The organism is Moheibacter lacus (assembly GCF_014042165.1).
In the GTDB taxonomy this organism is placed as follows: Bacteria; Bacteroidota; Bacteroidia; order Flavobacteriales; family Weeksellaceae; genus Moheibacter; species Moheibacter lacus.
The window spans coordinates 114,940-172,610 of record NZ_JACDZE010000004.1 but is presented as its reverse complement, the minus strand read 5'-3'; the positions used below and the strand labels follow the sequence as shown (position 1 = coordinate 172,610).

General features: G+C 34.4%; 46 protein-coding genes (2 of these 46 only partly in view). 11 read left to right on the top strand and 35 right to left on the bottom strand.

The features are described 5' to 3' along the window. The 8 genes in view from HU137_RS11400 to HU137_RS11365 are tightly spaced (at most 46 nt apart) and all read right to left on the bottom strand, a layout consistent with a single transcriptional unit that may run on beyond the window. Positions 1 to 3,369 carry the 5' portion of a leucine-rich repeat domain-containing protein gene (locus HU137_RS11400; RefSeq protein WP_182043976.1) on the bottom strand. The gene continues 36 nt to the left of window position 1, outside the view, so only the first 3,369 of its 3,405 coding nucleotides appear in the window; its start codon is at positions 3,367 to 3,369; the stop codon falls past the left edge of the window. Positions 3,370 to 3,415: 46 nt separating this feature from the next. Then, positions 3,416 to 4,498 (bottom strand): AlbA family DNA-binding domain-containing protein, encoded by a 1,083-nt coding sequence (locus HU137_RS11395; protein WP_182043975.1) that lies wholly within the window; start codon positions 4,496 to 4,498, stop codon positions 3,416 to 3,418. 27 nt (positions 4,499 to 4,525) lie between these two features. After that, positions 4,526 to 6,031 (bottom strand): RNA-binding domain-containing protein, encoded by a 1,506-nt coding sequence (locus HU137_RS11390; protein WP_182043974.1) that lies wholly within the window; start codon positions 6,029 to 6,031, stop codon positions 4,526 to 4,528. A 2-nt stretch (positions 6,032 to 6,033) separates the two neighbouring features. Further along, complete coding sequence (locus HU137_RS11385) at positions 6,034 to 6,792, bottom strand: DUF5131 family protein (RefSeq protein ID WP_182043973.1); 759 nt, start codon at positions 6,790 to 6,792, stop codon at positions 6,034 to 6,036. Positions 6,793 to 6,797: 5 nt separating this feature from the next. Beyond that, positions 6,798 to 7,700: a hypothetical protein gene (locus tag HU137_RS11380; protein ID WP_182043972.1), complete on the bottom strand. Its 903-nt coding sequence runs from the start codon at positions 7,698 to 7,700 to the stop codon at positions 6,798 to 6,800. Between the two features lie 8 nt (positions 7,701 to 7,708). After that, entirely contained in the window at positions 7,709 to 9,544 is a 1,836-nt protein-coding gene (locus tag HU137_RS11375) for an ATP-binding protein (protein WP_182043971.1), read from the bottom strand. 11 nt (positions 9,545 to 9,555) lie between these two features. Then, entirely contained in the window at positions 9,556 to 10,842 is a 1,287-nt protein-coding gene (locus tag HU137_RS11370; protein ID WP_182043970.1) for a hypothetical protein, read from the bottom strand. A gap of 1 nt (position 10,843) precedes the next feature. Further along, positions 10,844 to 11,053 carry a helix-turn-helix transcriptional regulator gene (locus tag HU137_RS11365; RefSeq protein WP_182043969.1) on the bottom strand — a complete coding sequence of 70 codons (210 nt, stop codon included), beginning with the start codon at positions 11,051 to 11,053 and terminating at the stop codon, positions 10,844 to 10,846. A gap of 328 nt (positions 11,054 to 11,381) precedes the next feature. Here HU137_RS11365 and HU137_RS11360 point away from each other — a divergent pair, with 328 nt between their 5' ends. Then, positions 11,382 to 12,089: an IS1 family transposase gene (locus tag HU137_RS11360; RefSeq protein ID WP_220457224.1), complete on the top strand. Its 708-nt coding sequence runs from the start codon at positions 11,382 to 11,384 to the stop codon at positions 12,087 to 12,089. A 280-nt stretch (positions 12,090 to 12,369) separates the two neighbouring features. Here HU137_RS11360 and HU137_RS11355 read toward each other — a convergent pair whose 3' ends face one another. From HU137_RS11355 to HU137_RS11290, 14 genes are all read right to left on the bottom strand, one after another. Continuing rightward, positions 12,370 to 12,810 carry a DUF3872 domain-containing protein gene (locus HU137_RS11355; RefSeq protein ID WP_182043968.1) on the bottom strand — a complete coding sequence of 147 codons (441 nt, stop codon included), beginning with the start codon at positions 12,808 to 12,810 and terminating at the stop codon, positions 12,370 to 12,372. Between the two features lie 11 nt (positions 12,811 to 12,821). Next, on the bottom strand, positions 12,822 to 13,400 hold the full coding sequence (locus HU137_RS11350; protein ID WP_220457223.1) for a conjugal transfer protein TraO: 579 nt from the start codon (positions 13,398 to 13,400) through the stop codon (positions 12,822 to 12,824). A gap of 2 nt (positions 13,401 to 13,402) precedes the next feature. Then, positions 13,403 to 14,287, bottom strand: coding sequence for a conjugative transposon protein TraN (gene traN, locus HU137_RS11345; RefSeq protein WP_182043967.1), 885 nt, complete (start codon positions 14,285 to 14,287; stop codon positions 13,403 to 13,405). A 16-nt stretch (positions 14,288 to 14,303) separates the two neighbouring features. Further along, positions 14,304 to 15,548, bottom strand: a complete 1,245-nt coding sequence (traM, locus tag HU137_RS11340; RefSeq protein ID WP_182043966.1) for a conjugative transposon protein TraM — start codon at positions 15,546 to 15,548, stop codon at positions 14,304 to 14,306. Positions 15,549 to 15,555: 7 nt separating this feature from the next. Continuing rightward, the gene (locus tag HU137_RS11335) at positions 15,556 to 15,795 is read right to left on the bottom strand and encodes a hypothetical protein (RefSeq protein WP_182043965.1); all 240 of its coding nucleotides are present in this window, start codon (positions 15,793 to 15,795) and stop codon (positions 15,556 to 15,558) included. A 3-nt stretch (positions 15,796 to 15,798) separates the two neighbouring features. Beyond that, positions 15,799 to 16,425, bottom strand: coding sequence for a conjugative transposon protein TraK (traK, locus tag HU137_RS11330; protein WP_182043964.1), 627 nt, complete (start codon positions 16,423 to 16,425; stop codon positions 15,799 to 15,801). A gap of 6 nt (positions 16,426 to 16,431) precedes the next feature. Then, positions 16,432 to 17,424 (bottom strand): conjugative transposon protein TraJ, encoded by a 993-nt coding sequence (gene traJ / locus HU137_RS11325; RefSeq protein WP_182043963.1) that lies wholly within the window; start codon positions 17,422 to 17,424, stop codon positions 16,432 to 16,434. A 20-nt stretch (positions 17,425 to 17,444) separates the two neighbouring features. Next, a complete protein-coding gene (locus HU137_RS11320; protein ID WP_182043962.1) occupies positions 17,445 to 18,077 on the bottom strand; it encodes a DUF4141 domain-containing protein in 633 nt (210 codons plus the stop codon). Positions 18,078 to 18,095: 18 nt separating this feature from the next. Then, positions 18,096 to 20,597 (bottom strand): TraG family conjugative transposon ATPase, encoded by a 2,502-nt coding sequence (locus HU137_RS11315; protein WP_182043961.1) that lies wholly within the window; start codon positions 20,595 to 20,597, stop codon positions 18,096 to 18,098. Continuing rightward, entirely contained in the window at positions 20,594 to 20,926 is a 333-nt protein-coding gene (locus HU137_RS11310) for a DUF4133 domain-containing protein (RefSeq protein ID WP_182043960.1), read from the bottom strand. The genes HU137_RS11315 and HU137_RS11310 overlap by 4 nt, the downstream gene beginning before the upstream one ends. A gap of 4 nt (positions 20,927 to 20,930) precedes the next feature. Further along, on the bottom strand, positions 20,931 to 21,233 hold the full coding sequence (locus HU137_RS11305) for a DUF4134 domain-containing protein (RefSeq protein ID WP_182043959.1): 303 nt from the start codon (positions 21,231 to 21,233) through the stop codon (positions 20,931 to 20,933). A gap of 160 nt (positions 21,234 to 21,393) precedes the next feature. Further along, positions 21,394 to 21,999, bottom strand: a complete 606-nt coding sequence (locus tag HU137_RS11300; RefSeq protein WP_182043958.1) for a hypothetical protein — start codon at positions 21,997 to 21,999, stop codon at positions 21,394 to 21,396. Further along, positions 21,999 to 22,403, bottom strand: a complete 405-nt coding sequence (locus tag HU137_RS11295; protein WP_182043957.1) for a DUF3408 domain-containing protein — start codon at positions 22,401 to 22,403, stop codon at positions 21,999 to 22,001. Before HU137_RS11295 ends, HU137_RS11300 begins: the two co-directional genes overlap by 1 nt. Continuing rightward, on the bottom strand, positions 22,400 to 23,176 hold the full coding sequence (locus tag HU137_RS11290; protein WP_182043956.1) for a ParA family protein: 777 nt from the start codon (positions 23,174 to 23,176) through the stop codon (positions 22,400 to 22,402). Before HU137_RS11290 ends, HU137_RS11295 begins: the two co-directional genes overlap by 4 nt. 506 nt (positions 23,177 to 23,682) lie before the next feature. Here HU137_RS11290 and mobA point away from each other — a divergent pair. Genes mobA through mobC form a run of 3 tightly spaced genes read left to right on the top strand, consistent with a single transcriptional unit; the run spans position 23,683 to position 27,484 of the window. Beyond that, positions 23,683 to 24,207 (top strand): conjugal transfer protein MobA, encoded by a 525-nt coding sequence (gene mobA / locus HU137_RS11285; RefSeq protein WP_317169925.1) that lies wholly within the window; start codon positions 23,683 to 23,685, stop codon positions 24,205 to 24,207. A gap of 8 nt (positions 24,208 to 24,215) precedes the next feature. Beyond that, positions 24,216 to 25,487 carry a conjugal transfer protein MobB gene (gene mobB / locus HU137_RS11280; protein ID WP_182043954.1) on the top strand — a complete coding sequence of 424 codons (1,272 nt, stop codon included), beginning with the start codon at positions 24,216 to 24,218 and terminating at the stop codon, positions 25,485 to 25,487. Positions 25,488 to 25,492: 5 nt separating this feature from the next. Continuing rightward, complete coding sequence (mobC, locus tag HU137_RS11275; RefSeq protein ID WP_182043953.1) at positions 25,493 to 27,484, top strand: conjugal transfer protein MobC; 1,992 nt, start codon at positions 25,493 to 25,495, stop codon at positions 27,482 to 27,484. A gap of 104 nt (positions 27,485 to 27,588) precedes the next feature. Here the strand turns inward: mobC and HU137_RS11270 are convergent, their stop codons facing one another. From HU137_RS11270 to HU137_RS11225, 10 genes are all read right to left on the bottom strand, one after another. Then, positions 27,589 to 28,287 carry an IS1 family transposase gene (locus HU137_RS11270; RefSeq protein WP_182043952.1) on the bottom strand — a complete coding sequence of 233 codons (699 nt, stop codon included), beginning with the start codon at positions 28,285 to 28,287 and terminating at the stop codon, positions 27,589 to 27,591. A gap of 158 nt (positions 28,288 to 28,445) precedes the next feature. After that, a complete protein-coding gene (locus HU137_RS11265; RefSeq protein WP_182043951.1) occupies positions 28,446 to 28,892 on the bottom strand; it encodes a hypothetical protein in 447 nt (148 codons plus the stop codon). A gap of 89 nt (positions 28,893 to 28,981) precedes the next feature. Further along, positions 28,982 to 41,038: a SpvB/TcaC N-terminal domain-containing protein gene (locus HU137_RS11260; protein WP_182043950.1), complete on the bottom strand. Its 12,057-nt coding sequence runs from the start codon at positions 41,036 to 41,038 to the stop codon at positions 28,982 to 28,984. 23 nt (positions 41,039 to 41,061) lie between these two features. Beyond that, entirely contained in the window at positions 41,062 to 42,744 is a 1,683-nt protein-coding gene (locus tag HU137_RS11255; RefSeq protein WP_182043949.1) for a T9SS type A sorting domain-containing protein, read from the bottom strand. A 1,027-nt stretch (positions 42,745 to 43,771) separates the two neighbouring features. After that, positions 43,772 to 45,073, bottom strand: coding sequence for a DNA topoisomerase (locus HU137_RS11250; protein ID WP_182043948.1), 1,302 nt, complete (start codon positions 45,071 to 45,073; stop codon positions 43,772 to 43,774). 11 nt (positions 45,074 to 45,084) lie between these two features. Further along, entirely contained in the window at positions 45,085 to 45,861 is a 777-nt protein-coding gene (locus HU137_RS11245) for a DUF3945 domain-containing protein (RefSeq protein WP_182043947.1), read from the bottom strand. Between the two features lie 94 nt (positions 45,862 to 45,955). Then, positions 45,956 to 46,261 (bottom strand): helix-turn-helix domain-containing protein, encoded by a 306-nt coding sequence (locus HU137_RS11240; RefSeq protein WP_182043946.1) that lies wholly within the window; start codon positions 46,259 to 46,261, stop codon positions 45,956 to 45,958. A gap of 157 nt (positions 46,262 to 46,418) precedes the next feature. After that, complete coding sequence (locus HU137_RS11235) at positions 46,419 to 47,357, bottom strand: RteC domain-containing protein (protein ID WP_317169922.1); 939 nt, start codon at positions 47,355 to 47,357, stop codon at positions 46,419 to 46,421. After that, positions 47,260 to 48,150 (bottom strand): helix-turn-helix domain-containing protein, encoded by an 891-nt coding sequence (locus HU137_RS11230; RefSeq protein WP_182043945.1) that lies wholly within the window; start codon positions 48,148 to 48,150, stop codon positions 47,260 to 47,262. The genes HU137_RS11235 and HU137_RS11230 overlap by 98 nt, the downstream gene beginning before the upstream one ends. After that, complete coding sequence (locus HU137_RS11225) at positions 48,143 to 48,859, bottom strand: hypothetical protein (protein ID WP_182043944.1); 717 nt, start codon at positions 48,857 to 48,859, stop codon at positions 48,143 to 48,145. The genes HU137_RS11230 and HU137_RS11225 overlap by 8 nt, the downstream gene beginning before the upstream one ends. 247 nt (positions 48,860 to 49,106) lie before the next feature. Here HU137_RS11225 and HU137_RS11220 point away from each other — a divergent pair, with 247 nt between their 5' ends. Continuing rightward, a complete protein-coding gene (locus HU137_RS11220; protein WP_182043943.1) occupies positions 49,107 to 50,762 on the top strand; it encodes an AraC family transcriptional regulator in 1,656 nt (551 codons plus the stop codon). Positions 50,763 to 50,781: 19 nt separating this feature from the next. On the opposite strand, the gene HU137_RS11215 is transcribed toward HU137_RS11220, so the two are convergent. Together HU137_RS11215 and HU137_RS11210 are read right to left on the bottom strand one after the other, a co-directional pair. Continuing rightward, positions 50,782 to 51,495, bottom strand: a complete 714-nt coding sequence (locus HU137_RS11215) for an NERD domain-containing protein (protein WP_182043942.1) — start codon at positions 51,493 to 51,495, stop codon at positions 50,782 to 50,784. A 22-nt stretch (positions 51,496 to 51,517) separates the two neighbouring features. Beyond that, positions 51,518 to 52,627, bottom strand: a complete 1,110-nt coding sequence (locus HU137_RS11210) for an HNH endonuclease domain-containing protein (RefSeq protein ID WP_182043941.1) — start codon at positions 52,625 to 52,627, stop codon at positions 51,518 to 51,520. 157 nt (positions 52,628 to 52,784) lie between these two features. Here HU137_RS11210 and HU137_RS11205 point away from each other — a divergent pair, with 157 nt between their 5' ends. From HU137_RS11205 to HU137_RS11180, 6 genes are read left to right on the top strand one after another with little or no spacing between them, the layout of a single operon-like run. Next, positions 52,785 to 54,566 (top strand): DUF6119 family protein, encoded by a 1,782-nt coding sequence (locus HU137_RS11205; RefSeq protein WP_182043940.1) that lies wholly within the window; start codon positions 52,785 to 52,787, stop codon positions 54,564 to 54,566. A 10-nt stretch (positions 54,567 to 54,576) separates the two neighbouring features. Then, on the top strand, positions 54,577 to 55,167 hold the full coding sequence (locus HU137_RS11200; protein WP_182043939.1) for a hypothetical protein: 591 nt from the start codon (positions 54,577 to 54,579) through the stop codon (positions 55,165 to 55,167). A 25-nt stretch (positions 55,168 to 55,192) separates the two neighbouring features. After that, on the top strand, positions 55,193 to 55,438 hold the full coding sequence (locus HU137_RS11195; protein ID WP_182043938.1) for a hypothetical protein: 246 nt from the start codon (positions 55,193 to 55,195) through the stop codon (positions 55,436 to 55,438). Positions 55,439 to 55,495: 57 nt separating this feature from the next. Next, positions 55,496 to 56,356 carry a histidine kinase gene (locus HU137_RS11190; RefSeq protein WP_182043937.1) on the top strand — a complete coding sequence of 287 codons (861 nt, stop codon included), beginning with the start codon at positions 55,496 to 55,498 and terminating at the stop codon, positions 56,354 to 56,356. Between the two features lies 1 nt (position 56,357). After that, positions 56,358 to 56,705: an STAS-like domain-containing protein gene (locus HU137_RS11185; protein ID WP_182043936.1), complete on the top strand. Its 348-nt coding sequence runs from the start codon at positions 56,358 to 56,360 to the stop codon at positions 56,703 to 56,705. A 2-nt stretch (positions 56,706 to 56,707) separates the two neighbouring features. After that, positions 56,708 to 57,223, top strand: a complete 516-nt coding sequence (locus tag HU137_RS11180; protein ID WP_220457222.1) for a PIN domain-containing protein — start codon at positions 56,708 to 56,710, stop codon at positions 57,221 to 57,223. A 128-nt stretch (positions 57,224 to 57,351) separates the two neighbouring features. Here the strand turns inward: HU137_RS11180 and HU137_RS11175 are convergent, their stop codons facing one another. Next, positions 57,352 to 57,671 carry the 3' portion of a hypothetical protein gene (locus HU137_RS11175; protein WP_182043935.1) on the bottom strand. It continues 1,060 nt past the right edge of the window, so 320 of the gene's 1,380 nt are visible here — the last part of the coding sequence; the start codon falls outside the window, past its right edge; it ends in the stop codon at positions 57,352 to 57,354.

The window sequence follows — 57,671 nt, the reverse complement described above, 5'->3', positions numbered from 1 at the left end:
ATAAGCTTCGTCGATATTTCCTGCCAATGTTAGAACCTGAGCTTTTTTTGGTGCAGTATTATATACACTTAAGGGCGACTCTTCCCAATAACAACTTCTGACTATTATAGGTACTACTCTTACACTTTCAGGGGTAGCATTTTCTCGTTCAATGGCTCTCTTAATTTCTACATCCCAGATATAGTCTGTTGCTAAAAAGTCATCACTTACTAAAAATATTATTACGTCTGCTTCTTCTAATTCCTTCTTAATTTTACCATCCCATTTTTCACCTGGCAACAATTGCCTACAATTCCAAGTATCAATAGTTCCATTTCTTTTTAGTACGCTTAGGTGATTTTCCAATTTTTCCAAATAAAAAGCATCAGCTTTGGAATAAGAAATAAATATTTTTTTCATTTTTATAGGTTGTTTTAAGTATTGTTTGAATTGCTTCAGCTCATAGTATTTTTCATAATAATGAAAAACCCAATTTCCATTTTCTTCTGCTTTATGAATCACTGAAATTGGGATGAAGTTTTCACCGTCAATTGTTACTGTTTTAGTCACATCTTTATCAACGCAGATTTCCTCTAATGTTTTTATTACATTTTCAGAAAATTGACCACTTCCTGAATTTTCCAATTTATACACATCTATATAGGCACTTTTATTAGCATCATTAACATTACAAAATTTTACAAGTACAATTTCATGAGTGTCAATTTCCTTTAATACAACCCCATTTTTCCAGTATAAATATGATTCACCATTATTTGTGTCTTTTAAAACAGCCTGTCCATGTTTCTGAAAAAATTCTAGAATAACGTGTTTATGAATAAAGCTGTTGAAAATAAACTTACAAATTGGTTTTTGGAATGTACTCAGGAAAATTTTCACACTTTTAGGTGGTTCTGATGGCAAATATAAAGGAGCAATAAAATGATCAATATCTGACGGATGTTTAAAAATCATTTTAAAATGGCTCATAATATTAGTAATCATTTCACATTCGTTATCAAAATGATTTTTTCCTAAAGTATCTTTAATATATTCTTTATTGAACTTGCCATTTTGTTTATTTAAACCTAAAAGAATGTCATATATATTATTAAGAATGTCATTTTGATTCAGGAATACATAATCCTTCAAACTATCATTTTCAGGAAAATACAAAATTAGTCCTATATTATTTAAATATTGTGCGAAACTAATTGCATCAGTATCATTAAAAAGTACCTGTTTTATTAATTTTTTACCACCTCTCTTTACTTCAGGGATAGTTTTAATTTTATTGTTACAATATTCTTTAAACTCTTTAAGGGTTGTTTTTTTGTTGGGGTAATTTCCAATTTCAATCTCATTTTTCACAAATCCCCATGTACCCAAAAATTCTTTATTTACTAAAGGAGTTTTATCCAGTAATTCAAACAGAATATTTTTAAAATTATCCATACCTCTTTGGGTTTTCACTGAAAGAGAAGCATATCCAAAAATTTTTGGATAAGATTTTTTTAGATGTTGTTCATTAAGGAATTTTAGATCATTTGCATTATCTATTTTATTTTGTGTTATGAGAATATTAGGAACATCTTCTAATTCTTTACCAATATCTTCTGTAGATTGAATTATCTCATTTGTCCAATTTTCTCCAGCACTTATATTATTTTGAATATCGACGTCTCGTTTATCTAGAATTTCCTTAATCCTTTTTTCATCAATAGAAGTTTTTTTGTTTTTCGTATGGTATTCGATAGAATTAAGCCAATATTCTAATGGGAAACACTGTACATTATTTGCTTTTAAGCGACCATCAGCTTGTCTTTGTTCTATAAGAACTTCTCCATATTTATTCGATTGTTCGTTCCAAAGTAATAGATAGGCGGTCTGCTTAGTAAAGAATAAGTAATGCGTATCATGATAATATTCCTGACCCCCGAAATCAAATATTCTGATGTTATATGTTCGACTTTTATGTTTTGTTGACCACCGTTTCACTACCATCCAATGAGTACTGGAAATAGTATCATTCCACTTTCCGGTTAAGAAATATTCTGTAAGAGTAGATTTGCCTGCATCACTATTTCCTACTAAAACCAACTTAATATCTCGATTTAAATACGGTTTTATTTTGACACTCTTTTCTGCTTGGTATTGTTCAAAATACGCTAACACATACTCATTTCCTTGAGAGACAACTTCCAAAGGTGGATTTGATAAAGGATTTTGAGTTAGGTTAATTGAGTGCTTTTGCCATTTTGAATCATTGATGTCAACTCTTTCAATAAGTTCCCTAATTGGTAATAAGGTTTTTATCCTGTTAGAATGGAGATCAACGGTATTAACTGCTGGAAACTTATTCAGAAAAAAGATGTCAGAAATATAATTATTACTAAGATAGAGTTCTTTGATATTTTCAAGATTGGAAGATATTGTTATCGAAGTAATTCTGTTGTTATTCAAATGCAATATTTGAGTCTGTTGAAGTTTAGTAAGATTGACATTTCCTTGAATTAAGTTATTACTGAGATTGAGGTACTTTAGATTAATTAATTTATTAAATACAGCAAAAGTTCTTATTCTCCATCTATTCCAAACTTTATTCTTTCTGCTCTTCCAATCGCCACCAATAAAAAGTTCTTCCAAGCTTATCAGTTTGGAAAACTCAGCTGGTACATAAAATATATTGTTTGGTAGACCATTATTTTTACTGGTTTCCCTATCCCATTCCCCTTCATATATAGCCCATTCGTTACTTAGTATCAATGTTTTTAAATGTGTACATTTATACAATAAAGGAAATCTGGATAAGTCTGTAATACCACAGTTGCCTAGATCTAAAACTTTTTCCCTTGTGTGTAAATTTTCTTCAATCTTACTGTTTGCATAGTTCCATAAATTATCAAACCATTCAATAACATCTCCATTTCTATTTATCGAAATATTCTGCGAAGGATATACAGTTGAGTTGTTGTCAGCCTGCAAATACAAGTCATTTCTTAACTGATCATATATCGGACTAATATCATAAATCCTATTATTGGATATATTTAAATATCTGAGGGCTGACAACTGTTTTAAAATGGAAATTTCTTCGATTCTATTATTACTGATATCAAGATACTCAAGTTCTTTTAATTGATATAACGGTTCTATATTCTGGATGTTATTTCCACCTAAACATAACCTTTTTAATGTTTTAATGTATCTTAATTGATGCAAAGAACTAAATTTACAATTATTAAGATTTATCTCTATTACATTATTGTTTTCATCAACTTTATATGATTGGGGGAATTCCATAATTTCTTGAAATTCAATCAATTTTTCAAGATTCAGATTGTATTTTTTCTCAATTTTAATTAGGATTTCTGGCTTGATATTCTCCATTTTTGATAGGTTAACAGATTATAGTTTCATTTTTGTGATGAAAAAATTAAGTAGAGAATAGTATAGCGTACAATTTCTTTAATCGGACATCACTTAAATCTTTCAATGAGGTAATTGGCTTTTTAAGATTAAGCTTTTCTTCAGCAAACTGATACAATTGATGTTTATCCATATTCCACTCATTTCTAGATTTTGCGTAAATACTAGAATACATTGAGTTCTTCCATTCAGAATTGTTATGCTTTCTTAAGATCGGGCGGTGTACGGAAGCTATTTGTGTCTGTAACCATTTCATGCAATCCTCAAAGTCCTCTTTTCTCAAGAGAGTGTATTTGGTTACACCATATCTATTCTTTATACTACTCCATGTAACAGCGTAAAATTTCCCTTTATTATCAGTTGTTTTAAACTTTCCAGCCTTGTCATGAATAGAAACAATCTCATCAACTTTATCCTTTATTTGTTTTGCTTGCTGATCTGTAATATGACTTTCTTTATCATATAATACTTCCGTAACATTTTGAACTTTTTCAGTATTAATAATACGACCAAAATTTTGCCCTATTTGCTGAACTCTTTTTCCCTTTGCACTTTGTTTAATCTCAACCTTATTGTTGAGATTATCTTCATCATTTTGTAATGATGATTTATACATGTTTGCGATGTCATCAGGCTTAGCCCCAAAAACAGAAGTACCTTTTCGAATATATACAAGGCTTTTTTTATCAAAAACCACATAATAAGGTTTATTCTTTCCTTGAGCGATATTTAATACAAAGATACTTTTCGTACTATCTTCATTAACTGGAATTTGATGTAATTGATATTCAATACTTTTGTCAACTAAATCATTTAAAACATTGCAAATCCAATCTTCTATTTTTTGATTACCAATTATATTACTAATACCACAAACTTTTAATGCCTTTTCATCAATTCCTATGAAAATATATCCTCCATCAGCATTAGCCATCGCAGTAATATCCTTTACGAATTCTCTATTTTCAATTCGACCATTTTTATCAAAAGAAAAGTCTCTTTTAAGCTCAATAGTCTGGCTTTCTGTTAACTTTCCTGTGTAGAACAATTCATTAATGTCTTTATAAGTAAGCTGATATATATCTTTCATGACGACCTGTAAACTATATATGAAAAATTAGAACGAACTTTTTAAGGCATTTTTACCTTTAGGTGTTATAAAAAATAGTTTACTATCAGGGATTTGCTTTATAGCAACTAAATCATTTTTGACAAGAAACCCTAAGTCATCATTGACATCTCCCTCAAATAAGGTCTCTATTTCAGTCTCAACTATAGGTTCATTTATTAGTTTTTCTAATATAGTTTGTTGACTATTTGATAACGCAAATACTCCTACATCATCTATAGGATGATTAGGTTCATCAGGAGCATCTGGATGAATTCGAAAAACAACCAAAAAATGTGACCTATCTGCATCAGTAGATAAAATTGGTTTGGGTGATCCATTTGTTTCTAAAGCATTTAAAATAGTTGGAATTCCGGTTGCATACTTTTCTGCTAATCGTAAATTTTTTAACCAATCTCCAAGTTTCAAGTTTCTATAATTCCTTGCGGTTATTTTTAACTGTACCAAAGCATTTTCATCAATTGGCGGAAGAGGTCCAGGATAACTCAATATCTCAATTCTCCGATCATTGCCCGATTTGTATATTCTTATTTCATTTGGAGTAGGATTACCATAACTTCTATGATATAAGGCATTTACAACAGCTTCTTCCAAAGCCTGATAAGGATAATTTACAAAACGATTAGATTCTGCGCGTGATGTATCTTTACGAACGAACTCTTTTATTATATTGTTATTTAAATAGTTCATAATTTGCCTAATCTGAGTATGAACAGGTCCAAGAAACTTCTTTTCAGAATACTTTGTTCCTGCTTCATCATCAAATTCTACTAAGTTTGTAACACAGCCTTCAAAATATTTTTCAGGACTTTTGCAGAACATCAATAAACCTACATTAAGAGGTTTTAAGTTTTCAGCCGTGCCCCTAGCTATTTGCATTTTAAGGGCAAGTTCTGACAGAGGTATTTTAAATGCTTCTTCGTATAAATTACTTTTAATCTCCTGTAAATAAGATTGAATTAGACCTAAATCTAAATCATCAATATTTGATTTTGTATTTACACGATCATCAAAATGTTTGTATGCAGCTAACTCTCTAAGCTGATCTTCCAAAACAGGAGTTGCTGGAATGGTAACAGAAGATGGTCTAACATAAATCCTACGTTGAGCTTTTCCACCGAGTGTACTTGGCGCAGAATATGGTCTTTCTTCACCTGTTGTAACCCAGATTACTATAATATGCTGCTCCTGAAATTCGATAGGTTCTATCGTTGGGAAAATATTAGGTTGAATTTGATGACACAATTGGATAAATTCTTTTTGAATTTTATCAATTTGATTCGCCTGAATTCCATATGGTGGCAAAATAGGTGTTCCTTCTTTCTCGTCAATTCCAACTATAAGATATCCACTTCCATATTCCCTAATATCATTTGCAAATGCACAAATTGTTCGAATAGCCTCTTCGGGATTCCATCCTCTTTTAAATTCAATTCTAACAGATTCTACTGTTCTCGCATTTACAAGATCTTCTATATTTATTGGTAAAGCCATTGTTATTCTATATTTGGATATTCTCTATAAATTTTATCATCAACCATACACCCTCCTTTTGCATAGAAAGGATGTTTTCTGTCAATTGTCGGATCTTTTGGATTTGGGTTAAAAATTCTTTTCCCCCATTGTTTAAAAAAGAAAGCGGTATTCTGTCTTTTACAATTATCTCTTATTGATTTAATCCATTCTTTTTCAACTTTTCTTGCGTTTCCTCCTGATTCTCCACCAACCAGAACCCAGTCAATATCTGTAAAGTCATTATATTTAATCTTGCTCAATAACGGTTCGAATGATATAAACTTTACTTTAGCAAAAGTTTTTTTAAGTATCTCAATCCGTTCAACAAAATCATTATTTTCAACTGAAACACCTAACCATATATTATCTGACCAAAATATAGAATCTGATAAGTCTTTTACTCTTTCAATTCTTTTGGTAAGTATTTGATAAGTATGCTGCGGGGTGTTATTCATGACCGAGAAAATTTTTTTTATATAATCGGTTTCTACTTTATCATGAAACAAATCACTCATTGAATTCACAAATACTATTTGCGGTTTTTTCCATTTCAAAGGATCATTTAAACGTTCGACCGCCAAAGTCAAATCAAACCCATTTCTATATTGATTTATCCCTCTCTTATGCTGCATATTTGCCCATCTTTCTGCATAACAGTTTTTACAACCTGTAGAAACTTTTGTACAACCAGTAGTAGGGTTCCAAGTGACTTCAGTCCACTCGATATTAGACCTGTTCATACTTTCTAAGAATTAGACAGTTCATTCAGACAGTCCGAGGTAGCAGGTGGTTTAGATACTTTATAGTATCTTCTTAGCATTCCATGAAATCGACTGCCCAACCAAGTTTCATCCATAAGAGTTAACCAAAATGAATTCACGGTCTCATTATGTGCTCTTAATCCGGCAATTTTCACAGCTTTATCTAATTCCTTGCTCATTTCATCAACCTCTAATGGTAAAGGATTCTCCTTTATATCCCTATGCATTAGAAGTCTTCTCAAAACATCCTCTCTTTTGAATCGCATGGAATGAAATTCTCCATGGGTTATTAATAAATGCTTAGGTTTAAGTAATATTAATAATGTAGGAAGAATAGGGAGTGTAGATCCACATGTATCTAAATCAATCAAATCAATACGAACCTTATTTACTTTTAGATCCGCAGCAGCATCAATTGCATCACCAATAAAAAAGAAAACCTGTTTTTTTTCTTTTTTATATAATTTCCATAGATTATCCTTTGTATCTATTTTCTCAAACCCCTTCTCGTTAGCTGTTTTTTCAAATTGCTTAAGTTTTGATTTCATCTTCTCAGATGCATATACAGTATCAGCAACGCTAATCCATTCGAAGGTCTGATGCCCAGCTCCTGCATATGCGTCAAAAACTGACTTAGGCTTCGCTACTTGAGCTATTTTCAAAGTAAAATTTTCTTTATGCCCTCTGTAAGATTCTCCAAAAAGATCATGCTTTATACGTAGTTTTCTTACTTTACTTCTAATACTTGGTAAGGTTCTGTTAGGGAATAATTCTCTAAGCAATTTGGCATCAAAAGCTTCTTTTTTAAGATAACTCAATAAAATTACCTCTTCTTCCTCTCCCCATGGAATTGGAATTGTGTTAGCTTTTCTCCTTTCAAGTGCCATTTTAAATCTTATTTTTCAAGTTTAGCTTTCTTCATCATTTCTTCTCTAAATACCTCCATTGAAACATGTGGAACGGGAGGTGCTATACTGTGTACTCTAACCCAATCAGGAGTACCATTGAAAGGGCTCTGTATCCAAAATTGTCCTTGACTAAAACTATTTGCCACATATGCCAGTTCCTTGTCAAGAAATGCATATTGTGCATTTTTAGGATTTATTTTCATTACCACTCTAGTCGGACATTGTTCAGGGACGATTGGATGTAAATCCTGAGGGTTTTGAGTACTTAAAACTAAATTTAATCTGAATTTTCTGCCTTCTCTCGCTAGTTTTTCAAAGTTTGATCTTAATCTACTAAAGACTTCCGCACTACTGCTTGATCCACTTGATTTTGTGGCAGGTATAATTTGGTGAGCCTCATCAAAGAAAACATATGTATTCTTCATTTTTTTCTTTTCTCTATATAACCAACTTACAAGTTGCATTTCCCACATCAATCTTTCATCATGATTTAAATGATCGAGATAGAGAATTGTAGTTCCATCAAAATTAAAATCGTCAAGTGGATTCTTATCTTCTTGCAAACCTATAGGGTCTAAATCAAAATACTCTTCTAAACTTCTTAACGCTCGTTTACTCGCTTCAAATGTGCTTCTATAATAAGATACTCCATTTGTTGGAATGGTAATTTGTGGTGTGGTATTTCTTGTAAGAAGTCTTGAAATTGCTGTTTGTAATCTAGACAAAGATGCTGGTTCTCCACTAGATTTTAGACCTTCTGACAAGTCTTCAATTAACAACGCCGCTTGGTCAGAGCTTGTCCTAAACAAGTATTCTGCATCTCTAGGAGAGTCTAAATCCTGAAAACGCAAACTAATTCTGCGAACATCAACATCTCTTTTCTGTGCTAATTTTATTATAGAAGCAACCTCAGTTTCTGCATAAGAATCTTTTGTCATTGGAACAATCAACCTAAAATTGCCAAATACCATTTTTGCATTCTCAAATTCTTGATCTGTGACCTGCGGTTGCCATCCGCTAGGCGGAATATTTTTGACAAAATCCCAAAAAAGTAGTTGAGAAATATCTCCTTGTACATCAGTCAGAATAACTTTATTTTTTGAATCGTGTTTTCTGATTTCATATGCAAGATTTTTTAGAAAGACTGTTTTTCCAGATCCACTTTCTCCAACAATAAAAATATGTTTATTATCAAGCCTATCAATATCCCATTTGTATTCTATAAATTGTTTGTCATTCCATCCGTAAGGTTTATTTCCAAAACCAATCATTCCTAAATTGAGACCTTCGCTTTTTACCCTTAAAATATCTTTAAGAGTAGGAGAAGGATCACCGTTTTCATTGGTTAATTTTGGGAAGAACAATCTGCTATGCCCAGAAGGGGGTCTTTGAATTGCGGAATCCATGAACTCACGAGGTTTATTCTCAATGCTAGATAACTCCCTTGTTAATGCCACTTGTATAACCATAGGTTGATGAGTGTGTGGTCCATTAATAGAATCTAATGGAAGAGTAGGATCCATCAAACTATCTTCCTGATAAAGCATGCTTGTTCTCTCCGGATTAAATGGAGAAACTGCTTTTAATCCAATAATTCTTCCTGCATACCAAAAATCTCGATACTCATTGGTGGAAACACCATCAGTTTTTCTATCTCTAATTAAGATCGAAGCTCCCAACGCCAATTGAGGCATTTTTTCTGGATCATTAATTATATATTCCGCTAGAGCTCCATTTTCATCTATAGAAAATGGGGTGTTAATATCATGATACGGTTTAGCAACCTCTATATTGTTTGAAATATTATTGTTTACTTCTGTCATCTGGATTCAATTTAAAATTCTATAAGACCTAGCTTTTTCTTTTCAAATGCTGCTTTCATCTGTTGCTCTATAACCCAATGTTCATGATCTAAGACACATCTTTCTGCAGCTGTTTTTATTACTAAAGGGCGATCACCTCCAAGCTCAAATTGCCAAATTGCTATAGAAATGGCAAATTCAACTTGCTCTTTATTTTCTTCCCACATGAATTTTGGAACTTCGATTCTTATAAAACTATAGGGTTTTGACCTTTTGTGATAGTAACATGTGAGGGGTTTTAACCCCCCATAACCTTCTTTTTGAATAATTGGTTCTCTTGTTTTTTCAATATATTCAATTAGTGGGGTTCTATATCCTGGTTTCAATATTTTTTTTAGTAACAGCGCATCTGTTCCAAATGAATTGATGATACCTGTTGTGATATGTTGATTAGGAAAATATTCTTCGATTAAATGTGGATGTGCATTTAATGTGTTAATTAAAACTCTGGAATCCGTTATTTTTGACGATAATGCGATAAACGTCTTATTTTTCTTTGACCACGAAAACAATTTCTGTAAACCATTTTGAATATCAGAAGGTTTACTACTATTTGAAAACAAAGCACCATCTTTAATACAAACTAAGGGGTTTTTATCTGCTATATTAACATCTACGAGCGACAATAATTCTAAAGAGTGTTGGAATTTTACTGCTAACCCTAAAGATTGAGAAGCCGGAGCTTTTTTAAATTTTTCATGATTATACTTGAAAATAAAAGGTTTTCCTTTGCTTTTTACCAAATGATCATATATTGGGCTATCTGTTTTGTCTATTAATTCATTATACGTATGCAGACTATATGCACTATCAAAAATATTACTATCAAGTACTAATAAAGCAGATGATTCTCTACTCTTTGTATAAAAATAAGGTTTCTCAAAACCTTTTGTGTACCTGAAATTTACAATAGAAGATCTGGATAAAATTAAATGAAATGATGTAGTTATTATTCTATTATTAGCTCCGACAATTCCTATTACATTCAATCCATCAAGTGCATTTGAGTCGGGGAGTAAAACTTCTTTGATCGCAGCAGATTCTACAACTTTTATTCTGTCTGAAGAAACTAACATTCCGTCTTCTTCGTCTTCGCCATAAATATCCTGATCAATTGATCTCAACTCCTCTTCTTCAACTGAAGCAAAAGGCAGGTCAATAGGACCCTTAGGTGGTAAAGTATCATACTTTTCACCATCCACTAAATTATCCAAAATGCCATTAAAAGCATTTAATATATCTTTTTGACTATCTTCCATTTTATTTTTTTGAAGACCATAACAAATCTTTTATATCAACTTGTAATGCATTTGCTATATCTAACAATGTTTCTAAAGATGGTTGCATATCATTATTACACCATCTTGAGATGGTAGTTGGATTTTTTTTCATTCTTTCCGCCAACCATTTATTTGTTAGTCCTTTTTCTGCTAATACTACACGAAGTCGATTAATATCGTTATTTGCCATCCTTATAGCCTAATATGTGAATCTATATGCAAATATAGATAAAAAAATAGTGCGATGTTGAGACTCTTAATCATATTGCTACTTCAATAGGCATAATATATTCAGGGCGTTCCTTAATTATAGAAGAATATTCACTCCAAAAGAAAAAAACAGAAAAAAAAGAAAGCCATTCTACTAACGGATATAGGCAATGTTTCACATTTGGTGTTATACTAAAAGAGATTATTAAAACATTGAAAATCAGAACAAATAAAAATTGAATTTGAAAAATAAGAGTGAGGAAATCCCTCACTCTTGTTATATTTATTCTCTTAAACCGCTTAAAAATATGGAAAATCGCACTAAGTGTTTCAGAATTGGTGTTGGCATAAAATGTTCCTATTGCCAGTCTGGAAATTGTATTAAAAATGGTAAAACACTCAATGCTAAATCACGCTACAAATGTAATTCCTGCTTTAAAAGATTTATTTTGAATTATACTTATAATGCTTATCAGTCAAATCTCAACCAACAAATTATCATATTGACCAAAGAAGGATTGGGCATTCGGAGTACGGCAAGGGTTTTGGATATTTCCGCTACTACTTTACTGAAAAGAATTATTTCAATCGCAAACAAAATACCGAGGCCTTTTATCAGCAAAGGAAAAGTTTACGAGGTAGATGAACTGAGAACCTATATAAAAAGCAAAAACCGTTTGGTTTGGATCGTTTATGCGCTGGAAAGGGAAAGCTGGAAAATTGTTTCGTTCAATGTGGGAGCAAGAACCAACAAAACACTGAAAGCTGTTTTGACAACTTTGCAATTATCCGAAGCTAAAAGCATTTATACTGACGGATTAAGGAATTACAAATACCTGATTCAAAAGAAAATCCATAAAGTAATCCGTTTCGGAACCAATCACATAGAACGCTTCAACCTGAATCTAAGAATCCACCTGAAGCGGCTGAACCGCAGAACGATCTGCTTCTCCAAAAGCCCGGTTCTGCTTTCCGCTGTTTTGAAAATCTATTTTTGGAGTGAACTTATAATTTAGGAGATATTTTAGAATTAGTAATGAGCATCAGGACAACCAAAAGGTTTTTCAGTTGCTCCCGACGCTTCGGGATGATTATTTAAATCGTTCGAAAACAGATTTTTCTTTATCAGGTTTTCAAATGTGTTGATGGAAAAAAAAGAATAGAAACGCTATCTTTTGTTTTACGAGACACAAATAATAGTAGCAAAAATTATTATATACTGATCGGTAAATCGGACACTAAATAATTTGTTAGTTTGCAATCCCAAACACCCGAAGCTTCAGCAACACTTTGAGTTTAGTTTTGAAAATGAAAATCCAATTGCTTTTCTTCCCCGAAATTATCTGAAATCCATATACTAAACGAATGGTTTTCATCTGAAACTGCGGTATAGTATAATCTAAATTCTTGTTCCGGTAAAACATATAGATCATTTGGCTGATAAGGAGGGGAATCAAAATACTGTAACATCCCCTCCCCTTCATATTGAAAATATCTGATTTTATAAATCGCCTCTTCAAAATTTCCCTCACTCTGTATTTCTATTCTTATTTCAATTGTTTCTCCTACTGAAATTTCCAACGGAATCGGCATCACGTAAAGTTCAAATGGAAAACTTTGACGAATAGCCAGTTCAGGAGATTCACAACTTTTTATAATCAATAATCCCGTCATAAATATTCCAAAAAGGAGTATTCTCCTAATGTATATTTTGTTTTCTATAGCTTTTCCAAACATACTTGATCTCTTTATAAGTTAAACCTAAACCCCACGCCAACTCCGGGACGTAAAACTTCTAAATCACTACCTATTATTACCTTAACTTTCCCCTTCAGTAGAAAAATGATTTTATCTGAAAAGTAAGTTTCCACGGAAAGAGTACCACCACCGCCATACAAAAAGGAGTCTTTGGAAATAATTACGGCACCATCATTTAACTCCTTATTTCCTTTATTAATCTGCTCATATCCAACCACTAGTGAAGGCATTATATTGACATTGATGAAACCTTTCATAATATCTATCAATCGAAAGCTATAACCTCCTTCCAAAAAATAGGATTCGAGCGGAATCTCTCTATTTTTATAGGAGAATACTTGGTGGTTGTGCTCAAATGATATTAAATTGTAATTGCCGGCTTTTGCATGAATTGTAAAACCGATGGAAATGAAGTATTCCTTCGGAACATTTCCGTCCGATAAAACTCCTGCAGTTACTTCGATACCCTTTTGTCCTTGCACCATTCTTTGTGCAGAAACCAAATTCAAGTTTATAAAGCAAAACATCAATGAATATATGATTGCCATTTTCCAAAAAGCTCTATTCATTTTCATAATTTTATATGCATATCCTTAATCAATTTCGCTTTCAACAAGTCTGAATTCTCAATATGGAGAACCTGATGCCGACTCCCTCCTTCTTCGAAAATTTGAATTCTCAATTCTTTATCATTCGAAATAGTAAAACCCTCCAAAAGAAATACATTATCTATTGATGAATTTCCACTGATCTCTCCCTGTGAATTAAAGATTCTTAATGGCTTTATCATCTTTTCCTGAACTACACTTCGCTTTGCAATTTTCTTATCGACTATATTAAAGCTGAAAAAATCAATGTGAAAAGGAACTTTTGTTTGATTATGAATTTCGGTATGGAGATAATATTTTCCATCGTGAATATAAATCCCCTTTACCTGATACTGAATACCAAAACTTTTAGATCCAATATGTTTTATGTTTCTTTTATTTTTTTCAATTATTGCCTCCATTATCATTTGAGAAACTGAGACGGAGGTGCCGGACAAATCTTCAAAAATCACTTCCTGATGTAAGTTTTTTTTCTGCTCCCGCAATTCACCAGTTATATCAATATTCAGTGTTTCAGGACTTTCACTGTATACAACATCAAAATTGTAAAATTGTCCGTCTTCTGTTATGACCGTAAAATTGGTTTCGGGTTCAAAAAAATGAACGGTAGATTTTATTCGTAAAACATTTTCTGCATCCGGTGCTTTTCCGGCAATTAGATTATCACTTCCCAAATCGACATATCGTATCGCTGAAGGAAAAATGATATGAGATGTTTTTTCAAAAGTTATTTCCAGTTTGAAAGGTTCTATTTTTCCAAATTCTGAATCTACTACCTTCTGACTCCAAACAGTTATGTTCAGTAATAAAACAAACAGAACTAAAAATTTATAATTTATTGATTTCATATTTTTAATTTTAGAGTTAATTTTTAGGTACCAGGAATAATTGGTGACCGGCTTTTAAATATATTTTTGGTGTTTTTGTCTTTTTTGAAAAATATCCTGAAATTCCTTGTATTGCCCCTTTGCTTAAATCTGCAACAATCTGATCAGAAGCAGAGGAATTCATCAGTATTTGTGTTCCGGTAGAATTCCCGAGTTTAGAGGAGATTTCAGTCAATGCATTGAGTTCTGGTAAATTCGGAATATTAAGTCCTGCTTGACCATCCAAATCATATATGCTGATCTCAACCGGAAAAATATTTCCTTCCCGTTCAACAGACGAGATAGTCATTTCCAACCTCCCGTTTTTAATCTGAGAATAACCCATTAAAATCGTTCCTTTTGGTAAAGAATGTCCGGAGAGTATAACATATTCAAGTAAACGGATCTTTATCCCCTGATCCGATGTAATAAACTGATCTTCATGAATACAAGCTCTGATCGTATTTCTTTGCTGATCTCTTAAAATGTCTGAGGTTGGAGTATTAAAAAGATTCTCTACACTTTTAGGTTTTCTCAGACTCGATACGACAATCTTGGATTCAGCTTGAATTTCAGTTATTAATTTTGGATTTCCTAAGTCATTAGTATCTTCTTCTGACACAGTTCCCGGAAAGTATTTTGACGCCATTTCATAAGACTTTTCCATCAATGCCAACTGTGTTTCCAATGGATCTGCTTCTGTTTCCTTTTCTCTTAACTGAGTTTTTAAATAATCTACTTCTTTTTTTAATGCCTCACTCCTATCTGAGCCGGAATAAAAATTACCTAAGGAGTTCTGTATGTTTTTATAACCTTCAAAAACTGGTTTTTGAACAGGCGCATTAATTGTCGAGGAAATGGAGTCATGCAGATAATTATCTTCTATATTATCATTGCTATCTGATTGAAAAAAATCGGCTAAACTTGCCATCACCTTTCTTTTTTCCTGTTCACGCTCCCTTAAAATATCTTCTTCATAGGCCTTTTTCTTATCAGATTCAAGCCTAGTTTCGCTTGCTTGTGGAACTTCATTGAAAATTTCATTTTCCAGAGTATTTTGCTCATCTTCTGGAAAGAATATCCAAATCATTGCGCCAATAAATAAAATACCCAGAAATGTATACAATCCAAATTTCTTTAGTAATGGCCCAACCTCCACCGGCTCCTTTTTTAACAGGATTTCTTTCCCCTCCCGGACATCCTTCAATCTTATACCTGTTTTTATTTCTTTACTTTTCTTCATAGCTTTCTTATTGATAATTTTTAAATGGGAGACCCGGTAAAATGGGGCTCTGCATTCGTTTTATCTCTAACTTTTGAGAACTGCGATTTTCTTTAAACCAGGCCTCACCTATTACAACAGCAGTTAAAAGGACATACAGCAGTAAAACAATTCCAATCCATGTCCGTTGTTTTTTAACCGAAAGCTCATTCCAGATTTTTTCCAACTTATCTTCCCACTCCCTGATTTTAGCTTGTATATTTTTCATAAACTATTGTCTTTGTATAACCTGTATATTTTTATTTTCCTTTATTGCAAACTTCTCGATTGTAAAACCCTGCGGGTTTGTATCCGATCTTACAGCATTTACCAAATTACAAGCTGTTATGAGGCTCCGCTCAGTAATATTGCTTGAACGTATGATGTATTGACGTGCGTAAGCAATCACCTGATAGGGATATTGGTTAAAATCACATTGAATGCTGTCGATTTCAATTCTTTGTTGCACATTCCCTGATATGATTCGGTTGTAATACCCCTTTTCAGCTAAATCTTTATAATAATTAAACACCGTTTTATCCGCCAGATAAAAGGCTCGGCTCATGTTACTTTCAATCGCATTTTTATCCGGCGACAGAGTGAAAAACAATTCATGAAACCTTCGGATATGCTCGCGTGCCTCTACCGGTCGGTTAATACTGGCATCTTGAGACAAAGCCAGCATCAGAGATTTGCCCTCATCCAATACGTAAATTTTTTGTCTTTGAGCTTCTGCAAAACTGTAGGATTTCCAGATGGCAATGCCTGTAATTATTGTACACAACAGTGCAAAGACGAAAATGAATAATCTTAACTGGCGAAAGCTATTCTCTATATTTCTTAGTACTTTGAATTCCATTCTTATTTATTTCAATAATTGTCCGCCTACTTTATTAGCTACCGTTGCAGATCCTCCAGTAGCGACATTTCCTGCTGCTTGAGCAGTACGATTGATGTTCCGCCCGAAATTGCCCATGCCCCCAGCTTGAATAACCCAACCAGTTACCGTCGGAATGGTGAAATAACCTATAATGCCGATTATCATAAAAATGATATAAACAGTATTGGATGGATCTGGAATAAAATCGGGATCTGATAATTTATCAATATCGCTTTCAATTATTAGAGATTGAATCCTAGCTAGCATTGCACTGAACAAATCGGCTACAGGTAACCATAAATAAACACTCACATATCGTGTGATCCATTGGGTCATAGTGGATTGAAAACCATCCCAAACCGATATAGCAAAAGCTATGGGTCCTAAAATGGAAAGTACGATGAGGAAAAAGGTTCTGATGGTGTCGATCACCAATGCGGAAGCTTGAAACAAAACTTCTAAAATTTCGCGGAAGGAATCTCTGATGCTTTTTTCCACATTATACATACTCCTTTCAATGTACATTCCGGAGATCGTGATTAAGTCGGATGGTGACCAACCCAGCTCCTCTAACTTTTTATCAAACTCTGCATCGGAAACCAAATACGCTGTTTCGGGATTGCGGAGCATAGCTTCTCTTTCCAATAAATCTTTTTGTTCCTGTAAAAGGTTTAAATCCAATACCTGATCCTCTAAGATTCCATGTGTACCGGAAACAACCGGACTTAATACTCCGTTTATGGTTCCCAATACAATCGTCGGAAAAAACATAACACATAAACCGATGGCAATGGGACGTAGCAATGGAAAAACATCTACCGGTTCAGCTCTGCTCAATGCTTGCCATATTCTTACTGCGACATAAAACAAAGCTCCTAAGGCTGCTAATCCTTTTGCCAACCCGGCCATCTCTGCCGATAATGGCAGCATCTCATCATAAAGGGAGCGGAGGATTTCGTGAAGGTTTTCAAATTCCATAAGGCATACTTCTTAAATATTTACCAGTACTTTTGACCCGAGGTTCCATACAACTCCAATACTCTTCGGGTATCGTTTTGTTTTTTGGCCCGCAGATAACTCACCGAAATATTTTTGTTTGTATAATACCGAACCAGATTATAGTATTCCTGAACCTCAGCATATACTTTGTCAATGATGTCAATTCTTTCTTTATCATTCATTGACAATGAACTGCTGTTTATGATTTGCTGTAAATCACTTAAAAGATTCGCGCTTTCATTTAAAAGTTGTGAGTATCCAAATGCGATGGCAGATAATTCTTCTGCCGAGAAATTGGGATCATTCATCATCTTCTCGAAATTGCTTACATACATGTCTGAAATATCTCCCACCATTAAAACGGTTTGCTGAACTTTACGGGCATCCTTAACCAAATCATTTACCGCCTTAAGCGCGTCGTAATATTCTTTTCCCTGCTCATAAACTTTCTTTACTTCCTTGAAGTTTTTTATCACATTTGAAACCGTGGACGAAGTCTGGACGATTTCGTTGGCACTATTGATAATCCCTGAGGCCAAATTGGCGGGATCCGTTACTATCCATTGCGCTTTTGTTGCGGGTGAGATTGCCAAAAGAACAGCAACTATCACCATAAAAATTCCTTTTTTCATTTTTCTGATTTTAAATTGTTAATTCACTAATGTTTCTCTTCTTTTAGATGCTATCTGCCGGATTGCATCTTCTACATTTCCATCTAACTTTTCAGCTAGTTCCATCACTTCGATCTTTTCACTCTCTTCTGTTGTATAAGCCAAATACTCTTCTAAACTTACTTCGGTTGCGTACACAGCAGAATGAGTTCCACTCAAACCAATCCATACCTCTTTGTAATTTCTGTTTGAGTCATTGTTCATATTAATTGACAAAACCTGAGCTTTTTCTTTATCGGTAAGTCCTAACATCGCCTGGATTTCATCGAACTTGTTCATGTACTTCCTTTGATCCAATAATATTTTGCAATCTGAATTATTGATTATACTTTCTTTGACAATGGGAGATTGAATGATGTCATCTACCTCTTGGGTTACTACGATTGCTTCCCCAAAAAACTTACGTACTGTTTTGAATAGGTATTTGATATATTCTGCCATACCTTCTTTGGCTATGGCTTTCCAAGCTTCTTCAATCAATATCAGTTTACGTACGCCCTTTAACCTGCGCATTTTATTTATGAAGACTTCCATAATGATAATGGTAACTACAGGAAACAAGATTTTATGATCTTTGATTGCATCAATCTCAAATACAATGAACCGTTTATTTAATAAATCTACTTCCTCCATAGAGTTTAATAAATAATCATATTCTCCTCCTTTGTAATAAGGCTCCAGGACATTTAGAAAATTGGCCAGATCAAAATCCTTTTCCCTAACATTCTTTTCATCTAGAATCTTTTTATAATCCGTTTGGATGTAATCATAAAAACCATTGAAAGACGGAAATTCATCCTCCTGTTTTATTTTCTCAATGTATCCGCTCACCGCATTTGAAAGAGCTACCTCTTCGGCACGGCTGGGTGGTTCGTCATCTCGTTTCCAAAGGGTAAGAATCAGTGTTTTAATACTTTCCTTTTTTTCGATATCAAAAATTCCATCATCGGTATAAAAAGGATTAAAAGCTATTGGATTTTCTTCTGTGTAAGTAAAGTAAACACCATCTTCTGCTTTCGTTTTTCCTTTGATCAATTCACATAAACCTTGGTAACTGTTTCCTGTATCTACCAATAAAACATGTGACCCTTGTTCATAATATTGACGTACCATGTGGTTGGTAAAAAAGGATTTCCCACTTCCTGAGGGTCCTAAAATGAATTTGTTTCGATTGGTAATAATTCCCTTTTTCATGGGTAAATCGGAAATGTCCAAATGAATGGGCTTTCCGGTCAGGCGATCTGCCATTTTGATTCCGAAAGGAGATGGAGAACTTTGATAATTGGTTTCCTGCGTAAAAAAACACAAGGCAGGTTCAATAAATGTATAAAAGCTCTCTTCACTGGGAAAGTCACCTGCGTTACCGGGAATACCTGCCCAAAATAATGTAGCCGTGTCGGTTGTATTATGTCGCGGCCGACATTCCATTAAAGCCAATGCGCTACCTGTATCGTTTTTAAGCTTTCTGAATTCCTCCTCATCTTCTGCCCACGCCAGGACATTAAAATGTGCCCGGATGGAAGTTAAACCATGGGAATGTGCTTCGTTTAAATATCGATCAATCCACTCTTTATTAATTTGGTTACCACGACTATAGCGTGCCAGAGATTGCATGTTCCTTGCTGATTTTTCAAAACGACTCAGATTATCTTCACTGTTGTCTATGAATAGATATTGGTTATAAATGTGATTGCAATTCAATAAAAGTCCAACAGGTGCTGCAAAAGATAAAAGACAATCGCTTCGATCAGTGGAAAGCTTTTCATAACGAGAATCTACCTCTACTGTTGATGGCAGGTCGTCAGTGTCGGAAAGGACGTGCAAGCACAACCTTTTTTCCCCGACCCTTACTTCCCCGGATCCCAATGCTATATCCAGCATAGGTGATCCGTTTTTAACCGATAAGGTTAAATATTGCTCCAATAGTCCTTTTTCTTCAGCGGTACCGATTATTTGATTTTCTCTTAATCGTCTTAGTTGTATGAAGCCGGAATCATTGAGTATTCTTTCAAATTGAGAAACCGCTTCCATAAACTTTCTTACCGTTTCGAAATCTCTGACTTCCTTGGGAATCAGATTTCCTTTGCAAAGCGTAGAAAAATTACTTTGCATACGCATCCTTTCCTTTGTCGTTTTAGTGATAAATAAATAAGCATGATGATTCAAGAAAGGACGCTCATAAAAATGACGGTGATAGGAATGATTTAAAAAACTTTCCTGACCCGTCTGTTCAGATTTATAACTTTCCTTGATAAACCAATCCTTCTTATGAACCACCGTATAATCGGGTAAAGTTTTAACTGCTTTATGCCAGGCAGAATGAATGGCCTGATATTCCGCAGATGCCACCGTAAAAAGTTCCGGTAGTTCAAGCTCGAAACAAACTGTAATTTCTGCCTGCTTGGAAATAATACAATCATTTTCAATTGCCAGTAACGGAAACCTACTTTCCAAAGTTGTGATTTTGGATCTGCTTCTCATTTGATTATTGCATTTTTATTCGTTAGGAAAAAGCGGCGAACTGATTTACGGCGTACGATATAGTGTGGATGCTTACGCAATGCTCCCAGTTTCATAAGTCCGTGCTGACCGTACTTTTTATTGAGGGAAAAGGTCTGCCAGATGATGATGCTTGCACATACAGTCCCTGAACCAATACAGAAGTAAGTATTAACACCCGCCATATAGAGAATCATAACCAGAATTAAGACGCCCAACAGACCTCCCGCAAAAATAAAGAGGTATTGAGCCTTCAACCCTTTGAACTCCACAGTCCTACCTATTCCTTTATTGATCTGAAATTCTTTCATCTTTTTATAAAAAGAAGGCTTGTAAAATGGTGGCCGCTACGATCAAAAAAATACAGGCGCCGAACCAACTGGCTGCTGTTTTACTGGTATCCGGATCTCCATTACTAAATTTATTATAAACCTTTACCCCGCCAATTAAACCTACCACAGCTCCTATAGCATAAATGAGCTGAGTGGCCGGTTCAAAATATGAGGTGATCATTTGCGTGGCCTCGTTTATCCCTGCAGCTCCATCCTGTGCATGCAATAAGCCCGTTAAGAAAAAGACTCCAACAAGGATGACTTTTTTAATGATAACTTTTTTCATTTTCTAAGTTTTTGATGAATTAATCTTTTAGCAAAACTATTGGGATTTAAAAGTCATTTATTAGTTCTGGCAGCGGTAGGAAGCTTATGGCTTTTGTTGACTTAGTTGAATAAAAAAAGCATTGATTTCTCAATGCTCCTTTCTTCTTCTTTACTTTAAATTAAACAAAATCCTCAATATTAAACTCATCTTCTTCCTGAACCTGCCCAGAGGAAGAACCGGGTTTTGTCTCATCGGGAAGATGCATTGCCAATAATTTTGCAATCTTTTTGGATGCTCCCTCCCGGGCGTTTTCCAGCAAATCAAATAATTCGGTTCCTTGTACTTTACGAAGGGTAGTTATAGTGGCTTCCTTTTGAGTTTGCGTGCTTAAATCCTGACTTAAAACACTCTCCGCTTCTACCAGTTCGTTAAAACTCACTCCGGTGAATAAACCTATATCTGTATTGCCCGCTTCACTTACCTGACGCATTTGTTTTTCCTCTTCTTCCCAGTCAGGCTCCTGTATGAAATCTTCTTCCAGTCCTTCCGGCAGGCTATCATTATTCTTTGATCCAAAATTAATGGGTCTAGTGACTACTATGTCAACTGGGCATTTTATGTCCTGGTTTGGCTCCAAAGTTCCTATTACAGTTTTCGTTTCGCCCATTATATCTGCCGCATTTCTTTTCTCCACTGGTCCGTAATCTTCATTTCTTTTTGAAATTCTTTCAAATAGCATCAATCCTATCACAGCCCAAATGGAAAATAATATCAATAAGTCCATTATAAAATCGGTTTGTATTTTTCATTGTAGCTTTTGACAATCTGATCGCCAAACTCTTCAAAATGATATTCGAGTAAATTATCCAGATACGCATAAATACTCGTCTTATCTTCTCCAATAACTTGAACTATCCTGTTCAATCTATCATGGAATTCAGGTCGTATATAAACGGTTTTTCCATTTCGCGCGCTCGTTTCTGACTTCTTAAAAAAAAGTTCCTCATAATTATTGTTCTGTTTTTTCTTAGGATTACGCTTCTTTTCTTTGTCGATGGCTTCTGGATTATTTGTATAAAATTCTGTTAATTCCATTCCTTCTTTTTTAATGCCCTCCACCATTAAATCCATCATCAATTCTTCACTTAAATCCGGGATCTTTTTTCTCTCTTTCTGCTTTTCTTTCATTTTCTTTCTAATTCTGTGATTGCAATAAACTCTTTTATAAACTCCTCCATCCCTGAAATCTTCATCAATCTTGGATCGGGAGGCAGTATGGCGGAACGAAAGACATTTTTCGTCGTTAATTCACTTTCTTTTCGAAAACGGGCACTGCTTTTAATTATACTTTTCATACATCTTAAGCCCAATTCAAAAATTAAATCATTGTAAACTTCATATAAAATGGTGCGTTCCCTACCATCGACCTGATTCCAAAATAATTGTATACTTTTAAGAGAACTGTCCCCTCTCTTCATTATTACTTCCTGGATTAATTGGGAAAAAACAAGACTGCTTTCCATTATGAATCGATCTGCCGTAATAGGTGTGAAAATATAATGCATGCCGGCCAAAGCATTTAAAATGCCCGGAGTATTAACCGTGCCGGGAAGATCAAAAAATACAATGTCCGGCTTAATTTCTGACTCGTCAATATATTTTGAAGCTGCTTCCAATACACCTTCCGCCTTGTGCTGAATGATAGGATAAGCTTTTTTACCAATTGTACTAAATTGTTTGTAAGCTTGCCTTTTTAAAACCTCATTTTTCATCACAATCTCAAGATCCCTTTCTTTCATTTTTATAAGACTATGTTGGGGAAAGTCAGCGTCAAAAACAACTACATTATATCCTAAATAGTAGTGCAAAATACTCGCAGTTAAAATTGTAAAGGTGCTTTTTCCAACTCCTCCCTTTTGAGATGAGAAGGCTATAAATTTTGTTTGATTTTTATTTTCCATATGCTATTAGCTTTTTGTTTAAATATTTGAATACTTCGGTTTTCATTTAGTGATACATTCATAAGGCTGCATACTTAAATCCATGAACTCGTATTTACATTGGCAGCGAGCTCTTTTATAATGCATGCTTGCGTGTGCGCAGAAACTTATTTAATTCTTTACTTATGTTGGTGCGTCCTTACGTACCTGCAGAATTAATCTTGTGAAGACAAAGTACTCTACATAAAAGTGAATCTATCTAGATATGTCTTTTATTGACGTATTTAAACTTTAACTGGCGTGGATTTCTATGTATATGAGTATTAAATTTAAGAGTAGATATTTTACGTATCCTAGATCGGGTGAATTCCTTTCTCAAGAAAGGAGCAAGTTGTGTTTTGAGTGCCTCAAAACTAACTTGCTCTGCCTTTTGCAGAGGAAAAATTACTCCGAAGTCGTAATTTTAAATTTTTAAGTATAAAAATTATAGGCTTTTTCAAAAAAACAGATTGGCTTCATTTGTCTTCATGTGGCACTTTTTGTCTGTTCATACAATCCATCTTTTCAAATATTACTTCCTAATTTTACAAACGCTCATTCTCCTCACCCTTATTTTTTTTAGGATAATTACTATGAATACCGTAAAAAAACATAAAGGAGGGCGAAAACCTAAAAAACATCCTAGTATATACCGTTATGCATTTCGGCTTAATGAACAAGAGAACCTGAAATTCCTCAAAATGTTTAGAGCTTCCGGAATGAATACAAAAGCCAGGTTCATTGTTTTGGTACTTTTTGAAAAAGAAATCAAAACTGTGAAATTGGATTGGGGAACAATGGAGTTTCACACACTATTAACCCATTTGTTTAATCAGTTTCGGTCTGTGGCTCTCAACTACAATCAGGTCGTTAAAATCCTTCATCAGAATTTCACACCTGCTAAAGCAGAATTTTTCCTAAAAAAATTAGAAAAACAAACTATCGAATTAAAAACTATTAGTGAAAATATTCTAAGACTGACTGAGGAGTTAAAGAAGCACATCCGAAAATAATTAACTAAATGATCGCTAAAATAAATCATGGAACTAATTTAATGGGAGCGCTCATCTACAATTTTAAGAAGGTGGAAAACTTAAAGGCTGAAATCATATTTACACAAAAGATTGCAGAAAGAGCAGATGGCGTTAGGACAATTCATGATCTTTATGATTCATTTGAGCCTTATCTCATTGCCAATAGAAAAACGGAGAAACCTTCTCTGCACATATCATTGAATCCGGACCCGAAAGACCTGGTAGATGACCCGACTTTTATTTTATTAGCTAAGGATTATATGGAAAAAATGGGTTATGGAAATCAAGCTTTTGTACTATTTAAACACACCGATGTTGAACGAACTCACCTGCATATCGTTTCTGTAAATATTGACCGTCTTGGGAGAAAGATTTCTGATAGTTTTGAGAAACGAAAGTCAATGTCCGTTTGTAAGGAGCTTGAAAATAAATACAATTTGCATCCGGCTAATTTGAAACAAAATGAATCACTAAAATCATCATTTCGTCCCGTTGATTATAAGAAAGGCGATTTGAAATCCCAAATCTCTTCCATTGTTCGATATATTCCTTCTTATTACAAATTTTCAACTTTAGGTTCCTACAATGCTTTATTGTCTTTGTTTAATATAAGGGCTGAAAAAGTTGAAAATAACTGGAGAGGAATTCCAATTGAAGGTCTTGTTTATTTTGCATTGAATGAAAAAGCTGAGAAAGCCGGCCCTCCTTTCAAATCATCCTTATTTGGTAAGAAATCAGGGATGAAACAAGTAGAGCTTGATTTTTCAAAATCCAAGGATATTTTAAATAATCATCCTTCGAAAAAACTTATTCAATCAACTATTGAAATGGTCTTACACTCCTCTTCTTCGGAATCTGATTTTAAAAAATCATTGGTTGAACAAGGTATAAATATCGTAGTTCACAAAAACAAAGAAGGACGGATTTATGGCATAACTTTCATAGATCATGAAAACAGAACCGTATGGAATGGCTCGCAGTTAGGAAAGGGTTTTTCTGCTAATCGGTTTAATGAGATCTGGAACGAAGTCTCGCCGCAGGATATTGATAAAAGTAAACCAAAATCTATACAATATTCTATGTCAAATGAAAATCAACATTCCTTAAAATCTTCAAATTTCTCCACTATTGATTCTATCTTTCCGATGACCGATTTTGCTCTAATTGAGAATCTCTTTTTTCCCCTTCAAACGGATAATTATGAGGAGAAGGAGTTCGAGAAAAAAAGAAGGAAGAAAAAGAAAAGAAAGAAATCATAAATATTATGCAAGGAGAAGATGATTTAAGAGGACTGGCAAAAATCATGGCTTTTATGAGGGCTGTAAGTATTCTTTTGGTCTTAATGCATTTTTATTGGTATTGCTTCCAGTTTTTTCTGCAACAAGGTTGGACCCTTGAAATAATTAATAAAATTTTAATAAACTTTAATCAGACCGCCGGTCTCTTTTCTGAAACTTATTACACTAAAATATTTTCTTTCATTTTACTTGGCATAAGCTGCTTAGGTACTAAAGGCGTGAAAAGTGAGAAGATTAAAAAAAGTAAAATTTCCAGTCTTCTTTTATGTGGTTTTATTTTGTTCTTTTTTAATTCGATTCTTTTAGAGTATCGCTTTCGCTACAACTTTATAATTTACATGGCCACTACAGGTTTAGGCTATATTCTACTCATGGTTGCTGGCTCCTGGGCAAACAGATTATTTCACTCCAATCTGATGGAAGATGTCTTTAATTTGGAAAATGAAAGCTTTCAACAGGAAACACGTCTCATTGAAAATCAATATTCAGTGAATTTGCCAACCCGCTTTTATTATAAAAGAAAATGGAACAAAGGCTGGATAAATGTTGTCAATCCCTTCAGAGCTACATTGGTTTTAGGCACACCCGGATCGGGAAAATCATATGCGATTATAAACAATTACATCAAACAACATATTGAGAAGGGCTTCTCTATGTATATCTATGATTTTAAGTTTGATGATCTATCCACGATTGCTTATAACCATTTACTGAAACATATTGATAAATACCCTGTCCCACCAAAATTCTATATAATCAATTTCGATGACCCCCAAAGAAGCCATCGATGCAATCCTATCAATCCGGAATTTATGACAGATATCGCAGATGCCTATGAATCTGCTTATACCATTATGCTCAACCTTAACCGTAGCTGGATTCAAAAACAAGGAGATTTCTTTGTGGAAAGTCCTATCATACTTCTTGCTTCTATTATCTGGTTTTTAAAAATTTATGAAAAGGGTAAATACTGTACTTTCCCACATGCTATCGAATTATTGAATAAAAAATATTCGGATGTATTTACCATTCTTACGTCCTATCCTGAACTGGAAAATTACCTCTCCCCTTTTATGGATGCTTGGCAAGGTGGTGCACAAGATCAGTTGCAAGGGCAAATTGCATCGGCTAAAATTCCCCTATCAAGAATGATTTCACCTCAACTTTACTGGGTTATGACAGGAGATGATTTCTCCCTTGATATCAATAATCCGAATGAGCCTAAAATCCTTTGTGTTGGAAATAATCCCGATCGCCAAAATGTCTATTCGGCAGCTTTGGGTTTGTATAATTCCAGAATAGTAAAGCTCATCAACAAAAAAGGACAGTTAAAGAGTTCAGTAATCATTGACGAATTGCCTACCATCTATTTTCGGGGGCTGGATAATTTAATCGCAACGGCTAGAAGTAATAAAGTAGCCGTTTGCTTAGGATTACAGGATTTCTCCCAACTAAACCGTGATTACGGCGACAAAGAAAGTAAAGTCATTCAGAATACCGTGGGAAATATTTTCAGTGGACAGGTTGTAGGCGAAACAGCCAAAAGCCTATCCGAAAGATTCGGAAAAGTATTACAGAAAAGACAAAGTTTGACCATTAATCGCAATGATAAATCAACCTCTATTTCTACACAAATGGACAACCTTATTCCTGCTTCTAAAATTTCAACACTTACTCAAGGAATGTTTGTGGGAGCCGTATCTGATAATTTTGATGAACGCATTCAGCAAAAAATATTTCATGCTGAAATTATTGTAGATAAAGGATCTGCAAAGTCCGGCACATACAGTAGAATCCCCAAGATTATATCTTTTAATAGTAAAGGTGATGATACAATGGACAACCTTATTCAAAGTAATTATACTCAAATAAAATCAGATGTTTTGAGTATAGTGCAAAATGAAATGCAGCGAATCAAAAACGATCCATGTTTAGAACATTTGATACAGAAGGAATAAATACTCCCAATAGTTGAATCCACTAGTATCGTGTCGGAGTTTGATGCCCACCGCATCCTAAAACAACTTCCACGAGGGCTAGTGGCTTTTTTTCGTGTGCTCGCTTATCCCCAAAAATAAATCTTCAAAACAGCAGAAAGCATAACCAGACTTTTTGAAAAGCAAATGGTTCTGCGATTTAATCTTTTTAAGTGAGTTCTTAAATTTAAATTCATACGCTCAATGTGATTTGTGCCAAACCGAGTTGTTTTATGAATTTCTTTAGGAATTAGTGTTTTGTAATTTCTAAGACCATCCGTGTAGATGTGTTTAGGTTGTGATAGAATTAGTGTTTGAATGACTCCATTGAGTGTTTTGTTTGACCGAGAGCCTATCCTGAAATTTACAATTTGTTTTGTTATTCTCTCTATCGCATAACAAATCCATATTTGTCTTGATTTCCGTTCTATGAATGTACAGAGCTCATCTACTTCATATTTCTTTGCCAGTGAAATCATAGGTTTTTTAATGGTAAGGGCAATTTCTAATGTTCTTCTGATGACAGTTGTTGTTGATATTTTCAAATGTCGGGATAGACTTCTGATACCAAGACCTTCTTTGGTCAAGGAAATAATATCACGGCTAATTCCTTGCCTATACGCATTGTACTTGTAACTAGCCAATTGTCTTTTTCCACAACATTTACATTTAAAACGTTGTGCCCTATTGGTGTGAAATCCATTTTTAACACACAAATTTTCGCAATACTTACATTTCATTTTTTCCATGTCCCAATCTGATACATTAGGTTCTATAAAAACCATTTTAATGTTTTCTAAGCAATTATAAATGACAAAACCAACCTGAAGGTTGGCATTGAATTTCTAAAATATTTTCTAAATTCTATTGAAAACGAGTTTCTTATATTTTGACTTATAGTAAATGTCCCAATGTGGAACACTACCCTAAGTATGGAATATTATCAATTTGTCTTATCCATATCTTTTTTTAGTTGATTTTTGATTGTATCATTAAACCAAGGTAAAATGTATTCTTTTTTAAACGAATTAAAATAAAAATCCGGAGATTTCATTTTAACCTTTTCTATAAAAGTAACATTTGTATTTATAAAGTCTGACTCATTGGTATATGTAATTAATTTGCTATTGGAAATATCAATCACAAACCAACTTTCAGGTGTTTTGTATTGCTCCCATTCAGGGTCTTGATAGTCCGATTTGTACCCATATATAAAAGAGTCGGTACAATATATTAAATCTATTGGGCTTAAATCTCCTGCTTCTTTTGGTAATTGAGATGTATTTAAACTCCAACTATTATTTCCTTTCATCTTTATTAATTCAAATGGTTTAATTAAAGGAATACGCTGATAATCAATACCAGATATGCGAGTATAATATTCATCCATATTTGATTGGTTTTTATTTTTCTTATGAACAAAGTCACAACCTTGTATAAGTATAAGAATTATCATAAAAAAAGTGATTCTCATAAATATTACTTCTTAATTAATTGGTATGTTTTATTCCAATTCGCATTAATCCTCATCTTATCATTACCACCAGCTAAATCGTGATACAAGAATCCAAGTACTTTTGTAGCTGTATTATAAGCTCCACTTCTTACCCCCGATGGTCTTAAATCAAAAATATCGGAAAACCTATGAGATATGGTCATTTTACCGTCTGCACTAACTCCTATTACAGATTTAACATTAGTACTCCTAACTAACCAAGTCAACTCATTAGCCGCAACCTTCCAAGTATCTTTATATTTAGGGTTGAAAGGGTCTTTAGCTTGCTCCCACATATCACCCTCAGCTCTCTGACCTCCAAACTGAACAGATTTTTCTCTTAAAAAAGAGAATGCTTCTTTTCCAAACTTGGGGTCAGATTTTGCCGCTTCAATTAAATCAGCTTCATAAGATATTATTGCAGGGTCAGAAGAAACTTTCTCTAAAGCACTACCTTCTAAATTTGCTTCACCCGATTGCAACATAGACATAACACCAGCCTCTATCAAGTTGTCTGCTTTATCATCAAATCCTAAAGATTCGTATATTTGAGTTCTCAAACCGTGTCCCCATCCTGAACCTTTATAATCTTCACTACCGTTAAACCACGACTTTATTTGATTCCACCACTTCGGAGGCCAATCACCATTAGTATTCTCAGCACTCATCCCCGTAGGGTCTATCAGATTGATAGGGTTTTGATGTACATAATGATACGGTGTAAAATTCGGATAATCCTCCATTAAAGGGTCGGGCGATATGAAGATTGACAGGCGAGGGTCGTAATACCTTGCGCCGTAGTAGTACAGACCTGTATTGGCATCCAATTCTTTCCCATTAAATTTGAAAACATTGTTAAATGTCCCTGAGCTTCTCTGTTCGGCCATCGTTTCACCGAACGGTAAATTTAAGAAAAACTGGTAAGGATTACCGTTAGCATCCGATAAAAATGTTGAGCTTCCTAAATGATCCGGGTGGAAGAAGTAGATGGGAGCAAGTGCTGCAACCTCCTGCACTTGGGGTTCTTCTCCTTCTTCTTTTTTGCTTTTATATTGCTTAATCTCCACTTCACCTAATCCGGCAAGTTCAGCTATCTTCAGTATATCATCGACCTGCGTTTGTTTCAGCGCGGAGAATTTCGCCATGGTTTTGGGGCTAGCGTCTTCAAAGATATCCGCAGTACCCGCCACTTTGCTTACGATGCGCTGCGAGCCGGCATAGTAGTGTTTGGTGAACTGCCCGCCGCTGTTTACCACTACATAAGGACTTGCATAAGTGGTATAGCCGCCAAGAGTTACGCCGCCGTCCACAGGAGAGCCGTTCACATAGAGCTGGCTTACGGTGGAAAGCGCTTTCAGCGTACGCTCACCTGAGGCATCGTAAATATAGTGGTTCAGCTCGGAACTGTTTCTTACAAGTGAGCGCAAGCGGTTGGATTCATCCCAGTAGTAATCCTGCACTTCCGAAGGGCGGAAGTGCCGTGTCATATTTCCGTTGGCATCGTACTGGAAGGACTCGGGATTTAACACCTGCCCGATATTTATACCCGTTACAGCATGTGGCCTTGCGGATCCGTAAGCATATGTATTAGCATAGGAGTTCGGACTGAATGTCACATTGTCCTTTTTGTGCGACTGGGTCTTTTTGGTGATATTGTGCAGGTTGTCGTACACCATGGCAAGGGAATACTCGGCGGTTTTATTTTCATAAGCCGGCAGAGGCGTTCCCACATTACCGGTGAAAATACCGTCCGCAGCAGTCAGCCTATTCAGGTTATCATACGTATAATTATGCGTATAGGTTCCTCCCATCTTGTTGGATGCGACCGGTCCTGCAAAATTTTGCAGCTTGGTGACATTTCCGGCAAGGTCATAGGTGTATTTGTTGTCAAACATCAGGGTATTGGCAGATGTTTTCGCCTTCATCAGATCGAGCCTTCTCAATGCCGGCTGATAGGAATAGGTGTTTACCGTATTATTTCCGTACTTGATGAATATTTTCTGCTCGTATTCATCATATCCTATGTTCGTTACGTAATTATACGGGTTGGAGCCGTCCGATCCAGTGATCTGCTTCAGGTTTCCTCCTTTGTCGTATTTGTAGCTTACCGCTTCAGTATCAGGATAGATGAGATTTACCAGACGGTTCCAGCTGTCATATTCAAACTGGTGGACGAAAGTTCTCGTCGGCAGGTTCGGCGCGACGATCGTTCTTCCGGTTTGTGTAACTTCTCCCATATTTCCATAGGAATACAGTACTTCTCCCGTAGCATCTGTAAGCTTAATGAGCTTTCCTTTGGCATTCGGCACGGAGCTGTTGCTTGGAGCGTATTGGTAGGTTACGTTACTGATGTTGGCTCCCATGGGCGTAGGCGGATAGGTTATCGTCACAGGCCTGTTCAATGCGTCATAATTATACTTGATGAATTTGTCGGCTTCATTTACTCCGGTCAGAGCCAGCAGGTTGGGGGTTTGTGTTTTTACGACGTTTCCGGCAGGGTCATACCATACCTTATTCAGCCCGGCATCAGGATGCGTTACTGAAATGCGCCTTCCCAGCTCATCGTATTTGCTTTGTATGATATTGTCCTGCGCATCTATGGTTTGCAGCACCTGCCCGATGACGTCGTATTTATATTTCGTCCATATAGCGGTAGAAGTCCCCAGGATGTTTTTCACGGAAGTAGTTCGTCCGTTCACATCCGTGTAGGATTCCGTAATGATCTTGGTGGAACCGATCTGAGGGACTTCACTTCGAACTCTCATTTGCCTTGTGCTGAATCCGTCATTTGCAAGGGTGTAAAACATTTTGCTGACGTTTCCTTCCGCATCTGTGGATTCGGTTACCCTGTCTAGCTCGTCATATTTGGTTAGAGCAAAATATTGATGCACACTGTTATTCAGCAGGACATTCGCTGCGCAGGATTTATCTTCAAAAGAAGGATGGAATTGTTTAATCGCCCTTCCATACGAATCGTATATCACCTGACCGGATACGGACATTTTTTCCACTGCCGCAGATGACTCGTTCAGCGTATAGTCAATGTCTTTTTTTACCTGTAAAGGTCTTGCCAGTCCGTCTATCAACGTATAGGTTTCTATATCATTGGTCGGGTTCTGAGGGTCAAAATGTCTGGTAATGGCCAACGGCTTGAATTCCTCCGGATCTATACTGCAAAGCCCTGAAGAGGTGTAAGAGCTGTAGGTCGGGAAATAGCTGAACAAAATAGTAGGCTTGGTTGCTGAAAGCTCTTTGGGGCTGCGTATTTCGGTTACCCTTCCGAAACTGTCATAAGCGTATTTCATTTCGTTCCCTGCAACATCGTTCGTTTTCAGGAGGTTCCCGTATTTGTAACCATAGATGGATGTTGAATTATAATTGAGGTTGTCCTGTACTTTCACGGAGAAGTTTTGGGTATTGCCGTTATAATTTACATTCGGGGTATAGATATACGTAAGCTTGGCTCTTTGCCCGTTCAGGTTAGCAGGATAGGTGATCGTTGCAACCGCCCCGTAAGAATTATAGGTCATATCGGTTTGGGCAGTTGTTTCCGTTCCTTCCGGCGTTTTATAAAACGCTTTAATGGTTTTAATGACTCCTGTATTCAGATCGATATTTTCCGTTGTTCTTTTTCTGATATAGCCTGTTGTAGAGAGCCCTTCAGTACCTACAATAATGGATTTTGGAACGGAAAGTATATTTTTGTTTAAAAGAGCGGCGTCATCATGATAAGTAATTGTAGTAACATAATTATCTGTCGCCACACTAATATCTCCTTTGTAAGAATACTTTGAAATTCTGGCATATTTATCGTATTCGTAAAGAATGGATTGGGTTTTAGGGCTGCTTGTCAATTCATAAATACTATTTTGTGTTTCCAAGAGTAAAGCAATTGCAGTTCCTCTTCCTTCCTTTCCTCCCACATCATAGTCCGGATCCAGGTCATTCTGGTTATTCATTGTCCAGTCCGTCTGTGAAAAGCCTTTCAGTCCATAGGTATTCACTGTTTTGCTAAAAATTCTGCTGGCAGGAATACTTAAATATTCAGGATCATTTGCATTGTAATAAAACCCTTTGATACTGTATGATTTTTCCAGCATTCCTCTTAAGAAGTAGCTTTTGTTGTGAAACTGGCTGATCTGAGTTCTGTATGCATTGGGCTCTACCTGAGAGTAATTGTTGATTGTTGTTTTTTCCTTAACATCAATTGTTTTCACGATTCTGAAACCATAGAATTCACGTTCCCGTCTGTCATAGTAACCATTCTCATATTTGAAATACTTGTCATAACGGTTTCCGTCCTGTGAATATTGATAATCTTCATTATTAATAGGGGAGGAAGCATTGTAATCATCAACAGTTACTTTAGCTAAAACCCATTTGCCGGTCGGCATATCATAGGTATTTCCCTGTACGGTATAATCCAGTTCGAAGGAACCACCCAACGGATTTTCAACCGCTTTTAATTTGTTGGTTCTGCGGATATTTGAATACCTGATTTTGGTGACATTTCCAGCTTTTTCCATCAAGTCGGGATAACCGTCGCCATCAAAATCCGTAACGGTTTTTAGAACTTTGTTTGTTGTTGTTGAGTAGGGTGTCGCATCTACGCTTCCTCCGATCTTTAAACAACAAGCCAGAAGGATAGGGATTGTAATATAAACACTTGCTCCGATATTAAGAGATGAAGTCGTAGCCTGTCCGTCATCTAAAAGATTGAAGAAGGGTGTTAGTGTTTTATACGAGGAAAATCCATTTCCGTTATTGAAAGCAACTTTAAATATGCCTCCTTCCATTTTGATCATATCCACCAGGCCATCGGCATTGATATCCATCATCCCGGTTTTCACGTCCGTATTTGAATAAGAAATGGAATAGCCCCCTTCAACACTGCCGTTCCATAGATTGATGCCGATTCCGCCCCCTACGGAAGAATTTGAGTTTTCAGGAAGTCCTAGAGATGCCCAGCTTACAGATTGATAAGGCACATTTTCTCCCATGTTAAGCAATACATTTCCGGCTTGGTTTATCTTGTCAGATAAGCCGTCTCCATTCACGTCAATGCGGATATGGTGAGCCCAGTCTTCTCCTTCGGAAAAATTTCCGCTTACTCCACCACTTGCCTGACCGGAGAATCCATGAAAACGAAACTCTTCTGCGGCACATTCATCATTAGTTCCCTCGCCTGCTTTTCCATAACTTCCCGATGCAGCCAGACCCCAGTTATCAATTTCATACCTTCCAATACCATTCCAATTGGAGGGAGGGTTTCCGGAAACCTTTAATCCTCCTGTCGGTTTGGTATATTGAACCTTTCCTTCGGTCAGGATATCCGGATAGCCGTCTCCGTTCAGATCAATATAATCAGTTAATGTATAATTGTAAGCAGAAGTGGTCTTGTTTCCGCTCACACTTCCACCTACACCACCCATGGATACCCCGATTCCACCAGCGATGGTTCTTGTAGCGCTCCGGCTTTTTTTGTTGATGGAATAAGCTTCGGCATCAAAGCTTTCCTGAGTATAAATGACCTCATCTTCACCTATTTGTGTAGTAAAAGATTCCATCATACCTGCGGCACGTCCGCCTGTTGCAGTAATGTTATTCTCATATGTTGAACCCTGCCATAGTTCATTTATTTCATTGGAGTTTTGAGTGGGCTTCCCCCGGAAAGGATTGGCAAATAATACGGCCAAAAGAGAATTGGGGAAATATTGGTTAAATAGGCCGTCAAAATATCCACCGTCATTTAAATCTCCTTCATCAAAATCCTCCGGGTCAAGCCCACCGATCACATTCTCCAGCTCAGGGTCAGGCTCGAGTTCCAATAAGTCCAAGTTGAGATATTTACCGAATGCATCGGAAGGAGTACCGGCATTTGTATCTTTTTCCGGATTATAATGGAATTGGCTCCAGTTTCGGTACTCCGAACCAAATTTACCACTTGATTTAGTATATAAATTGATATGATCTCGTTTTAGCTTCAGGTATTTATCACTGTTGAAATCAGATCCTGAACTCTCATATCCCACCACTGCTAATGACAGTATGTAAGGGGTAAAGTCATTTAAAGGCCTTTCCATGATTTCTAAAAACCGGTTAGCCGCCAGTGACCCATCTCCATAGAATTCAATGCTGATCTGAGGATTTGAGCTTAGGGTTCCTGTATGAAATTCAATTGGAGAGGAAGGGTTCTCAACGGAGGAATTCCCATTATTAATTATTATATTTTTCTTTCCGATTGCTGTTCCGTTCTTTTTCACAACGAAAATGACCTTCCCTGAACCATATTCACTTCCTAACGTTGGTAAGAAGTAAGGCCTTACGTTAAAAGTATGGGAACCGGTAGGGTTCGTTACATTCCATCCCGGTTCACTTTGAAGGGTATAGATATTATATCCGTTTTTACTGTGGTGATTAATGCCTGTCAGATAATTTTCAGCAGTCAGTACATAATTTTTATAAATGGAATGGTTGACAACCGGATATAGGACTTCTGAATGGTTGAATGTCTGTCCGTTATCAAGTAATTGAGCATATTGGATGGAAAGCGTAGGTTTCCATTCAGCTGGTTTCCAATTTATATTTGAGTCACCCAAAACTTCAAATGTAAAGGAAGTGACTTTGTTGTCTTTAACATTTTCCAGAGAAATATTGCTCAGCGTCCCTGTTGATGGCGAAATTGTACAAGGTTGTCCAGCGATACATTCTTTTTCATAAATAATGGCCGGAGCAGAAGGAGTAATGTCCCCGTCTTCATTCCAGCTATTATCTATTTTTGATATACGATACGTTGCTTTATCCGAGGTAGAAGGTATGGAGAAAGACTGCCAATAGATATTTGCTTTTCCATTTTCGTAGGCAGGAGCGGCCGTTTCCGGATTGTTTTTATTTAAGATGAAATCCGTCGAATATTTATTGTGGAGCTCATTAAGCCCGTTTTGATTCAGTAAGGTTGCATCAACCATTTGAGAAGTTATAGGATCGATTTCCTGATACCGGATTTCCGGATCCCAAACTATATTTGGATTTTCCCCTGCTTTGTTATGATGAATTCGGAAAAATAATCGATCTCCTTTTGAAACAGAGCCATGCATACTTGGACCGCCGTTAATTTCATGGAATAAGGAATAGTTGTTTGAGTTACTTAAAGTTTCCTGGAATAACCTGTTATGTACAATTTCTCCGTTTCCACGGTCTCCATCATAATATTCTGCTTCAATGGAAACTTTTACTGTTGTGTTGTTATCCAGTACGTCTACAGCCTGTATTATATTTGACACTTTTATATTGCCACTTTGTGGCGCGGTCCAGACTTTGACAATATCATATCCCGGATAGACATCTGTATACTGATCTTCATCCGAAAACTCATAATCAACGGCAGGCTCGGCTGCAATGAGCATATTTTCCGTAACGGCACTGTTTGCTGTGAAAGTAGGCACTCCGTTTACAAGGTGGTTGAAATAAATTTTTCCGTTTGCAGAAATATCCGGTAACCTGTCTGAGTTTGCATCTACAATGAAGATATTCGTATTGCTTTTTCCTTTGGATGTATTTTTTCCAACAAATCCACCAACAGCATTGATACCAAACGTAATTTGGGGGTTATCAGAAAAGAAACTGGATTCAGATCGGAACATCTCATTGATCCCCTGAATCATTACAGCATCTCCATAGCTATGATTTATTTTTAACTCATTATTTGCATCATACGTTCTGGTCACATAGTGAGGCCGATAATAAAGTTTGTTATTATTAGACTTAAATACATAATCATCCAATCCGTCTCCGTTCATATCCGCTTGCGCAATCAAAGATCGGCTGATAGACTTTCCTCCTGAAAATTCCCAGTTAAAAGTTGTTTGCTTCGTGAGCGGATTCACTCCCCATCCAATTCCTAAAGCAACAGCACCACTTGCGCCTGTAGAACTGGTACTTCCTAAAAAGGATGTGCCATTTGAAAAATTATCCGATGTCGGATCCGGAAAGTCTATCTGGAAATTCCAGTTGATCATACTACATGGATCACTTCCCGGGATAGTTCCGCCTATGATGATATCATCGTCTCCCATTTCAGGGGTTGGTGATGCATTAGAGGTTGAGCAATCTGCCGGAGAAAGTCCATAACGTTTTTTTATAAGAGATGGAGAATTGTTATGAGAAGCTGTTTTTAGTTTTCCGGAAGAGATAAGCTCCTGTTTATATTTTTGGATTCTTTCTTTTGTAGATTTTATCGTTTGTTCTTTTTGCTCAATTAGAGCTTGTTGAATCATCTCTCCAAACTGTCCGGTCAATTCAGAAATCGTCCCAATTTCTTTTACTTCTTTTCCTCCTTTTGACCATTTTTCGAGTGAAGAATCAAAGGTATAGTTCCCAGACAAGTTTTTATTGAATTCATTGTCATTCAAATCAAATTCAAACAACATAGGAATAGAAGAAGCTTCCTGTTCAATCACTTTATCTTCATTCTCTACCTCCCAAATCTTGATGGCGGTTTCTATTTGTTCTTTGGAGAATTCATACTCAGCCTGATTTTCATTTTGTACTTCTGTTTTTTGAGGAACACATGGCGTGAAATTATAGGTCACATTTCCAACCTTAATCGTATTATACGTTTGGGCAGAATTTATGGTTATAGTAACATTATCTCCATTTTGTGTGACAACCGAACCGGGGTATTGAGACTGGAAAGCATTTCTGAATCCACCAAAGTTGTTAAATGAATAAGGGTTACCTTGCATTGGAAGACCATTTACTAAGATATCTACCTCAGGATAAATAGTAATTTCACTATAGAAATTTGCTGTAGGGGTAATGGTTAAATACTCAGAAGTTCCTAAGTATTTTCTTCTTAAACTAGCATATGAAGTCGAGGTATAATAATCCGAATAAAAGCTCATACTCATTGCAATTATATGGGTATTTGTGGGGCCTACAGGTGCATTATACTCTGAACTATTGGTAGAATTTACGTTAGTAACATAAACATCGTTGATATTATCAATTATCCAGTTTTCAAAAGTATTTTCAAAGTCTTCATTTTTAGTGATATAAGTTTGTCCAGGAATTGGGTTTATAGGACACATATTTTGAAACAATCCATTTACCACATGACCACTATAAAAAATATTATTATCTGGTACACTATAGTACGAACTTCCAAGAGCTTTTCCATTAAAACTGTGAGCTAGTGTCGTACAATTCCACCATGGTTGAGTTGGTGTTCCAAGATAAGCTATACTTAATCCATGTCCGTATCTATGCATTATTTCTTTCGGCTTTGGAAAAGTAACCGTAACACAGGTTTCATTCTGACAGTCATTTGTAGGGTCAAAAGGGCAAGGGTCACAGGCATCACCGATACCATCATTATCCGCATCTGCCTGATTAGGGTTGTAAACAGACGGACAGTTATCACATAAATCAAAAATGCCGTCTTGGTCTTTATCTTTTGGCCCACAGGGATCTTCATCCTCATCACATTCCAGTAAAACTTCCTCGACAGAAAAATAAACTTCTATACCGTCACCGTTTGTAATGTCGTCATGATAATCCAGTTTATGTCGATAGAATTCCGCTCCGCTTTCGTTCTTTTCGATGATTTCACCTAACAGCGTTTTATTGAAAATACCCGTTTTATATGTGAATTCATAAGAACGAATCTGAGAAGTTCCGTATTTTACATCTATTTTGGTTAGAAGGTGAGCATCTACCTGTTTGAACCCAAAACGGCCGTTTATTGATTTGTCGGGTCTTGAAGGGGAAGTGTCTCTTGTAAAACTAACATTATATTTATTGGAGCTGTGGGGAGCGAGATATTCTATATTGGAGATGTAAATTTGTTTTCCTCCGTTCAGATTCCCGGACGTTTCCGTATCCACTAAATTCGTATATTTTACATAGTTGTTATAAAGGTCAACTGTTTTCACTAAAGCCCAATGAACGATGTTACCATTACCGTCTTTCAATACATTATTTGTATTGATTGTTCCGGTTTCGTCTGCGCCGTACCAGCTCACCATACCATCGGAAGAAGTGACTTTCCAGTAATATGTGCTCGGGCTACTCCCCATTCGTTCTATTTTGGTAAAGCTGCCGCCTTTTCGCGGATAAAATTGTTTTGTTCCGCTTCCACGGGATTTCAATGTTGTGTCGTACATCCCATTTGAAGAGAGCCGATGCCTGTTTGGCATATAGGGTTCTATCTCCTCTTGAACATTCTTTGTGAGAAAATATAATTGTTCTCCCCCTAATGAATAAAGTTCTGTTTCAAGCGTTGAGTGGAATTCAGGGGTACCCCATCTTGTGTCAACGGTAATGGCTGGCATTGATATATTCCATCCCAGTCCCATCCATCCATTTCCACCTTCGCTGCTGTATTGTAATCCTAAATTTGGTTGCATTCCTTGTTTTCCTGCCGGAATATTCAAAGGATAACTAAGGTGTGCGGCACCATCCTGCGAAGCGGAAGGAGGTTGCATGATGTTCATTCCGGCACTCGGATCTGCCGCTTTTACATCACTCATCATCGTTGGAGCAAAAGCACTGGTTTCTGGTGACTCAGGAACCTGAATCACGCCGTTTATCATATCAGTAAAATGAGTTGTTTTTGAGATAATCAATTTATTTTGATGATCTATTGAATCCAACTCCAATTGTTCCCATTGACCATTGAGATCATTAAAATAATAAGAACGAATATCATCAATGGAATTTCCAGCCGGGATTAATTTCTCGTCATAAGGGAGAGCTATTTTTACTTCCTTTGAGAATTGCATTCCGTGAGGCAGATACCTAAATCCTTTTTGACCGGATGTGACATTTACCATTCCCGAAGACATCGGGGCAATATCAATTTTTCTGAGTGAAGCAATTGAAAACTCAATTTCCTTGTCCAACGTACCTTTATCGATTAACAATTTCGCTCCGTTTACCTCGAAAACGCCATAATCAACACCTAAGGTCTTATATGAAACTTTATCCGCAGTTTCCGGTTGAAATTGAAAATCGGCCTCTATCAAATTTTCTTCGATTGATAGTAATTTGTTGGAAACAAATTTATTTTGATTATCAAATGCTTTCACTTCAATAAATCCGTCTTCGATATTTTTAGAAGAGATTTCCACAAATCCCTCAAATTCATTTCCTAATAAATTCAATGACTTTCCATTTATGGAAACAGATGACACAGTTTTTTCCGTATTAGAAATATAACCTTGAATATAGGTTTTTTCATTTTTAACAAGACTGACGGATTCGTTTAATAATATGATTAGATCCGTTGTCTTAGTATTTTCTTTTATAAAACGGACATTCTTAATTTTGTAATTATAGTTAGCATTTCTTGGAATGGAGAAGCGAATAAAATTATTCCCTTCTTTTAGCCAGTTATTATCGACAGACTCCTTTCTACTTGTCCATTGATTAGATGTTTTTACCAGATAACCGCCTGTATTCATACGTTCATTAATGGAACGTGAAACGGATGAAACAGAATCAATTCCGTAAACATCATAGGTTAACCAGACTTTTTCATTTGTAGAAAGATCATCCAGCCAAACATTGAAAACGTTGTCAGAAGGATCATCTATAGGATGTAAGTCTGAGATCCCAATTATTCCTTCTCCAAAAGGTTTTGGGTTAAGATTAACTGGCAATAGACTTGGAACTGTTTCTATAGTGGGAACTGAAGCTTCTTTAAATGAGAAGTAATTGGATTTCTCTCTATTTAAATAAATTTCTTTCGAAGCAGAATTCAACGGTAATTCCTTTTCTTCCTGTGAGTTTTCTTTCAGGTTTGAAGACTCTTGTAAATCAGAGATTTCTTTATACGATTGAAAGAATGAATTTTTAGGAGGATTTTCCAGATTATACAGTAATTGACTTATTTGTTGTTCAGCAATTCTTTTTTTTGCTTCATGCGCCTGAACCAACGGTGCGGCAAACGTAAAGTTAAAAGCAGCAAGACAAACAATAAAATAAGCAATTTTAAATCCTGTTTTGCTCAGAAGGTTGGAAGTAGGGTTAACATCTCTCATGGTCAATAAAGTCTAAGGGAAGGTTATTTTACGATTAGGGTGTATTGGAATTTTTCGGATTGGGATTCTGCGGTTATATGATAGCTTCCCTGATGGAAAAAAGTATCGGAATATATCTCACTTCCTTCTTTCAGTAATTTGGATTTTATGATTCTACCGGAAAAATCGGTAATGGTTATCCTGACTTTTGATAAGGAACTATTTTCAAGTTTGACAAAGAATGGTTCATTTATTCTGACAGGATTAGGATAAACACCTGACCAGTCGGCTGCCGGAATTTTAGTAACAATAAAAGAGGTAGTCTGTGGGCAACCTTTTTCAGTCAGATAAGTAATATTGTAAGAACCTTCCTCTCTTATAGTATGTTTTTCTCCCCAACCGATTTCCTGATCGCCCTTTCTCCAGACAATTTCTGAAATCGTATTGTTTTGTAGCTCATTTAGATCAAGCGCAAGACTTTCTCCTTCTTTCAGGAAAATATCTTCCAAAGCAAAAGCACCTTGTGTGTCAGAGTTAATAACTAGATCTTGTTCAGACGTTTGATCGAAAGCATCCGTAATCTTGCATACATAATTACCTCCGGTCAGATTCAATACATCAAATTGATTTTCACCTTTTTCAATGATTGGAAATTTCTGATTTTCATCGGAATAAAATTCAACCGTATAAGGAGCCACTCCACCGATAATTTTCAAATGTGCATCGGATTGACAATTTTTTTCCGTCGTTTCAACCAATGCAAATAGTTCGGGTGCTTTTACAAGACTGAACAAAAAAGAATCTGTTTGATTTTTAAATGGAATATCAGAAAATTCAATTCGTCCGCCCTCTTTAGGGATTTCAACCGACTGAATAAATTCAGAAGAATTTATGTTTAGTTTACCAGATGTGTCAGGTGCAAAAACTAACCAATACTTTAATTCAGGTTCTTTAGAATCGGATTTTTTCTCCTTTTGCACCTCATTTTTTTCTTCTTCGTCATTCTGACCTTCCATTAAATCGGTATCAAAAGAAAAGATATAATTCTGTGATTTCACTCCCTCACCAATCAATTTGGTTTTCCAGGTTCTGTTAAATAGAGAAACTTCGGGGGTTTGTTTTTCCTGAAGAAATGACAAATCTCCAAAATCATCTGCCCACAATACATAATTAATATCGTGCAAAGTTTTTTTGTTAAGCTCATTTTTAGCTTCAATTTTATCCCCCAACCCTATGGTTAAAAACTGATCATCATCTACATTAGCCGATTGTTTATGATTAAAATTCCCAGCGATGTCTCTGCCAATCCCTGAAACTCTATGTAGAAAAGTCCTGCTTTCATCATTTTTCCAGATCGTATCATTTTTACTGTTGATGTAATCTGAGTTGAGCGGTAATGAAATTCCATACTTCAACGAAAGATAAGTTTCCACTTTTCTTCTATCAATTTTGGAAAGTAGCTTCGGATAAAAAATAACCTCAGCGATATCTCCTTCAAATCTATCTGAATGGTTTTTCGATGAGAGATTATTTAATTTTATAGAATCATTTCCATCCCTTTCTTCAAAGCTTTCAATATAACTAATGAAATAAGGCTTTTCGCTATTAAAGTTTTTTATCTTCAATTCTCTTTTTGATTTAACCCGGTCAGATTGAATAGATAATTGATGATTATTTGAATTTATATCGACAAGGTGGTATTTCTCCTGCAAAAAAGAAGGTTTCATTATGATAAATGCGGTTAGCTCATCCGATTTTTCGAAAGAATTAATGTTCTCAATAAACGTTTGGTCACTAACTGATAGGGCAGGATAGAAATTAATTAAATTGATTGGATTGGTTTTTGAAGAATCTTTTTCGGGTGCTAAAAACCAATGAACTTGACCTTCAATACCTCCCGGATTCTGACCGAAAACCAATATAGAAAAAAGAAAAGCGAAGTTAAATAAAAAATGCTTCATATAGACGAGTATAATAAAGCGGCAAAATTAAAAACAATTTGTTAAAATAAAGTTAATTACTGTTTGGAATTAAAGTTTTTGTATTTACAAAGGATTTTGCCTGATTTTTAATAGGGGTTTTCCCTGAATTTTATAGATAATATCAGGTAAGAGTAAATGATTCATCACGCCGGAATAAGGTTTTAACTTTTCGTAACCCAACAAACCCAATTGGGAAATTATTATTGGGCAATCTTACATAGAAAATAGGTAATCAACACCTATATGAAAATTGGTACTGAATTGAAACTTTAGTTTGACAAAATCGCCAATTTCCATGTCCAATTAAAGCAGTTATTTATATCGTCTTGACCGTTTATACTAATTTCGTATAAACCAGTTTCGAGTGTTTTGGTAGGGTTAGAATTCCTATTCCGTTGAAATCGTTTGATACGATATTATTTACCAAATTACTTTGCCATGGAGTTAAAACGTGTGTGAAATATAGTCTATTTTTAGAGTCTTCTATTCCGAAAATCCCTACTCCACCCCATATGTCAAAATCCGTAGTCAAATTATAATAATCCGTTGCGGAGTAAAAATCAAGTCCATGACGCCAAGAAGATAAAGGTAAGAAAATTGGAGCATACATTGAAATGAGACTACCTCTATATATCTTATTATCTCGACTTGATCTAGTATTTCCATTAAAAACTTCTAAAACCTCAGAAATACGAAGCCCATTAGTTATTGTAAAATATCATCTATAATTTCACATTATATGACAAAAATCCGCTTACAAGCAGCTTTTCTATCAATTGACTACTTTAAGGTTATAGATTTTCACTTCATCTCCTTTTTGTAATTCAGGTAAAGGAACAATAGGAGTGTCTATTTCGTTGATAAAAAAGCCTTGTAATCCTCTCCAACCCTTTTCTATAATTTTCTTAGCAGCTATCTGAAATTTGTATTGCCCTACAACTAAGACAACCTTATGAATTTCCATTTCGCAGTTAGGTAATAACGATTCCAAAAACCGACTGGCAATTAAATTATATAAGCATTGTTCTTTTATAGTTAAGCCTTCTGGAAATTTCATCGTAATACATAGTCCTGAATGTTCTAATAAGTTTCCATTCACGGATTTTCTCCTTGTCAGGTTTGGACCGTAATTTTTTAGTTTAAATACAATGTCTTTGAAGCTTTCATTAAGCTGCAGAGTGTATAATAAATCTGAAATCTCATTAGTTCTGGTCTGAACATAATATCTATTTCGGGTAAATGGATAAGTAATTAATTTTTTTTCGAACAATCTCTTAGACAAATCAAATACTTCAGAGGTAGAAAAGCCAAACCGGAATCGAGACTCCAACTTTAAGTCTTCATAATTCATTAGTAAAGGTGATGGTTCAGAAATATTTTGTTTTGTGATTTTTAACACTTCTGCAAACCCATTTCTTTCAATCGAAGTAATCGCTTTTTTCAGTTGCTTTTTATCTGTCCATCTATTATCCGATACACTTTGAAAATCGATGTAGGACTTCCGATGATTTAGTTGAATTTGAAATGATTCTTTTTTTGAATTATCATTAAGTGCTGACTCCTTTGTAGTAATTCGTGCTTCATCCCATAAAATAAAATAATCAGGATATGCATTTGGATTTATTAATTGACAAAAACTTTCATTTTCTATCGGATTTTCTAAAGCTTTTTGAACATCGTCTTCAACCAAAGTTCTTATCCAGATTCTTTGGTGCTTGTTTTTACAACTAAAATGGTTATAAACAAGGTTAAATTTTAAATCACCATAAATTGAGGGTTCTGTAGCATTTAAAATTTCTGAACTTTTTTCAAATAAACTTCCGATAAATTCAAGTTGTTTAACATCTTCTGAATCAAGCTCAAATAAAAAGGGCAATGCCAGATTAGGATGATTTTCCTCTCGGATTAACTTTAAGAAACTTTCACCTTTCTTTATCCCATCTACCATTTGCCCCGGCATCCATGTAATCTCGTGTCCATTGCCTTTGAAAAAACGCTCATTTCTCTCCTTTGCCCCTACTACTCTGGCAATTTCCCGAGCCCAACATAGATTTTCTGTCAATACTGCAATCACCTCCTTTTTGTTTACATTTTCACAGCTTTGGGTCTCGATACTTTTTTGGTTTTTGGAGTTGATTCGTTTTTGTTTTTTCTCGTCATTTTTTTCGCTTCTTTGGTTTCGGTCTTTACTTCCATTCCACCCCCTAAATCAGCATTGGCTTTTTTCTGAACCGTAGATCTTTCTCCAAAAAGAAATTCGATAAATCGCTTATCTGCATTAAATTGAACCTCAGCGTTGAAAGGTTCTCCTTTCTTTGAAATCATACCTTCAAGATAAAGTGGTTTGCCTTCCAATAGTATTTGCTTCTGCTCTTCATTTAGCTTTACACCCTTTATTTCTTCGGGTACTTTCATCCAGTCGGCCCTAAATGCTACCAACTCCTTTGTTTTACTGTCAATACTAATTACTGAGGGGATGTATTCACCTGACTTTTGATTATACAATTCCACTACCCTACCCATATTTCCACTACGTCGAAGATTCTCTTTGTCTTCATCTGTAAATTCGTGACCAAAAAACGAGAAGTTTAAATTAGGTTCCTTTCTTATGCCGTGCATGGCCATCACTATTTTGCCTTCGTCATTTTGTTGAAGTGAAAGACGGGCATCCATTCGAACTATGGCATTTCCAAGTTTCAATGTTAAAGGAACTAATTCATTGGTTTTGTAACCTTTCAATAAATTGTCCAAAACATCTAATTTTTCTAACCTTCCTTTGTCAATACCTAGAGAAGAAAGTGAATTCCAATCAATTTGATCGGGCTGAAAACGATAATCTTTTGTTTCATTTGTTGCTTCCATTTGTCTGATATTTATATTGTTTAGTCAAAATTAAAGGACATTAAATGCTCTAAGTCCATCTGGCTTTCAGACAGTGTATTTAGCTTTCAATGACTCAATTATATTTCTTCTCTCGCATAGGTGCTGAGAAACTATCACGTATAAATTCCTGCACATCAGATTGCTTATAATAAACTTTACCACTGATTGTATAATAGGGTAATCTACCAGAGGATCGATACCTCTGAAGGGAGCGGGAGCTAATTTTAAGCATTTGCAATACATCTTGATTATCTAATAATTCCTCGCCGTCCACTTGTCCTTTTAGCTTCTGCTGTTGCCTTATGTTTTCATTCAGAATATCAAACCTTTCCATTATCCTTTTCATCCACAATAAAAATTCTGTTTGTTCTATATTCATGACTTTCGATTTTGATAATCCAAAGTTCTGATGACAGGGAAAATAATTTTGCCAAGAGATGCCCATTGAATTCAATGTTTTATATGCTTTAATTAAAGTAAAAAGCTTTCATCGGAGGCTAGAACCAATTGGCATTCAATGGCATGATGTTTAGACTTCATAAATCTTTATCCATGTAATTGTCCAGGGAAATTTTGAGTTTATCCAAATACATAGTTCGGCTTCCCACTCTTTGCTTCATTCGATGAAACGCATGATGAAGGTCTCCTAATTGGATATTTAAAAAAGATTCGAATGCTCGGGTAATTTTGCGAATTCCTCCTTTTCCATTTGAAAGTGCTCCCGAAACATGTAAAGCATAAATTAATTCAATCAGAGCATTCTTGGATTCGGTCCATTCCAGTTCTTCTAATTTTCCTGGAAAATTAGAGTGAATATCGGTTTCGGTTTTAGCAAGCAGATAGTCATGTAGAAGTTCGTTTGCAATAATTTGGGCCACTTTATAATCATAGAAAGTAGAAAATTCAGGATCTATATCAAAAGCAAAACTATTCAACCCATTGTGTATTTTTAAATTACCCAATATGAAATAATCACAATCTCTGTCAGTTCTCCCCGACCTATAATATTGATAGAAATCGGAACTACAAATCTGACGTTTGAATTTTAATTTTAAATCCTCTAATTCACGGTTAAAATATTTGAGATATATCTTTCCATTGTTAACCGGACACGCAGTTTCTATTCTATAAATTTTATTGTAATAAATTAATTTTCCTAAAATATTTGGTTTTACCTTTTTAAAAAAAAATATTTCATCTGGTTCATTTTTAAAGCCTTCCTTTAGAACTTTCTTACGTACTTTCCCTAGTAGATCTTTTAAGAAAACAGTCATTTGAAATGACTCTTCGATTATATGAATATATCTCATTCCGGCTTTTTGTTCCTCATTCCTAATTGAAATCAGAACATCGTTATGGAGGGACCGCATCATTTGATTAAAATTTATATTTGGAACGATATTCAGAGGGCGATATTCCCGTGGATTTTTTAAAAAATTTACTAAAGGCTGCCAAGCTGCTAAAATGAAAATCATCTGCAATTTGGGAGAGCGTAAAATTCTTATTTTTGAGTTCGCTCTTTATTTCAAATATGACATATTCTTCAATAAGAGTTTTTGTACTTTTTCTAGTAATGGTTCTTAACTTCCTGGTAATATGACCAGTTGAAACATTCAGCTTATTAGCATAAAATGAAATACTCCGTTCTTCCTTATGAAATTCTTCGAGCGTTCTTAAAAACGCTAAATAAAATCCTGAACTATGTTTTCGTGAAAGGATTTTTTGTGAAGGATTTAAATTTTGAATTTGTAATTCATACATTAACAGATAAAAAAGATTTAAAACAATTTGGTTGTAAAACGGATGCTCAGTTTTAAAGTTATAATATTTTACTATGCGGATAATATTTTTAAAATGAGTTTGATTCTCTGAAATTTTCACAGAAATAACTTCTTTTTCAATCAAATAACTAATGACTTTTATACCTGCATCATGTACGACATTGTTAAGAATGAATTCTCTACAAAATATTATTATATAAACCTCTGATTTCTTTTTAATCCTAATTCTTCCAAGTAAACTTCCGAAGGGAGCTATTATACATTCTCCTAAAAATACTCTCCTGTCATTTTCATTAAATGCTACAGTCATTGTACCATCTAAAACAAACATAAAAATCACATATTTATCACTAAAAGAATAATTACATTCTTTTGCTTCTATAAATTTCACTAAACTGATATTGTTATAGTTTGGAGAACACATAAAAACTTTTGTAGAAAAAATGGAAAGAAGACTTAAATCTTCTTTCCATTTATAATTATTCATAAATACCTAAAGATTTACATATACCGGCTATTAAAGCCATCCGAACTGCTTGACTAGAGCCTGCAATGGCTCCTTTGGTTGCAGCAGCTATATTCCCTACAGAATGTTCCCAGTCATCATCATCTCTTCCTTTTTCATAATAAATAGAATATCTCGCAATCACAGATACCAAAAGAATTACCCTCTTGTCTTCATTTGTAAATGAGGGATTAATGCTGATTTCAGATTCGTAATTTGTAATAACATTATAGATGGAGTCAAATTCTTCATCTTGTATATCTATCAGATTATTTACAAAATCTTCAAAACTTAATCTGGCCTGATTACTTAGTGTTGAATTTAGTATAATATCCTCAAAACTATCCTCAGGACTATCTAAAATCTCTTCAATATCTTCTATATCCAAATTATTGGTGCTTAAAACATTGATTGTATTGGAATAAACTGAATATAATGCATCTATTTCAAAAGATACGTCTGATATTGTTTGCACACTAGGATTCTCCAAAAAATATGCATCCAGAATTACATTGTGTAAATGTCCAATTGAGTCATATGGGTTTAGAGAGTTTCCTGCATTTGGCCTATTCATTATACTTTGTTCCAATTCTTTATTGTTGGAATAACTATAATAATCTGCTTCGTCGCTACAACTTATAAGACAAATGAAAATGGTTAGAAAACCATAGATTAACAACTGTTTTTTCATGATTAAAAATTTAAATTAATAATCAGCCCTACATTCCCGGGAAGAGATACTGCTTTTTGAATTCCTTCCAAAACTATCCGAGAAGTTCGATTTGGACAAGCCTTGTATGGTGGCTTTTCATTAATTTGTATATCCATTTTCGGAAAACCGCTACCCTTTTATTTATATTCTTTATCTTTATTGAATCCTATTCCAACCGTCATTATAAACAAAGCCTGATATGCTTGCCTCATATCTAAAACATAGTATGAAGACGCTTATAATTGCTGCAACTTACCTTTTGTACGCAGCAATCCCTTTACGTGGGAATTATCCGGTTATTTCAGATAGTCTTGAGAATCTGAATTATGATCAACTTTATCAAAGAATTAGAAATTCCAAGAATACTCCCGAAAAATCAGAGATGTATTTATCCGTCTTTCTCCGGAAGGCAAAAAAAGAAAATAACATTCTTGAAATTGTAAATGGATATAAATATTATATGTACAGAAGTCCGGATCAAATTAATATGATTTACGCCGACAGCATGATCATGAGCTCCTTACAAACATCGGAAAATGCACTCATTAGTTCAGCATTTCTATCAAGAGGAATTGCCTATTATAGTAAGAAAAAATACAATCAAGCTCTTGATGATTATTTAAGAGCTCAAGACTATGCTGTACGAACCAACGATGAATATTTGATACACAAAATCTCATATAATATCGGAAATCTAAAGTATTATTTGGGAAGCTACTCCGAAGCAATTGAAATTTTTGAAAAATGTGTCAGCTTTTTTAAAGATGATAACCCAAAAGCTTATCTAAATACGCTTCATGCATTGTCGCTTTGTTATAATAAAACAGGCAAATATGATTTAAGTTCTGAAATTAATTATCATGGTATTAGTGAGGGTAAAAGACTTTCACAAACATTTATGGAGTCTTATTTTAGACATTTAGAAGGAATAAACCATTATTTCAAAAATAATTATGATTCAGCTATCCATTTCATTAAGACTTCCCTTCCGGATATAACTGACAATGGTGACTTTGCAAATGAATCAGTCGCACACTTTTATATAGGGATTTCGTATTGGGAAATGAACAATTTATCTGAAGCTATTAAACATTTTAATGCAGTAGATGAAATTCTGAGAGAGAAAAATTACATACGCGAGGATTTGACAGAAGGCTACCGGCTTTTAATTAATCATTATAAAAATAATAATGACCTTGAAAAACAATTGTTTTATACAAAGAGATTGGTAACTGCCGACAGTCTTCTAAAAGTAAACTATCAAAATTTGATGCCTAAAATTCATAAAAATTATGATATAAAAAATGTAATGGCACAGAAAGACAATATGGAAAAAGGATCTCACCGAAAAGACAAAAAAATAAACCTCCTTTTATTACTTGTAATTTCTCTGCTCATCATACTTACCCTTATCATTTACTCCTATTTCTATCAAAGAAAAAAACTTCGTCACCGATATGAGGTTTTAATCAAAAAAGAAAAAATAATTCATAAAACGAAAAACGAAATAAAAGCAGCATCTGACAAATCCATCGAATCACTTTTATATCAACTGGAAAAATTCGAAAATGACCAAAAATTTCTGGAACAAAATCTGACTTTAGTGAAACTTGCTGCTAGATTTAACTCAAATACTAAATACCTTTCTTATGTAATTCACAACCATAAAAATAATAGCTTTACTAACTATTTAAATTCTCTCAGAGTCAATTATATAATTCAGCAATTAAAAAACAATAAAAAACTTCGACAATACACCACTCTTGCATTATCTGAAGAAGCCGGATTTACAAGTAAGCAAAGATTTGTTGTGGCTTTTAAATCTATTACCGGAATTACGCCCGCTTTTTTTATTTCAAATTTAAAGAAAGATGATAAATGAGCTTTCCTCCCTAAATGGGTTAATCTCTCGTGAATTTACAAGCAGGGTAATTACTGCATCCGTAAAAACTTCCATATTTACCATAACGCTCAATCAATACACCACTACACCTAGGACAATTCATTTGGAGAATATCTTTAGGACTTTGAATTTTTCTATTCGCTTTAATGCTTAAATTATTAGAATAAATTTTGGAGACAATTTCCTGTTTAACTTTTTCGCTAATCCTGATTTCATTGTACTGAGAAATCGTTTTAAGTAGTTTGTTTAAATAAATGACATGCGTAGAAGTTTTGGTTTTTAATGTAGTTTTATTGCTGAAAACAATTATGGAAATGAATTCAAGGTTTTGGTATTCTTTGAGCAGATATTTGAGGGCATAGATATGACCTCTATTCTGCAGGACAGGATTATAAAATTTATTTTTATACTTATATATGACCTGTGTCCAGTTTTGTGAATTCTCATATCCTAAAATCCATCCTTTGTAATTTTTGGTTTCAATCACAAAGACTCCATAGTCTGATACTACGACATGGTCGATTTGTGAAAGAGAACCTCTAATATTCAGTTTTACATTATGAATTACTACATAGTCCTTACCCAACTTTCGCAAGACTCCTGAAACCTGGTTTTCACCAACAATTCCTTTTATCTTGGGTTTTAAATACCTGAATAGAAAGGTCAGGAAAATAATGAACAGAATAAATAAAGAAATAAAAATATCTTTCATGAGCTCAAATCTTTATAATATCCTATATTTCCCACTCTTCAAATCCCCTGTTCTCAATCAAATAATGACAGCTGTTCTGAAGCTGCGTGATTCCGGATTCTTTCCATTCTGAAATAGAATGATTGCCCAAAAGTGCGACTTGTATTTCTTTTTGAAATCTTTCTGTTTGATGCTCAAAGATAATTCCCCAGTAATCTGTGATCAGGTTCTTTTGTCGCTCGATGATTTCAGGAGAAGGAATTTTGTTTCTTTTCTGGTTATTAATTTTTGAATCAGATGGCAGTAAGTTCCATAGATCATTGTTTTTCCAGACCGAAAATGGAATCACATGGTCGATATCATAATTGGAAAGATGCCTTCCTGTCCAAACGCAATAAACTTTGCCTTCTCTTTTCAGGATTTCCTTGTACAGTTTTCTGGATTCCAGTATGTTTCTTTCGGTAATCGGTCCTTTTAAAACTTCATTTAAAACTTTATCCACCGAAAGATTATTTCCGGATGCGTTTACAGAAAACTCAGCCCATTTGAAAAGAATCGAATCCCTCCCACTGATAAAACTTCCCAAAATCCTGAATGCTTCATAATAATCAACCGAAATTGAAAATGTCCCGAAATTATGAATCAAATATTCAATATCCACACAACTGGATTTTCTTAAAGGCTGGTTCCGGTATTGGAAGATGGAGTAAAAATCATTGCTGATGGAACGCCCGATATATTTCATGGGCATTTTGGTGATGGTATCCCTGAGCTTCCTTGCCAATTCGATAAAATCTGCAAGAATCTCATTGGGAATTCCTCTGCTTTTCAAATCATTATAGAAAACGGAGAACCCACCTCGTACTTCGTAATAACTTATAATCTGTTTAAACTGGCTGGCAAAAGCCAAATTTGTTTCGCCATTGATTTGAGGAATAACAATTTCTGATTCTAAAATGGGATAATAATACAGTAACCATTTTTCAATCAACAATCCGGTGGGAATATGAACCCTGTTATGTTCAATTCTAATGTAGGGCGAGTTTTCCTGAATGATGTCAATTACTCCACGAAGCAGTGCAAACTTATAAGTAGTGGACTTGCTGTCCCTTTCTATGATTTTGCTGATGCTGTAGAAGACCTGGTTGTTCATTAGATATTTACTGGAAGCTCAAATATAACAATAAGATTAAAAATTTTAAGGCTTTACGGTTTCCCGTAATCTACTCATAAACAATTTGATTAGTATAGCATAATTAATATTTTTTAATACATTTGATAATCTACTATTAACGCCTCAACTACAAAACATGTCAGAAAAAATACAAAACAATATCTATTTAATTAAGGATAAATTAAAAGATCGTAATACCAAAACAAGAAAAATATCTACAAAAACAATAGACTTAAAGTATCTCTCCACATTTCTCAAATCTAAAAAATTTAGAGAACAAAAAGTGAAAGGTAATTTAAGCGAAAAGTATGAAATAAGACTATTTTACAAGCAATCTGTACGAGATATTAAATGGAAAGAGTTTATTAATTCTGTTGCTTTAGAAGGGGAAGACATTCTCAATTTAAATAAATCTAAATCAGAAAGCTATATAATTTTATTTCAGAATATTTCCACAAAAAAAATATATGCTTCTACAGGCGGTTACGCTCATATAACTGTTCAAGAAATTGCAACAAATGATTTCGGAATTGAAATTTTATCAAAGATTGTTAAATCAGAAGATAAGGCATTGAAATCAACGAAGGAAAGAAATTTGACTGGAGGTATTCAGGGAGAAATTAAATTTTTTAGAAATGATTATAATTTATATGAAAATGAAAATTTCGGTAAAATATATAATGAATTAAACGCATCCTTAAATAAGGATATTCTTACAAAAGCTTTTGGATTCAAACCTTCCGAAATAGATGCAAATAGCTTGTGTATTGCTAAAAATTCATTTTCTATTAAAAAATCTATATCATTCTCTCAACTTTTAAATGTCATTGAAAAATGTGAATCGCTATTAAAAAAGAAAGGAATTGAAATAAATAGTGTGGAAAAAATTGGTAGATCAGAAGATCTATTAAAAGAAACTCTTATAAACGAAGTATTACAAAACATTTTTCAAAATTACTTAGATGAAAATAAGCATTTTAGTGTGGAAATAAGTAATAGAGATTTCGAGAAATATTTTCAGGCTACTTCCTCTACTCTGACCTTCACTTATGATAAAAGATCTAACTCATTTAATATAGATGATGTAATTAGAAATATAGAAACGATAATTAAGCAATTAAAAATTGAAATTGAAGAAGAATTAGATTACGAACCATTTAAAAAAGTTATTAAAAACACTTATTTAGAAACTTTTGATGAAGATGGCAACACACTTACCCGTGATAAACTAATCAATCATTTTTGCGCAGAAATTATTCATGAGGGTAATACTTACTTTCTAATTGAAAAAGATTGGTACGTTGTAAAAGAATCTTTTATAAAAAAGATAAACGAACAAACACAGTTTTTTTTAAGTGAAAATAAATACAGTGGAAAAAAAATGCTAAAATGGAACGGAGGTGAAGAAAATGATTATAATGCTTCCTATCTTGGTAAAGATAATATGTACGTATTTGATAGGTTTACAAGTTTAAATATTGAAGCTTGTGACATTTTAAATGTTGAAAAAGATACTTTGTATTTCTACCATGTGAAAAAAGGTTTTGATAATTCCATGCGTGACTTATGCAACCAAGTTTATATCGCTGGAAGGAAAATCCATGAAGACGTAAAGTCCAATTATGAGTTTTTAGAATCTCTATACGACAGTGTAGCCAATTCTAAAGGTAAATCACCTTACACTATAAGGGCAAAAAAACAGTTTGATAAATTATCTAAGAAGCAGTTCATAGCCAAAATTAAAAATAAAAAAGTTGTTATTGTGTTAGCTGTAGCTGATTCTTCAAAAAAGAAACGAGATTTATTTACGAACATAGAAAAATTTGAATCCAACATTGCAAAATTTATGCTTACAGAATTGGCTAAGAATATGAGAAATTTAGGTATAGAATTTCAAATAACTCAGATAGATAAATAAAAATCCCAGCATGGAAACAATAAAAAAAGTCAGAAAAGAATTGATTGACAAAGTTTACAAAAACCGAGGAAGTTTTTTAGCACTAGAAAAATTCGGACGTTCTAAAAATATTTCAGATTACTCAGAAGAGGAAATTAATGAAATGATTTTAGGAATTTACCGCCATAAAATGATGCTATTAGTAGATGGAGATTATTTTATTGACATGAATAAGGTAATTAGGGCAGAATGTGAGTTAGTGGATGTATCTTACTTAAAAAAATTAAGCCTTGAGGATTACAAAAATAATTTGCATAATTCACTAAGTAATATACGTACTTTTTATGTTAAAGATTATTTTCTGGTAACTGACCACCCCGAAAAGGGAATTGAAAAACACAAAATCACAAGGTTTCTTTCAAAAGTTGGATTTTTAAAGAAAGGACGAGGGAAAAATTCTACTTCATTTAGCATAGCAAATACCTATGATAAATTATTATTTGGAGAGTATCCTAAGGATTTATATCATCCCATCAAACATTATATAAATGGTTTATTTTTTAATGATGACTACTACATAACCGATTTTGAGATTAATAGCTCATTTGAATTCATAAAGTAATTTTGAAATATAAAATAGATAAAAAATGAAAGAATACTATGTAGATTTAGTTAATGTTATTATTGATGGCAAAAGCTCAGAAATTGTAACTATTACGGGCGCTGGAAATTATGATCCTAATATAGTTAAAAATAAAGCTATAGAATTAGTGAAAAAAACTTTTCCAAATGCGATTTTAGCTTCTGTTATTCTAGAACATAAATTTGTTGATCTTAATACTTATAGGGAAATAACTGGTTCAAACCCTCCTTGGCTTTATAATATAAAATAATCCCTTTAAAATAATAATTAATCTTCTTTTTAGTATGTTTGTGTACAATTTTAAAGAGTGAGATTAAATTCAATTAACAATACATTCTCAAGTTTCCAGTCTTTAATAACATTTTATCAATTTAATAAAGATAAATCATTTCAAGACGTTCATTTGGAATTGAGTTTTTTCTTTGCCGCTAATATGAGTTCGGCTTTAGGAGCCATACTAGATCTACTAATTGACGACTTTAATGATATACATTTTGACTATATTACTCCAAGAGTTGAACAAATCTTATTAAAAAATGATTTTCTATCATATTATGGAAAACATAGAGAAACTGATTTTAACAACACAACGATTAAATATCAGAAATTAAAACCAACTGATGGTAAATTTTTCAAAAAATACGTTCTTGAAGAATTAATTGACGGTCACCAAAATGATTTACCTCAGATGACCGAAGGGGCAAAAGATAAAATTATTGAAGCTATTTATGAAATTTTTGTAAATGCTCAAATCCATAGTGAATCTGAATTTATTTACACGTGTGGTCAATTCTTCCCAATTAAAAATACAATAGAATTTACTGTAGTTGACGTTGGTATAGGTTTTAAAGAAAAAGTAAATCGTCGCTTTGGCTCAAATCTCTCATCAGTAAATGCTATAAAGTGGGCTGTCGAAGATAAAAACACTACTAAACAAGGCATCACTGGAGGTATAGGATTGGCTATTTTGAAAGAATTTGTCACTTTAAACAAAGGTAAAATGCAAATAATAAGTGGAGATGGCTTCTATCAATATGGTCAAAATGGCATAGAAACTGCTGTATTTAATGGCGAATTCCCCGGAACTATTGTAAATTTGCAATTTAAAACTAATGATTTGACAAATTACTCTCTTGTCAGTGAAGTTAATATAAATGATATATTCTAAAATGGAAACAATAAATATAAGTGTAATAAATACTATTGGCGATTCTTATGGCGTTGAAGCTGAAGATGGTCAAAAAATTCATGAGCTTATAAAAAAAGCCTTAGACGCAGGACACAAAGTTGTAGTTTCATTTTTAAATATAGAAATGCTTACTACTGCATTTTTAAATACTGCAATCGGACAATTATATAAGGATTTCAGCGAAGAGCAGATTAAAGCTAACTTCAATGTTTCGGATTTATCGGACGCTGGGAAGATTTCTTTAAAACGTGTCGTTGACACGGCTAAATTATATTACCAAAATCCTGAGGCTTTAGATGAAAGTATAAAAAACATTTTAGAAGACTAATTATGTCAAGGTATAAGCTACATGAATTTAACAAACTAGCTGAACGAAGTATATTTATTGATGCAAATGTTATTATATACTTGTTTTGGCCAACAGGACAGCATAATTTTGAAATGAGCTATGCAAAAGTTTTCAAAAATTTTCTTGTACAAAAAAATAAATTGTTTGTGGATATTTTTATAATTTCCGAAATAATAAATAGAATTCTTAGGATTGAACATCAAAAAATTTCTTCCACTCAAAATTTTAAAGATTTTCGCAACAGCGAAGTTGGAAAAAATGCTTTAAATGATATACATATCATATTAAAAGATAACATTCTAAAAGTTATTGATATTGCTTCTAAAGGATACAGCCAAAAAGAAATAGAAAGTTTTTTCAATATTGAGGATATTGATTTTGTTGATAAGGCAACAACTCTTTTATGCAAAGAAAACGATATGGTGCTTCTTACAAATGATGGAGATTTTAAAAATTCAGCAATTGAGATTATTTCTGGAAATCCTAAATTAGTATAAACGATATAGTTGTCTTAATACATTGATAAGTTTATAAAACAAACGCAGACTATGGTAAGACCTCACACTCTATATCTTTGGGAATTCAGAAAATCTAAATAATGACGCAGAACTTCGTTAGATAATGTCTATTCTTGAGGAACAGTATTAATATTAATAGAAGAAAATGGATGAAACTCAGGAACCCAACTTACCAATTCATTTCCCTCTTGTTTATGATGAGCAATATTGGGAAATAAGTCGACATCTATTGGAAATTTTGCATTTGGATTGTGAAAAAGATTAAGGCCTTGTGACCAAGTTTCATCTCCATCTTCGTTCACTGTGTACATAAACGAGACCGGTATAAACGAGTCAGATTCTAAATCATACCTATCTCCAACTCTTATTAGAATTTGTCCTTTTTCTCTGAAACCAGCCTCAATTCCCATTCTAGTGAATTTACCAA

Excerpts from the sequence above, each read along its gene's own strand:
- traJ (WP_182043963.1), bottom strand. The coding sequence starts at position 17,424 with ATGGAATTTGAAAACCTTCACGAAATCCTCCGCTCCCTTTATGATGAG.
- HU137_RS11380 (WP_182043972.1), bottom strand. The coding sequence starts at position 7,700 with ATGGCACTTGAAAGGAGAAAAGCTAACACAATTCCAATTCCATGGGGA.
- HU137_RS11225 (WP_182043944.1), bottom strand. The coding sequence starts at position 48,859 with ATGAAAAAACAGTTGTTAATCTATGGTTTTCTAACCATTTTCATTTGT.
- HU137_RS11240 (WP_182043946.1), bottom strand. The coding sequence starts at position 46,261 with ATGAATATAGAACAAACAGAATTTTTATTGTGGATGAAAAGGATAATG.
- HU137_RS11260 (WP_182043950.1), bottom strand. The coding sequence starts at position 41,038 with ATGAGAGATGTTAACCCTACTTCCAACCTTCTGAGCAAAACAGGATTT.
- HU137_RS11255 (WP_182043949.1), bottom strand. The coding sequence starts at position 42,744 with ATGAAACCTTCTTTTTTGCAGGAGAAATACCACCTTGTCGATATAAAT.
- HU137_RS11220 (WP_182043943.1), top strand. The coding sequence starts at position 49,107 with ATGAAGACGCTTATAATTGCTGCAACTTACCTTTTGTACGCAGCAATC.
- HU137_RS11230 (WP_182043945.1), bottom strand. The coding sequence starts at position 48,150 with ATGAATAATTATAAATGGAAAGAAGATTTAAGTCTTCTTTCCATTTTT.
- mobA (WP_317169925.1), top strand. The coding sequence starts at position 23,683 with ATGTGGCACTTTTTGTCTGTTCATACAATCCATCTTTTCAAATATTAC.
- HU137_RS11315 (WP_182043961.1), bottom strand. The coding sequence starts at position 20,597 with ATGAGAAGCAGATCCAAAATCACAACTTTGGAAAGTAGGTTTCCGTTA.
- HU137_RS11375 (WP_182043971.1), bottom strand. The coding sequence starts at position 9,544 with ATGACAGAAGTAAACAATAATATTTCAAACAATATAGAGGTTGCTAAA.
- traN (WP_182043967.1), bottom strand. The coding sequence starts at position 14,287 with ATGAAATCAATAAATTATAAATTTTTAGTTCTGTTTGTTTTATTACTG.
- HU137_RS11320 (WP_182043962.1), bottom strand. The coding sequence starts at position 18,077 with ATGAAAAAAGGAATTTTTATGGTGATAGTTGCTGTTCTTTTGGCAATC.
- HU137_RS11295 (WP_182043957.1), bottom strand. The coding sequence starts at position 22,403 with ATGAAAGAAAAGCAGAAAGAGAGAAAAAAGATCCCGGATTTAAGTGAA.
- HU137_RS11265 (WP_182043951.1), bottom strand. The coding sequence starts at position 28,892 with ATGGATGAATATTATACTCGCATATCTGGTATTGATTATCAGCGTATT.
- HU137_RS11300 (WP_182043958.1), bottom strand. The coding sequence starts at position 21,999 with ATGGACTTATTGATATTATTTTCCATTTGGGCTGTGATAGGATTGATG.
- HU137_RS11385 (WP_182043973.1), bottom strand. The coding sequence starts at position 6,792 with ATGAACAGGTCTAATATCGAGTGGACTGAAGTCACTTGGAACCCTACT.
- HU137_RS11335 (WP_182043965.1), bottom strand. The coding sequence starts at position 15,795 with ATGAAAAATATACAAGCTAAAATCAGGGAGTGGGAAGATAAGTTGGAA.
- HU137_RS11305 (WP_182043959.1), bottom strand. The coding sequence starts at position 21,233 with ATGAAAAAAGTTATCATTAAAAAAGTCATCCTTGTTGGAGTCTTTTTC.
- HU137_RS11350 (WP_220457223.1), bottom strand. The coding sequence starts at position 13,400 with ATGAATAGAGCTTTTTGGAAAATGGCAATCATATATTCATTGATGTTT.
- HU137_RS11200 (WP_182043939.1), top strand. The coding sequence starts at position 54,577 with ATGGAAACAATAAAAAAAGTCAGAAAAGAATTGATTGACAAAGTTTAC.
- HU137_RS11180 (WP_220457222.1), top strand. The coding sequence starts at position 56,708 with ATGTCAAGGTATAAGCTACATGAATTTAACAAACTAGCTGAACGAAGT.
- HU137_RS11365 (WP_182043969.1), bottom strand. The coding sequence starts at position 11,053 with ATGGCAAATAACGATATTAATCGACTTCGTGTAGTATTAGCAGAAAAA.
- HU137_RS11390 (WP_182043974.1), bottom strand. The coding sequence starts at position 6,031 with ATGGCTTTACCAATAAATATAGAAGATCTTGTAAATGCGAGAACAGTA.
- HU137_RS11360 (WP_220457224.1), top strand. The coding sequence starts at position 11,382 with ATGGAAAATCGCACTAAGTGTTTCAGAATTGGTGTTGGCATAAAATGT.
- HU137_RS11195 (WP_182043938.1), top strand. The coding sequence starts at position 55,193 with ATGAAAGAATACTATGTAGATTTAGTTAATGTTATTATTGATGGCAAA.
- traM (WP_182043966.1), bottom strand. The coding sequence starts at position 15,548 with ATGAAGAAAAGTAAAGAAATAAAAACAGGTATAAGATTGAAGGATGTC.
- HU137_RS11205 (WP_182043940.1), top strand. The coding sequence starts at position 52,785 with ATGTCAGAAAAAATACAAAACAATATCTATTTAATTAAGGATAAATTA.
- HU137_RS11215 (WP_182043942.1), bottom strand. The coding sequence starts at position 51,495 with ATGAAAGATATTTTTATTTCTTTATTTATTCTGTTCATTATTTTCCTG.
- mobB (WP_182043954.1), top strand. The coding sequence starts at position 24,216 with ATGATCGCTAAAATAAATCATGGAACTAATTTAATGGGAGCGCTCATC.
- mobC (WP_182043953.1), top strand. The coding sequence starts at position 25,493 with ATGCAAGGAGAAGATGATTTAAGAGGACTGGCAAAAATCATGGCTTTT.
- HU137_RS11235 (WP_317169922.1), bottom strand. The coding sequence starts at position 47,357 with ATGATTTTCATTTTAGCAGCTTGGCAGCCTTTAGTAAATTTTTTAAAA.
- HU137_RS11185 (WP_182043936.1), top strand. The coding sequence starts at position 56,358 with ATGGAAACAATAAATATAAGTGTAATAAATACTATTGGCGATTCTTAT.
- HU137_RS11310 (WP_182043960.1), bottom strand. The coding sequence starts at position 20,926 with ATGAAAGAATTTCAGATCAATAAAGGAATAGGTAGGACTGTGGAGTTC.
- HU137_RS11270 (WP_182043952.1), bottom strand. The coding sequence starts at position 28,287 with ATGGTTTTTATAGAACCTAATGTATCAGATTGGGACATGGAAAAAATG.
- HU137_RS11395 (WP_182043975.1), bottom strand. The coding sequence starts at position 4,498 with ATGAAAGATATATATCAGCTTACTTATAAAGACATTAATGAATTGTTC.
- HU137_RS11370 (WP_182043970.1), bottom strand. The coding sequence starts at position 10,842 with ATGGAAGATAGTCAAAAAGATATATTAAATGCTTTTAATGGCATTTTG.
- HU137_RS11245 (WP_182043947.1), bottom strand. The coding sequence starts at position 45,861 with ATGGAAGCAACAAATGAAACAAAAGATTATCGTTTTCAGCCCGATCAA.
- HU137_RS11355 (WP_182043968.1), bottom strand. The coding sequence starts at position 12,810 with ATGTTTGGAAAAGCTATAGAAAACAAAATATACATTAGGAGAATACTC.
- HU137_RS11210 (WP_182043941.1), bottom strand. The coding sequence starts at position 52,627 with ATGAACAACCAGGTCTTCTACAGCATCAGCAAAATCATAGAAAGGGAC.
- HU137_RS11290 (WP_182043956.1), bottom strand. The coding sequence starts at position 23,176 with ATGGAAAATAAAAATCAAACAAAATTTATAGCCTTCTCATCTCAAAAG.
- traK (WP_182043964.1), bottom strand. The coding sequence starts at position 16,425 with ATGGAATTCAAAGTACTAAGAAATATAGAGAATAGCTTTCGCCAGTTA.